55 protein-coding genes, 1 pseudogene and 1 riboswitch (1 of these 57 running past the window's edge) are annotated in these 57,671 nt (G+C 34.9%); of the genes and pseudogenes, 12 read left to right on the top strand and 44 right to left on the bottom strand.

Going from position 1 to position 57,671, the window contains the following annotated elements:
• From ATZ99_RS00580 to ATZ99_RS00565, 4 genes are all read right to left on the bottom strand, one after another.
• A protein-coding gene (locus ATZ99_RS00580; RefSeq protein ID WP_068747314.1) for an AAA family ATPase crosses the window boundary here: on the bottom strand, positions 1-668 show its 5' portion. 274 nt of this gene lie to the left of the window's left edge; 668 of the gene's 942 nt are visible here — the first part of the coding sequence; the start codon lies at positions 666-668; its stop codon lies beyond the left edge, outside the window.
• Position 669: 1 nt separating this feature from the next.
• Positions 670-2,439 (bottom strand): dynamin family protein, encoded by a 1,770-nt coding sequence (locus ATZ99_RS00575; RefSeq protein ID WP_068747313.1) that lies wholly within the window; start codon positions 2,437-2,439, stop codon positions 670-672.
• A gap of 42 nt (positions 2,440-2,481) precedes the next feature.
• Positions 2,482-2,543: riboswitch (Fluoride riboswitch) on the bottom strand.
• Between the two features lie 68 nt (positions 2,544-2,611).
• On the bottom strand, positions 2,612-3,790 hold the full coding sequence (locus ATZ99_RS00570) for a trans-sulfuration enzyme family protein (protein WP_068747312.1): 1,179 nt from the start codon (positions 3,788-3,790) through the stop codon (positions 2,612-2,614).
• Positions 3,791-3,872: 82 nt separating this feature from the next.
• Positions 3,873-4,559, bottom strand: a complete 687-nt coding sequence (locus ATZ99_RS00565; protein ID WP_068747311.1) for a TIGR00266 family protein — start codon at positions 4,557-4,559, stop codon at positions 3,873-3,875.
• Between the two features lie 333 nt (positions 4,560-4,892).
• Here ATZ99_RS00565 and ATZ99_RS00560 point away from each other — a divergent pair, with 333 nt between their 5' ends.
• From ATZ99_RS00560 to ATZ99_RS11750, 4 genes are all read left to right on the top strand, one after another.
• Positions 4,893-5,336: an S-ribosylhomocysteine lyase gene (locus tag ATZ99_RS00560; RefSeq protein ID WP_068747310.1), complete on the top strand. Its 444-nt coding sequence runs from the start codon at positions 4,893-4,895 to the stop codon at positions 5,334-5,336.
• Between the two features lie 42 nt (positions 5,337-5,378).
• On the top strand, positions 5,379-6,134 hold the full coding sequence (locus tag ATZ99_RS00555; RefSeq protein ID WP_068747309.1) for a fumarylacetoacetate hydrolase family protein: 756 nt from the start codon (positions 5,379-5,381) through the stop codon (positions 6,132-6,134).
• A gap of 778 nt (positions 6,135-6,912) precedes the next feature.
• A complete protein-coding gene (locus tag ATZ99_RS00550) occupies positions 6,913-8,919 on the top strand; it encodes a thioredoxin domain-containing protein (RefSeq protein WP_068747308.1) in 2,007 nt (668 codons plus the stop codon).
• Entirely contained in the window at positions 8,900-9,037 is a 138-nt protein-coding gene (locus ATZ99_RS11750; protein WP_157074675.1) for a hypothetical protein, read from the top strand. Before ATZ99_RS00550 ends, ATZ99_RS11750 begins: the two co-directional genes overlap by 20 nt.
• A gap of 50 nt (positions 9,038-9,087) precedes the next feature.
• Here ATZ99_RS11750 and ATZ99_RS00545 read toward each other — a convergent pair whose 3' ends face one another.
• A complete protein-coding gene (locus ATZ99_RS00545) occupies positions 9,088-9,831 on the bottom strand; it encodes a hypothetical protein (protein WP_068747307.1) in 744 nt (247 codons plus the stop codon).
• A gap of 258 nt (positions 9,832-10,089) precedes the next feature.
• Between ATZ99_RS00545 and ATZ99_RS00540 the strand changes: the two genes are divergently transcribed.
• Positions 10,090-10,569: an ECF transporter S component gene (locus tag ATZ99_RS00540; RefSeq protein WP_068747306.1), complete on the top strand. Its 480-nt coding sequence runs from the start codon at positions 10,090-10,092 to the stop codon at positions 10,567-10,569.
• Between the two features lie 249 nt (positions 10,570-10,818).
• On the opposite strand, the gene ATZ99_RS00535 is transcribed toward ATZ99_RS00540, so the two are convergent.
• From ATZ99_RS00535 to ATZ99_RS00510, 6 genes are read right to left on the bottom strand one after another with little or no spacing between them, the layout of a single operon-like run.
• Positions 10,819-11,472 (bottom strand): response regulator transcription factor, encoded by a 654-nt coding sequence (locus ATZ99_RS00535; protein WP_068747305.1) that lies wholly within the window; start codon positions 11,470-11,472, stop codon positions 10,819-10,821.
• Positions 11,462-12,043 carry a sensor histidine kinase gene (locus ATZ99_RS00530; RefSeq protein WP_281178152.1) on the bottom strand — a complete coding sequence of 194 codons (582 nt, stop codon included), beginning with the start codon at positions 12,041-12,043 and terminating at the stop codon, positions 11,462-11,464. Before ATZ99_RS00530 ends, ATZ99_RS00535 begins: the two co-directional genes overlap by 11 nt.
• A gap of 32 nt (positions 12,044-12,075) precedes the next feature.
• On the bottom strand, positions 12,076-12,582 hold the full coding sequence (locus tag ATZ99_RS00525; RefSeq protein ID WP_068747303.1) for a hypothetical protein: 507 nt from the start codon (positions 12,580-12,582) through the stop codon (positions 12,076-12,078).
• A gap of 44 nt (positions 12,583-12,626) precedes the next feature.
• Positions 12,627-13,766 (bottom strand): ABC transporter permease, encoded by a 1,140-nt coding sequence (locus ATZ99_RS00520; RefSeq protein WP_068747302.1) that lies wholly within the window; start codon positions 13,764-13,766, stop codon positions 12,627-12,629.
• Positions 13,767-13,768: 2 nt separating this feature from the next.
• Positions 13,769-14,887: an ABC transporter permease gene (locus tag ATZ99_RS00515; protein ID WP_068747301.1), complete on the bottom strand. Its 1,119-nt coding sequence runs from the start codon at positions 14,885-14,887 to the stop codon at positions 13,769-13,771.
• 11 nt (positions 14,888-14,898) lie between these two features.
• Positions 14,899-15,834, bottom strand: a complete 936-nt coding sequence (locus ATZ99_RS00510; protein WP_068747300.1) for an ABC transporter ATP-binding protein — start codon at positions 15,832-15,834, stop codon at positions 14,899-14,901.
• A 377-nt stretch (positions 15,835-16,211) separates the two neighbouring features.
• Here ATZ99_RS00510 and ATZ99_RS00505 point away from each other — a divergent pair.
• Together ATZ99_RS00505 and ATZ99_RS12265 are read left to right on the top strand one after the other, a co-directional pair.
• A pseudogene (locus ATZ99_RS00505) lies at positions 16,212-16,838 on the top strand (DUF1847 domain-containing protein).
• A complete protein-coding gene (locus ATZ99_RS12265) occupies positions 16,835-16,954 on the top strand; it encodes an iron-sulfur cluster assembly scaffold protein (RefSeq protein ID WP_083947285.1) in 120 nt (39 codons plus the stop codon). Before ATZ99_RS00505 ends, ATZ99_RS12265 begins: the two are co-directional and overlap by 4 nt.
• Before the next feature lie 49 nt (positions 16,955-17,003).
• Here ATZ99_RS12265 and ATZ99_RS00500 read toward each other — a convergent pair whose 3' ends face one another.
• From ATZ99_RS00500 to ATZ99_RS00465, 8 genes are all read right to left on the bottom strand, one after another.
• A complete protein-coding gene (locus ATZ99_RS00500) occupies positions 17,004-17,861 on the bottom strand; it encodes an ATP-binding protein (RefSeq protein ID WP_068747299.1) in 858 nt (285 codons plus the stop codon).
• Positions 17,858-18,703: an ATP-binding protein gene (locus ATZ99_RS00495; RefSeq protein ID WP_068747298.1), complete on the bottom strand. Its 846-nt coding sequence runs from the start codon at positions 18,701-18,703 to the stop codon at positions 17,858-17,860. The genes ATZ99_RS00500 and ATZ99_RS00495 overlap by 4 nt, the downstream gene beginning before the upstream one ends.
• Before the next feature lie 20 nt (positions 18,704-18,723).
• Positions 18,724-19,092 carry a NifB/NifX family molybdenum-iron cluster-binding protein gene (locus ATZ99_RS00490; RefSeq protein ID WP_068747297.1) on the bottom strand — a complete coding sequence of 123 codons (369 nt, stop codon included), beginning with the start codon at positions 19,090-19,092 and terminating at the stop codon, positions 18,724-18,726.
• Between the two features lie 28 nt (positions 19,093-19,120).
• Positions 19,121-19,480, bottom strand: coding sequence for a NifB/NifX family molybdenum-iron cluster-binding protein (locus ATZ99_RS00485; RefSeq protein ID WP_068747296.1), 360 nt, complete (start codon positions 19,478-19,480; stop codon positions 19,121-19,123).
• Between the two features lie 123 nt (positions 19,481-19,603).
• The gene (locus tag ATZ99_RS00480; protein ID WP_068747295.1) at positions 19,604-19,993 is read right to left on the bottom strand and encodes a DUF5320 domain-containing protein; all 390 of its coding nucleotides are present in this window, start codon (positions 19,991-19,993) and stop codon (positions 19,604-19,606) included.
• A 5-nt stretch (positions 19,994-19,998) separates the two neighbouring features.
• Positions 19,999-20,826, bottom strand: coding sequence for an Mrp/NBP35 family ATP-binding protein (locus ATZ99_RS00475; RefSeq protein WP_068747294.1), 828 nt, complete (start codon positions 20,824-20,826; stop codon positions 19,999-20,001).
• Positions 20,813-21,283, bottom strand: a complete 471-nt coding sequence (locus ATZ99_RS00470; RefSeq protein WP_068747293.1) for a Fur family transcriptional regulator — start codon at positions 21,281-21,283, stop codon at positions 20,813-20,815. Before ATZ99_RS00470 ends, ATZ99_RS00475 begins: the two co-directional genes overlap by 14 nt.
• Before the next feature lie 26 nt (positions 21,284-21,309).
• Positions 21,310-21,774 carry a DUF134 domain-containing protein gene (locus tag ATZ99_RS00465; protein ID WP_068747292.1) on the bottom strand — a complete coding sequence of 155 codons (465 nt, stop codon included), beginning with the start codon at positions 21,772-21,774 and terminating at the stop codon, positions 21,310-21,312.
• A gap of 466 nt (positions 21,775-22,240) precedes the next feature.
• Here ATZ99_RS00465 and ATZ99_RS00460 point away from each other — a divergent pair, with 466 nt between their 5' ends.
• Positions 22,241-23,218: an NAD-dependent epimerase/dehydratase family protein gene (locus tag ATZ99_RS00460; protein ID WP_068747291.1), complete on the top strand. Its 978-nt coding sequence runs from the start codon at positions 22,241-22,243 to the stop codon at positions 23,216-23,218.
• Positions 23,219-23,264: 46 nt separating this feature from the next.
• Here the strand turns inward: ATZ99_RS00460 and ATZ99_RS00455 are convergent, their stop codons facing one another.
• The 13 genes from ATZ99_RS00455 to ATZ99_RS00395 all read right to left on the bottom strand — a co-directional run bounded on the left by ATZ99_RS00455 (position 23,265) and on the right by ATZ99_RS00395 (position 36,599).
• Positions 23,265-24,146, bottom strand: coding sequence for a MerR family transcriptional regulator (locus tag ATZ99_RS00455; protein WP_068747290.1), 882 nt, complete (start codon positions 24,144-24,146; stop codon positions 23,265-23,267).
• 42 nt (positions 24,147-24,188) lie between these two features.
• Positions 24,189-25,400, bottom strand: coding sequence for a hypothetical protein (locus ATZ99_RS00450; protein ID WP_068747289.1), 1,212 nt, complete (start codon positions 25,398-25,400; stop codon positions 24,189-24,191).
• A 22-nt stretch (positions 25,401-25,422) separates the two neighbouring features.
• Positions 25,423-27,942 (bottom strand): M56 family metallopeptidase, encoded by a 2,520-nt coding sequence (locus tag ATZ99_RS00445; RefSeq protein ID WP_068747288.1) that lies wholly within the window; start codon positions 27,940-27,942, stop codon positions 25,423-25,425.
• Positions 27,939-28,319 carry a BlaI/MecI/CopY family transcriptional regulator gene (locus ATZ99_RS00440; protein WP_068747287.1) on the bottom strand — a complete coding sequence of 127 codons (381 nt, stop codon included), beginning with the start codon at positions 28,317-28,319 and terminating at the stop codon, positions 27,939-27,941. Before ATZ99_RS00440 ends, ATZ99_RS00445 begins: the two co-directional genes overlap by 4 nt.
• A 100-nt stretch (positions 28,320-28,419) precedes the next feature.
• Positions 28,420-29,865 (bottom strand): HAMP domain-containing sensor histidine kinase, encoded by a 1,446-nt coding sequence (locus ATZ99_RS00435; protein ID WP_068747286.1) that lies wholly within the window; start codon positions 29,863-29,865, stop codon positions 28,420-28,422.
• Positions 29,862-30,557, bottom strand: coding sequence for a response regulator transcription factor (locus ATZ99_RS00430; protein WP_068747285.1), 696 nt, complete (start codon positions 30,555-30,557; stop codon positions 29,862-29,864). Before ATZ99_RS00430 ends, ATZ99_RS00435 begins: the two co-directional genes overlap by 4 nt.
• Before the next feature lie 25 nt (positions 30,558-30,582).
• A complete protein-coding gene (locus ATZ99_RS00425; protein ID WP_068747284.1) occupies positions 30,583-31,377 on the bottom strand; it encodes a lantibiotic immunity ABC transporter MutG family permease subunit in 795 nt (264 codons plus the stop codon).
• Entirely contained in the window at positions 31,377-32,135 is a 759-nt protein-coding gene (locus ATZ99_RS00420; protein WP_068747283.1) for a lantibiotic immunity ABC transporter MutE/EpiE family permease subunit, read from the bottom strand. Before ATZ99_RS00420 ends, ATZ99_RS00425 begins: the two co-directional genes overlap by 1 nt.
• Positions 32,132-32,836 carry a lantibiotic protection ABC transporter ATP-binding protein gene (locus tag ATZ99_RS00415; protein ID WP_245641263.1) on the bottom strand — a complete coding sequence of 235 codons (705 nt, stop codon included), beginning with the start codon at positions 32,834-32,836 and terminating at the stop codon, positions 32,132-32,134. The genes ATZ99_RS00420 and ATZ99_RS00415 overlap by 4 nt, the downstream gene beginning before the upstream one ends.
• A 335-nt stretch (positions 32,837-33,171) precedes the next feature.
• Positions 33,172-34,554 (bottom strand): outer membrane protein assembly factor BamB family protein, encoded by a 1,383-nt coding sequence (locus ATZ99_RS00410; RefSeq protein ID WP_068747282.1) that lies wholly within the window; start codon positions 34,552-34,554, stop codon positions 33,172-33,174.
• Between the two features lie 15 nt (positions 34,555-34,569).
• The gene (locus ATZ99_RS00405) at positions 34,570-35,349 is read right to left on the bottom strand and encodes a hypothetical protein (protein WP_068747281.1); all 780 of its coding nucleotides are present in this window, start codon (positions 35,347-35,349) and stop codon (positions 34,570-34,572) included.
• A gap of 175 nt (positions 35,350-35,524) precedes the next feature.
• Positions 35,525-36,067: a hypothetical protein gene (locus ATZ99_RS00400; protein ID WP_068747280.1), complete on the bottom strand. Its 543-nt coding sequence runs from the start codon at positions 36,065-36,067 to the stop codon at positions 35,525-35,527.
• On the bottom strand, positions 36,054-36,599 hold the full coding sequence (locus ATZ99_RS00395) for a hypothetical protein (protein ID WP_222927044.1): 546 nt from the start codon (positions 36,597-36,599) through the stop codon (positions 36,054-36,056). The genes ATZ99_RS00400 and ATZ99_RS00395 overlap by 14 nt, the downstream gene beginning before the upstream one ends.
• Before the next feature lie 568 nt (positions 36,600-37,167).
• Between ATZ99_RS00395 and ATZ99_RS00390 the strand changes: the two genes are divergently transcribed.
• Positions 37,168-37,401, top strand: a complete 234-nt coding sequence (locus tag ATZ99_RS00390; protein ID WP_157074674.1) for a hypothetical protein — start codon at positions 37,168-37,170, stop codon at positions 37,399-37,401.
• A 152-nt stretch (positions 37,402-37,553) separates the two neighbouring features.
• Here the strand turns inward: ATZ99_RS00390 and ATZ99_RS00385 are convergent, their stop codons facing one another.
• Both ATZ99_RS00385 and ATZ99_RS00380 read right to left on the bottom strand, forming a co-directional pair.
• On the bottom strand, positions 37,554-37,931 hold the full coding sequence (locus tag ATZ99_RS00385; protein ID WP_281178151.1) for a stalk domain-containing protein: 378 nt from the start codon (positions 37,929-37,931) through the stop codon (positions 37,554-37,556).
• A gap of 54 nt (positions 37,932-37,985) precedes the next feature.
• Complete coding sequence (locus tag ATZ99_RS00380) at positions 37,986-38,465, bottom strand: hypothetical protein (RefSeq protein WP_068747277.1); 480 nt, start codon at positions 38,463-38,465, stop codon at positions 37,986-37,988.
• 429 nt (positions 38,466-38,894) lie between these two features.
• On the opposite strand from ATZ99_RS00380, the gene ATZ99_RS00370 reads away from it, so the two are divergent.
• Complete coding sequence (locus ATZ99_RS00370; RefSeq protein ID WP_068747275.1) at positions 38,895-39,437, top strand: RNA polymerase sigma factor; 543 nt, start codon at positions 38,895-38,897, stop codon at positions 39,435-39,437.
• Positions 39,424-40,152, top strand: a complete 729-nt coding sequence (locus tag ATZ99_RS00365; RefSeq protein ID WP_068747274.1) for a DUF4367 domain-containing protein — start codon at positions 39,424-39,426, stop codon at positions 40,150-40,152. The genes ATZ99_RS00370 and ATZ99_RS00365 overlap by 14 nt, the downstream gene beginning before the upstream one ends.
• A gap of 124 nt (positions 40,153-40,276) precedes the next feature.
• On the opposite strand, the gene ATZ99_RS00360 is transcribed toward ATZ99_RS00365, so the two are convergent.
• The 7 genes from ATZ99_RS00360 to ATZ99_RS00330 form a co-directional block, all read right to left on the bottom strand.
• Positions 40,277-40,474, bottom strand: a complete 198-nt coding sequence (locus ATZ99_RS00360) for a hypothetical protein (protein ID WP_068747273.1) — start codon at positions 40,472-40,474, stop codon at positions 40,277-40,279.
• Positions 40,475-40,886: 412 nt separating this feature from the next.
• The gene (locus ATZ99_RS00355; RefSeq protein WP_068747272.1) at positions 40,887-41,507 is read right to left on the bottom strand and encodes a hypothetical protein; all 621 of its coding nucleotides are present in this window, start codon (positions 41,505-41,507) and stop codon (positions 40,887-40,889) included.
• Between the two features lie 455 nt (positions 41,508-41,962).
• Positions 41,963-42,640 (bottom strand): ATP-binding protein, encoded by a 678-nt coding sequence (locus ATZ99_RS00350; protein WP_068747271.1) that lies wholly within the window; start codon positions 42,638-42,640, stop codon positions 41,963-41,965.
• On the bottom strand, positions 42,634-44,148 hold the full coding sequence (gene istA, locus ATZ99_RS00345) for an IS21 family transposase (RefSeq protein WP_083947284.1): 1,515 nt from the start codon (positions 44,146-44,148) through the stop codon (positions 42,634-42,636). Before istA ends, ATZ99_RS00350 begins: the two co-directional genes overlap by 7 nt.
• A 590-nt stretch (positions 44,149-44,738) precedes the next feature.
• On the bottom strand, positions 44,739-45,596 hold the full coding sequence (locus ATZ99_RS00340) for a DegV family protein (RefSeq protein WP_068747269.1): 858 nt from the start codon (positions 45,594-45,596) through the stop codon (positions 44,739-44,741).
• A 290-nt stretch (positions 45,597-45,886) separates the two neighbouring features.
• A complete protein-coding gene (locus tag ATZ99_RS00335; protein ID WP_068747268.1) occupies positions 45,887-46,447 on the bottom strand; it encodes a hypothetical protein in 561 nt (186 codons plus the stop codon).
• A gap of 519 nt (positions 46,448-46,966) precedes the next feature.
• A complete protein-coding gene (locus ATZ99_RS00330; protein WP_068747267.1) occupies positions 46,967-48,136 on the bottom strand; it encodes a PDDEXK-like family protein in 1,170 nt (389 codons plus the stop codon).
• Positions 48,137-48,418: 282 nt separating this feature from the next.
• Between ATZ99_RS00330 and ATZ99_RS00325 the strand changes: the two genes are divergently transcribed.
• Entirely contained in the window at positions 48,419-48,742 is a 324-nt protein-coding gene (locus ATZ99_RS00325; protein WP_245641269.1) for a helix-turn-helix domain-containing protein, read from the top strand.
• A 74-nt stretch (positions 48,743-48,816) separates the two neighbouring features.
• Here the strand turns inward: ATZ99_RS00325 and ATZ99_RS00320 are convergent, their stop codons facing one another.
• The 3 genes from ATZ99_RS00320 to ATZ99_RS00310 form a co-directional block, all read right to left on the bottom strand.
• Positions 48,817-51,885: a DEAD/DEAH box helicase family protein gene (locus ATZ99_RS00320; protein WP_068747265.1), complete on the bottom strand. Its 3,069-nt coding sequence runs from the start codon at positions 51,883-51,885 to the stop codon at positions 48,817-48,819.
• 13 nt (positions 51,886-51,898) lie between these two features.
• Positions 51,899-54,847, bottom strand: coding sequence for a site-specific DNA-methyltransferase (locus tag ATZ99_RS00315; protein WP_068747264.1), 2,949 nt, complete (start codon positions 54,845-54,847; stop codon positions 51,899-51,901).
• Positions 54,848-56,179: 1,332 nt separating this feature from the next.
• Complete coding sequence (locus ATZ99_RS00310; protein WP_222927043.1) at positions 56,180-57,358, bottom strand: restriction endonuclease; 1,179 nt, start codon at positions 57,356-57,358, stop codon at positions 56,180-56,182.
• Between the last annotated feature and the right edge of the window lie 313 nt (positions 57,359-57,671).

Raw genomic sequence — 57,671 nt, 5'->3', positions numbered from 1 at the left:
TCTAAACTTTCATCGAAATTGACTTTTTTCAGCCTTTCCCTCATCTCGAGTAGTTCCTTCCCGGTTAAAACGGGTTTTACTTCCTCCAAGGGATTTCCCTTTCCAAAGCGGCGCAGTATTAATCTTTCTTCTTCCAGTTGAGGATAACCTATGTCAATTTTCATTAAAAACCTATCTAATTGAGCTTCGGGCAGAGGAAAAGTCCCTTCCATTTCAACGGGGTTTTGAGTGGCAATCACCAAAAAGGGGGCTTTCAACCTTCTTGTTACTCCGTCAACTGTAAATTGCCTTTCTTCCATAGCTTCCAGAAGGCTTGATTGAGTTCTTGGCGTTGCCCGGTTTATTTCATCAGCCAAAAGAATATTTGTGATAATTGGTCCCTCGTTAAATAAAAAATCCCCTGTTTTTTGATTGTAAATATTAACGCCCAGCACATCCTGAGGCAGCATGTCAGGAGTGAATTGTATTCTCTTGAATTCTAAATCCAGTGACCGGGCAATTGCCTTAGCCATTAAAGTCTTTCCAACCCCGGGCACATCCTCCAATAGCACGTGCCCGTCCGCCAAAAGCGCGGTTAATATAAGTTCTACCACATGAGTTTTCCCTACTACAACTTTTCCGATATAATTTAATATATCTTTGATTTTTTCCTCAAAACCCGCTTCCAATTTATACAGCTCCTTCAATTTGTTTTTTTATTTTTCTTATACCATTTTCTATCTCACCAATACTAATTAAAAGTTTTTCTAATTCTATAATCAAGCTTTTTACATTTTGCTCACCGCTCTTTTTAAGTTCAAGGGCTTTTTCTACAGTATCCATAATGCCCTCAGCGGTCTCTGTGATCTTTTCTTCCAGATAATTATAATACTCCTTAAAAGTTTTTTCCATCCTTTGAGCAATATCGTACCTTACCCTCCCGCATTGCCTGTCAAATTGCTGTTTTAACCACTCCTTTAAATTATTCAGGGCTATCCTGCGGGCAACAAAACCCGGAAGAAACGGAGCAATTGATAAAGGAGTCGGTAATAAAAAGGTCTTTTCCGGTTCCATGTTATAGTAAAAATATCCAGCCTCTTTAAAACCCTCAATTAATGCAAAGCTTTCATACTTTATATGAAACATACTGGAGGTCAATTCCTGCAGTTCGGAAATTATTTTCTCCACTTTTTGAGCAAGCCTTTTCGTGATATTCCCCGATGCATATGCTAAGTGCTTGAGTTCCCCTTCCTTCCATGAATCTATTACCTCAAGGGTTTTTTCGCTTATATATTCCCTACTCTTTTCTATAAGCTCTTTCAAGGGTAAAGCATTGCTGTTTGTAAAGTAAACCTCTAAAGCCTTTTCCAAACCCGGGTATTGTGAATTTTTAAATTTTTCATACTCGGCATTAAAACGAGCAAGAAGTTCTTTACTCTCCCCTTCAAAGATGAAAAGCATGTCCTTTTTATCCTTCTCAATTTCTTCCATTTTTTTCTTAAGTATATCAATATTTCTCTCCAGTTCCTCTATCGGCGTCTTAGCAGCTTCCATCTTCAGGTTTATATCAAACTTTATTTTGGATAAATAACGAAGACTTGTGTTACAACTTGATAACAGAAGAGCACTTCCCTTTTCCTCATTGATAAATTTTTCCAATTCGCGAACCAATTCAGTCATTCCACTGAACTTTAATTTTTCTTCATCACCAGTTTCTTTAGCCTCCAATGCCATCCTGGCCGAAATTGGAAAAATCTTTATTTTCTCATCACCCAATTTTTCTTTCAAAACTTCTGCGGTAAAATTAAGTGCTTCCTCCACATCTTTTTCTTCTGCGTAATCTATTTTGTTAAGGACAAAAAATATTTTAACTGCATGATCCCGAACGTCTTTTAAAAATTCATATTCGTTCTTCGCAACGGGAGAGTCTATAGTAAAAAGAAATATGGCTGCGTCTAATTTGGGTAAAAACTCATAGGTAACATCGGTATTATGCTGGTAGACGGATCCGATGCCGGGTGTATCTATAAGGGAAATACCTTTTTTAAGGAATTCCGAAGGATGTTCTATAATAATTTCCTTTACTTTTTTCTCATTTCCCGGATTTCCTCTTTCAGTAGCGTAATATTCCAGCTCATCAATATCAATTTCTTTTTCTGAACCGTCCAAAAAATATACCGTCGTTTTTACCTTTGAGCCGTATTTAATAATAGTAACTATTGAGGTAAGGGGCACCACTGCTGTGGGAACTAATTTTTCCCCCAGTAAAGCATTAATAAAAGTAGATTTACCCCGTTTAAACTGACCTAAAACCGCCAAATTGAATTCATTTTTTAAAAGTTTGTCCAATTCATAATCTACAATTTCTAATGAAAAATTTTCTCCTTCCCCGATAATCTTTTTTATTTCCTCAAGGTATTCGATCAACCTTTCTCTTGCTGAATCAACTTCTATAACCATAATTTTCACCCCTTAGAAATAGTATAGCTCCTACATATCTTTCGATACGTAGGAGCTATTAGCCTAAAAGGCGGTTTTCGGTGAGCTCCATCACCTTGGATTTTATTTTTATAGAAATTATGCAACTAATATTATATATTTTTTTATTAATTATTTCAACTGTTAGAATTTATCAGATTATATGTAATGCCGCGTCAAACTCGGTTATAATATCCTCAATATCCTCTAAACCTACAGAAACCCGTAAAAGTCCATCGGATATTCCCGCTTTTTCTCTTTCCTCCCTGCTCATCGATCTATGGGATGTTTTAGCGGGGTAAGAAAGGGTAGTAGACACACCGGCAAGGCTGGGAACAAGTTTTATATTTTTCATATTCTTTATCAGATTACAAGCAGCCTTTTCTCCGCCATAAAGATCTACGCTTAACATTCCACCATATAATCCATTGTTAAATATTTCATCCGCTGTTTTTTTATGAGGTGAGGATACAAGTCCGGGGTAATAAACCTTTTTTACCTTTTGATGGTTTTCCAAGTATTCTGCTAATTTTAGAGCATTTTCACTATGCCTCACCACTCTTAACTCTAAGGTTCTCAAGCTCCTCATCAAAAGCCAGCTGTCAAAGGGGCTCATGGTTGGCCCGTAAATTTGTCCTGTGTGTTTTATTTTTTCTATTTTATCTTTGTCAGCCACAACAGCTCCTCCTAAGATATCGCTATGGCCGGCCAAATATTTGGTAACACTGTAAACCGCCACATCGGCTCCAAGCCTTAAGGGTTGACATATCACCGGAGTGGCAAAAGTATTATCTACTATGAGTAAAGCCTTATGGTCATGGGCAACCTTCGCTATTTTCTTAATATCGTATACCTCCATCAGGGGGTTTGAAATTGTTTCCATATATATTATTTTTGTATTTGGTTTAAAATATTTTTCTATATCATCTCTATAAAAATCTACAAAGCTTACCTCAATATTAAATTTTTTCAATTCACTATTTAAAAATTCCCACGTTCCTCCATATAAGACATTGCTAGAAATAATATGGTCGCCTGCTTTCACAAAAGCTAATATTGACATCGTAATAGCAGCCATGCCCGAGGAATAAACGATGGCATCATCCCCTTCATCCAGCGCAGCAAGTATTTCTTCCGTACAATGATGGGTAGGGTTGCTCATACGCGAATAAACGTAACCCGGTTCAGCCTTTTCGTAAACCAAATCCAGTTCCTCCACGCTGTCAAAACAAAAAACCGAACTTAGATAAATTGGAGGAACCTTGGGATAGGAAATTGAAGAAGGCGCTTTTTCTCCTTTATGAGTTAATTTAGTCATAAATTTTTTACTCATATTCAATACCCTCCTACTAAAAGATTTCTGCAAAGTATTGACCGCTTATAGTGTAAAAACCACCTAAAGCGGTGTATTGTTTTTAATCACCTTTTCTTTCTGGAATATATGGTATTATCCTTGATGCAAGATTTTCTATGGGCATCGTCTGAAGCCATACTTTGCCAGGGCCTCTCAATGTGGATAAAAACAAACCTTCTCCACCAAAAAGAATATTTGCAAAACCTTTTACAATTTCTACATCAAAGTCAACGGAGGGTTCAAACATTGCTACATGTCCGGTATCCACTTTCAAAACATCATTATGTCCAAGGTTGTAATTCACAGCTTCTCCATCTAATTCTATAAAGCAAATTCCAGGCCCGGTGATTTTTTCAAGAATAAAACCTTCACCACCGAAAAGACCTGCTCCGAGTTTTTTCCTGAAAAATATTTCTAATTTTACGCTTCTTTCTCCGCATAAAAAGGCCTTTTTCTGACATATTATCGATTCTCCTGCTTTTAATTCTAAAGGGATGATCTTTCCCGGAAATGAAGAAGCAAAAGCTATTTCTGCGTTTTCTCTTTTGCAGGTATAAGAAGTCATAAATAAGGTCTCTCCGGAAAGTTTTCTCATTATTCCCCCGAAAAGGCCACCTTCCATATTTGTCTTCATTTCAAAACCGTCGGTCATCCAGGCCATTCCCCCTGATTGAGTAAATACACTCTCCCCCTCTGACAAGGTCAAAATCACCGCAGGTAATATCTCACCAATTATTTCATATTTCATGTTAAGCCTCCTTATTTTTTCATATTTATTAATTTTTTTATAACTACATTTATTTTATCATACAATTTTAAGTATACTACCATAGCAAATAATCTATTATCATTAAAAAAAATAATAATATAATATTTAATTTTATTTATAAATGAAAATAAAATTAAAATGTAGAAATTATTATTATCAAATGGTGGAAATAATTATTGTGATGTTCAAGGGGGTCTTAATTTGGAATCTAAAGAATTTCAAGAAATCGTAATTAGCCAATTAAAAGCAGGAATTTTATAGTTTTTGAAGAAATATTGGATTTAAACGTTTTTCTTCAAAAGGAGGTTAATTATGGCAAGGGTAGAAAGCTTTGAACTGGATCATACAAAAGTAAAAGCACCCTATGTCCGGTTAGCAGCTGTTGAGGAAGGAGAAAAAGGGGATATTATAGCAAAATATGATATTAGATTTATCACACCCAATAGCAAAAGTATATCAACCGGTGGAATACATACTTTAGAGCATCTCCTGGCCGGATTTTTAAGGGATGAATTGGATAAGGTTATTGATATTTCACCAATGGGATGCAGGACGGGATTTTACCTGATAAAATTTAATGTGACACCTCTAAAAGAAATTAAAAAAGCGGTAGAGAACTCGTTAAAAAAAGTATTGGAATCAAAAGAGGTACCAGCGGCAAATGAAATACAATGCGGTAATTTCAAAGACCATTCTTTAGAAGATGCAAAAGAAATTGCCCGGAGTGTTTTAGATCAGGGTATTTCAATACTTTGAATGATATAATTAATTAAAAATAAGTTTTTGGGGGTAATATAAATGCGTTTTTGTAGATTTTCTCATAAAGGGCACATCCATTGGGGATTACTGGAGGGTGAAAATATTAAACCTATGTCAACCCTGCCTTTTATTGAAACAAAGTTTAATGGTGAGTCCATTCCCTTAAAAGAAGTAAAATTATTAGCTCCGGCTGAGCCTTCTAAAATAGTTTGTTTAGGACTTAATTATGCCGATCATGCCCGGGAATTTAAACTCGAGGTTCCCGAAGAACCAATAATTTTTATTAAGCCTCCTACCACAGTAATAGGTCCTGAAGAAGAAATTATAATTCCCAGGTCAACTAAGCGAGTAGATTACGAAGCAGAACTGGCAATTGTCATCGGCAAAGAAGCTTATAACGTAAAAGAAGAAAAAGCTTTCGAATACATATTCGGATATACCTGTGCTAATGATGTAACCGCAAGAGACCTTCAGAAAAAAGATGTTCAATGGACCCGCAGTAAATCCTTTAATACGTTCTGCCCGTTAGGTCCCTGGATAGAAACAGATTTAGACCCAAGCAATCTTTCTATAAAGCTTTTATTAAACGGTGAAATAAAACAAAACTCGAATACTTCAAACCTTATTTTCAAAATTCCATACATAGTTGCTTTTATTTCTTCTATAATGACACTTTTTCCGGGCGATGTAATCCTGACCGGAACTCCTTCCGGTGTAGGACCGATAAAACCGGGAGATATTGTTGAAGTAGTAATTGATAAAATTGGTACTTTAAAAAATACGGTTAAAGAATAAATAAGCAGGCGCTCATGGCCTGCTTATTTATTCTTTTTTTCTTTAATATATGCTGTTTGTTTTCCCTTTTCGCTAAAAGTTAAACCTTCTTGACAGGAAGATAAAAATAGACATAGATTAAAATAAACGCTAAAGCCGCAGCAATACCACATGTAGTAAAAACCGCTTCTATGGAAATATCCGCAGCCTTTCCTACTAACAGGTTTATAACCGCACATATAACATTAATTATCATAGAATAAATTGATAAAAGAGTAGCTCTACTTTCTGTGATTATAGATTTATTTTGTATATCCAGAAATATGGGCCGGGATAATGCATGGCACGTTCCGATAAGAGCAATGAATAAAACGCTAAAAGCTGGATTATTCGTAAAAGATATAAAAATAATTACGACTATTCATTTGATACAAACCTCCGAAAAATTGCATGCTAAAAAGACCTCCCCGCAGGAGGTCTTTAAAACCTTCTGTTTCTTGTGTGTATCAAATCGGCGCAATGGTACTTCCCCTAAAAAATAATAAATTTGTTATTAATTTAATTATAAACAAAAAAATTTTTCTTTCAAATAATATCAAGCCCATTTTTTGTTCTGTAATGCAGTCCTCAATTATTTTTATTTCCATTTAGCTGTATATGCCTTTTAATCTTTAATAGTTTGGGTGTTTCCATATAAATTTTCCTTAAAATTCCTTTGAGTATTTCCCTAGAGTTTTTTTTAATTAATTTCCCTTTTAAGTGTAATAATAAGTACAAATTTTGTTCGGAGGTAATGGCTATGAATATTAACAGCAAAAAGGCTAACAGGTTGATAAATGAGAAATCTCCCTACCTTCTTCAACATGCATATAATCCTGTAGACTGGTACCCGTGGGGAGAGGAAGCCTTTGAAAAAGCACTTGCTGAAGATAAATTAATATTTTTAAGCATCGGTTATTCCACCTGCCACTGGTGCCACGTTATGGAGAGAGAAAGCTTCGAAGATGAAGAGGTCGGGGATTTGCTAAACAAATATTACATATCAATAAAAGTCGATAGAGAAGAACATCCCGATGTAGACAATTTTTACATGACAGTATGTCAAACATTTACCGGTAGCGGAGGCTGGCCTTTGACCATCATCATGACCCCAACGAAATACCCCGTATTTGCAGCAACTTATTTGCCAAAAGAAGATTTATTCGGCAGGCCCGGTTTGAAAACGGTTCTTTTAAAGATAAATGAACTCTGGCAAAAAGAAAAAGAAAGATTAATATTGATAGGTAAAGAACACGTATCCTCAATAAATGACTTTTCTCGAAAAAATGCCGGAGATCTTAGCCCTGAGGTAATAGAAGAGGCTTATGATGTTCTTTCATCCTCCTACGATCAAAAATACGGCGGCTTTTTCGGAGCTCCAAAATTCCCAATGGCTTCAACCCTACTTTTCCTCCTTGGGTACTACGATTACAAAAAAGACCCCATGGCACTCGAAATGGTAAAAAATACGTTGATAAATATGTATAAAGGAGGAATTTACGACCATATCGGTTTCGGTTTATGCAGGTATTCCACCGATAAGATATGGCTTGTGCCTCATTTTGAAAAGATGTTATACGATAATGCTTTGATTGCTTATGTTTGTGCCGAGACCTTCAAAATTACAAAGGATGAATTTTTTAAGACTTTTTGTGTTGAAATTATAGATTATGTTCTGAGAAACCTAAAAAATCCCGAAGGAGGGTTTTATACCGCCGAGGATGCCGATTCGGAAGGTGAAGAAGGAAAATTTTACACCTGGGATTTGCAGGAAATAAAGAATATTCTAAGGGAAAACGCCGATGAATTTATCGCAAATTATAACATAACAGAAAAAGGAAATTTTGAAGGAAAGAACATACCCAATTTGATAGGGAAAGATTTGTCCTGCAAAATGAATGAAGATACAAGAAGAAAGCTTTTTGAATACAGGGAAAAAAGGATAAAACCTTTCAGAGATGAAAAAATTTTAGTTTCTAATAACAGCCTTATGATATGTGCTTTATTGAAAGCATATGGAATTACAAAAAGCGATATCTACAAAAAAGAAGCCGAGACAGCATTGAAGTTTATACTTGATTATGTTTTTGATACGGACGGTCGCCTTCATGTGGGCTACAAAGATGGCCTTATGAGAGGTAAAGCCACCTTTGATGATTATATCTATCTTATATGGTCATTAATAGAAGCTTACGAATATACCTTAGATAAAACATATATTATAAAAGCAAAATCTTTATTGGACGAAACTATAGAACTATTTTACGACAATGAAGAAGGAGGGTTTTTTCTTACCGGTAATGATATAGAGCATTTACCCGTTCGCACAAAAGAAGTTTACGACGGTGCGGTTCCATCGGGAAATTCCGTAGCGGCATATTCCCTCATCCGGCTATCGAGATTGCTACACGACTCTAAAATTGAAGAAATAGCCGACAAGCAGTTTAAAGTTTTTGGAGGCAAAATTAAGAAAAATCCTGTTTCTTATACTTTTTTCCTATATGCATTTCTTCATAACCTAAAGGGAATAGAAGTTGTGATATCCGGAAATAACCCAAAAATATTTTCAGCATACCTCATGTCAAATTTTTTGCCCTTCACCGTATGGGCTTATGCCGATGATATAAAAGATATTATTCCCTCTTACGAAAACTACCAACCAATAGACGGTAATACAGCCGCTTATGTTTGCAAAAACGGCTCCTGCAAAAGTCCAGTAACAACACTGGAAGATTTAAAAAAACTTCTTGAAATTGATAATAAATAACATGGATGAACTTATCGTAAACAGTAATATAGGTATGGCGGTAGAAGATGTGGTTTTGGGAAGAGAAATTTTGAACAGGGCTTTAAACCTGGGATTGGGAAGAAAGCTTCCTTTATAATAGTCAAAACCCGGATGAAGTTTTTTCATCCGGGTTTTATTCTATTAATTTTATGGGTCAATACTTACTACATGTTCGCTGTGCCTGAAGAGATTTGTTTCTACCAATTCACTGGCTGAAATAGGTGCATTTTCAGCATTTTTCCTGCCTGCGGTGAAAACATATACTCCTGGGACCACTCCTTCATATACTACTTCCCATTCGGTTGTTGGCTTTTGCAATACTACCGTCTTAGCACATTTACTTTCAATCTCAAGTTCGAAAGATTGTAAAAGTTCTTTAGGATCAGGACATGTGCCAATATCAAATAGTTTAACGGTAACGGTTACGGTATTATCAGTATTGTTCATCACCTTAGCTAATATACTGTTCACTCCATTATCAGCTACAACTGGGCCGGTAGTTAATATGTTTCCTGCTCCCGGAGGCACTAATTTATCCAACTTTTCTTCAATTTCCTTTATTTCTTCTTTTATTTCCTCAAGGCCAAAGTCAGGATTATCAAGTTTTTCCTCAATATCCTTTATTTCTTCCTTTATTTCAGCAAGCCCGTTACAAGGATCGTCTAACTTCTTTTCTATATCCCTTATTTCTTTCTTAATCTCTTTAAGTCCGCATTTTTTATTCAAAAATATAGTAGCAATTAAATGACAAAAAATAGAAGCACTGCATTTATGGGATTTAAAACAACTCAGCATTTCTTCCAAACTTTTTTCTACTTCTTCAGGTTCTTTATCAAGATCTATTTCATCAACCAGTTCTCGCATCTTTTTTATGAGTTCCTCGGTTGTCATTTCCTTCCCCTCCTCAGTTTTACTCGATATATTTGTCTAATACATAAAATATTAATTTCTATTAAAAAAGGTGCTAAAAATAGTTATATGGTTTGAAAGGACTGTATTGCAATTCTTTTAGCAGGTATAGTCGCTTTGAATTTCTTAAATCTATAAAAAATTATTATTTATTGTAATTTTTGGTTATCTATTGTAACATAATAGTACAATTATCCTCCTTACGTGAGGATGTATTCCGAAACGAAGGGAGAAGGTATTATGAAATTTGAAACAAAATCTTTAATAAGAACTGCCCTTTTACTGGCTTTAACCTTAATCGTTCAATCTTTTAAAATGCCCCAACTAATAACGGGTTCCCTTGTAAATGCAATGTTAATAATCGCCGCAGGCACAGTTGGAATGTATTCTGGAATTTCTATTGGTCTTTTGACTCCTGTAATTGCTTTTTTTGTGGGTATTTTAAAATTTCCACCTATGATTCCTTTTATTATGATAGGCAATGCTCTCTATGCATGGATTTTTTCCTCTCAAAAAAATATAATATTTGGAATATCATTGGCATCAGTAGTTAAATACTTATGGTTTTTAATTTCAGTAAAATATATTCTTAAAAGTCTAAGCATTAAAGTGCCTGCTCTGGTGGTTCAAACCTTTACTTTACCGCAACTTTTTACAGCTTTTCTTGGCGGAATAATTGGAAGTACAATAATTTTACTGCTGAAGAAAATAAAAGATTAAGTGATTATAAAAGCCAAAATTTAAAGAAAGTTATACTTAAAATTTATTATTTTACAAGATAAGAGAGAAGTCCGTTAACAGGACTTCTCTTAATTTTCATATATAATCACTTTTTCTACAGCTACTTACTCTATCTCTCTAAGTTTTAAGTAACTCAAAAAGTTTTTACCTCAACATTAAATAAAATACTTTTCTAGCAATACCAAGGAAGCAATCTTTAAAATTTACAAAATGAATGAAAATTTACAATCACCACCGATTAGTTCCCTTGATTTTTAAGAAAAGTAAAGCAATTTGAATCCTGTGCTTAAAACCTGTTTTATCCAAAATAGATGTGATATAATTTTTAACCGTACCTTCGGAAATAAATAATCTTTCTGCAATTTCTTTATTCGATAAACCCATAGAAATAAGCTCAATTATCTCTCTTTCTCTTTTTGAAAAAATAGATAAGTCAATTTCATTGGTTTTATCTTTTTGCTTCTTTACTTGAAGTCCCTCTTTTATTTTCTCAAATACCACATCCTGCAAAACAGAGTTACCTTCATATACCATTTTTATTGCATTTTTTATTTTATCAGGCGGATTATTTTTAAGTAGATACCCTTTTGCTCCATATTTTATTGCGTCAAATATGTATTCATCGTCATCGAAGGTCGTGAGAATTAATATTTTTATATCCGATTTACTGCATATTTCCTTAGTTGCTTCAACACCATTTAATACTGGCATTCTTACATCTAATAAAGCTACATCTACAGGATTTTGGGCTGCGTATTCAACTGCCTTTAACCCATCTTCTGCGCAGAACACAACTTCAAAATCATCATCCATACTGAAAATTATTTTAAGACTTTCTCTTATTAAAGGGTCATCATCTGCTATCAAAAGTTTAATAACCATTTTTTTCACCTTCTAATGGCAACAATACTATTACGGAAAAACCGTTTGACCCGTCTATTATAACTTTTCCACCTATGCTTTCGCTTCTTTCCTCAATCCCCGCCAATCCAAGATCTTTTTTAATTACAGGAGCTCCTATACCATTATCTTTTACTTCTGTTTTAATGAACTTATTGAGCACATTTATGCTTACCATCACTTTTGTTGCTTTTGAATGTTTTAATACATTTGTCAAAGCCTCTTTTATATTTTCAAAAATAACATTCCAATTAAAATACGTAATTTTATCAATAGGACCGCTGTAAATAAAACTTACATCTATATTGGAATTTGCGCTAAATTCATCTACCATAAGCTTTATTCTATTTATTCCCATTTGTCCTGTCGTCGGTTTCATGGTATTTAAAGCAATTCTTATGCTCCCATACCCATCTCTTAAAACATCAATGGTATTTTGTATTAATTTTTTAGCATGTTCGCTATTCTCATCTATTAAGATTTTTGCAGCTTCTAACTGCATCAAACTCCCTGATATAACATGGCCTAAATTGTCATGTATTTTCTGAGAAATTTTGTTTCTCTCTTCAAGCTGTGCAGTGAATTTTAACTGTTTTTCATATTCATTATTTTTATGAATCTTGTCGAAAAGGGAGTATAATTTTTTCTAAGTTCATCATTTTGATTTTTTAACCTTTCCATTTTATTATAAGAAAAAACAGAAATATTGTAGATTACATACCCCATAAACGAAACTAAAATATATTCGGGAAGGATGGATTTATCCAAAAATATTGTTACTAATAGTATAAAAGCAGCCCCATAAAAGGGCGAGCCAAAATTTACATTAGCAAACTCGTATAAATTAAAAGGCAAAAGCAATATAAATAGTCCGTTTACGTAAACATAACTTACTATTAAAATAGCCATTGAAAATAACAATAAAAAGCTTTTTACGACTTTATTTCCTACTATGTAGTACAAAATATTTATACAAATGAAGAAAAGAATAAAAAACACGAAGGATGCGGGATATTCCAATTTGTTGATGAAAATTTTTATTATAAGATACAAAATAGTAAAAAACTCACTTAATATAAGCCAATTTTCCATATCAATATCTCCAACAGAATATTTTGTAGTTTTAACTACTTATATTATACAAAATCACTCATTTTTTCGCTTCTATTTATTTTATATATAGCAATGAGCATAAATACCCCTGCAAAAGCTAAAAGCGTCGCTATATTTATATATATATCACCAAATCCACTTCCGGTTTGAAGTTTATCTATAGCATCAATTGCCCATTTTTGCGGCATAAAATCTGACAATTTCTGGAGCAGTTTGGGCATCATATTTACCGGCCAAAAAACGCCGCCAATCATGCATGTTGGAGTTACAATTAATGTGGTGAGATTACTTGCATAATTTGTAGATGGAGAGAAAGAAATTATCATCATACTAAGGCTAATAGATACAATTGCAAAAGAGATTAGTACTAAAAATATTTCAAAAAGTGAACTATTAAAATTTAACCCTAAAAGCAATGCCAAAAGCAATAAAATAATTACTATTTGCAAAAGGGCCACAAAAACGTTTAATAAAAAATTACTCAACAAATAAGTTTTAGGTTTAACAGGGGATGCAAGAACTCTATAAAAGGTTTTATCTCTTTTTTCCTGTAATATCAGATTTGCTATACTTGTTGTGTTGACCATTAAAAACATTATGAAAAAACCAAGGCTTCTCCTGGTTGCAAGAATGCTTTTGGTTTCATCTTTTACAAGTTCTGTTTTTAAATTAAAGGGGTAGTTTTTGTATACTTCATACATTTTTTTAAAAGTTTCTATATTACCTTTTGAGGCAAAAGCTAAACCTGAAAGGTTTGCTATTTCTTGATTTAAATAATTTTTTAAAAGTATTGTGACATCTTCGCTTTTTATCGAAATAATTTCAATTTTTTCTATATCATTTTTAATTAAACCTTCTCCGAAACCGTAGGGGATATTTACGGCGCTGTCCACATTTCCCCTTGAGACTTTGTCATTTATCTCTTTTTCATCAAGAAAAATAATTTTAAATTTATCTGTTTTTTGAAGTGATTTTATTAAATCTTTTGATATTTCACTGTTATCTTTATTGACAATTCCTATCTTTAACTGCGAATTATCTGCAAAACCGAGAAATAAAAATATTAAAGACACTGCTATAGTCATTAACATTAAAAGGACATTGCTTTTTTTCCTTATAAATAATTTCAATGTATTATTAATAAGCAAAGCTAAATTACCCATTTTTAAAAAGCCTCCTTTTTAAATAAATAAGCAGACAAAATAATAAAAAATAAAGCAGGTATTAAGTTTACTAAAACAGCGGTTAATACATATTTGTAATCATTGTTTAATATTACGTTAAATATTGCAGTATTTATCCAGGTAATTGGAGAAGCATTTGAAAGCTTTATAAGCAGTTTACTGTTCATGCTGCTTATGGGAAAATAAGAACCACCTAAAAATGCAATAAATGGTATTATTGCGTTTACTAAACCTTGAGCTGCTCTTCCGTTTTTTATGATAAATCCCAATCCAATGCCTATACTTACTGAAAACAGTATTTCACATATTAAAAGTAAAAAAACTGTAATAATATCGTGACCCCAATAAGCCCCGTAGATATATTTACTGAATGCAAAAATTATAACGGATTGTATAAATACTGAAAAAGCGGTGCCTAAAAGTTTTCCTGTCAATATCTCGTGCTTTTTAGTTGGGCTTGCTAAAATTCTCATTCCTGTTTTTCTCGTCCTCTCATCATCTATTGCAAATACTCCACCAATAGAGCCATAAAGTATTATTAAAGTAAGCATTGTTACAGAATAATAATCAAAGGAGGTCAGAGCCTTTTTTCTATCAAGAGAAACAATTTTAGTGAAATCCCTTTCAATATTTGTTATATTTTTTAAACCCAAAGGATTGACCCTGGCAATTGCATCTATGGTTTTATATCTATCCACAAAGACGCTAACCATGTTTTCTATTATGTTTGCTTCAAGGTCATTTCTTTCGTTTTTATATAAAACAATGCCTTCGCTATTTAAAAGAATATAAGCCGAGTATTTTCCATTTTTTATATTATTTATGCCTTCGTCAATTTTTTCGACTTCTTTAAACTCAATCCCGATTTTCCTTCCCTCTTCTATAAATTTTTTAAAACTCAGAGACACACCTTCATTACCGCTTTTATCAGTAAAAATCACTTTTATATCCTGAAACTTGAAATTGGTATTAAAGTTGTTTGAAAAAGCAAAACCTAAAATGGCAATTATCACTATTGGGAATAAAATCATTAAGAGCATTACCTGCTTATTGGCAAAATTCTCTTTAAACTCTTTAGTCATGATACTTAAGATTCTCATATGGTTCACCTCTAATCTCTTAACTTTCTACCTGTAAGCGTGAGAAAAACTGTCTCTAAATCGGGTATTTCGCTTTTTATATTTTTAATAGGAATATCCTTTGATGTAAAATACTGTATTATTTTGTCGAGATTGCAGACATCCCGAGAACTTATTATTTTAACCACATTTTCGTTTATCTCAACGGCTTTTACACCGGTTATTTCTTTTAATTTTTCCTCGTCTATACCTACAACACTACCTACTGTTATAAAGGTTGTATTAGTATCGGTAACCATAGATATAAGTTCCTCTTTTGTCCCTTCTGCTATAATTTTTCCATGGTCCATTATAGATATTTTCGTGCAAATAGCTTCAACTTCTTCCATATAGTGGCTTGTGTAAATTATTGTACTTCCCATTTTATTTAATTTTTTTACGGATTCGAGGATGTGATTCCTGGATTGCGGGTCGATTCCTACGGTCGGCTCATCCATTATTATTAATTTTGGCTTATGGGCGATGGCACAAGCCACATTTAGCCTTCTTTTCATACCTCCCGAAAATCTGTTTGGCATTTCCTTAGCTTTATCTATAAGACCTACAAATTCCAACGCCATTTCAACACTTTCTTTAAGTTCCTTGCCTTTTAATCCGTATAAACTTGCAAAAAAACGGACATTTTCATAAGCCGATAAATCCCCGTATATTGCAATGTCTTGCGGAACGATTCCTATGTTTCTTTTTATATAATCAGCGGCCTGTCTTATTTCCTTTTCAAATACATATACCCTTCCTTTATCAACGTTCAAAAGACCGCAGATAATATTTATAGCTGTAGTTTTTCCTGCACCGTTTGGTCCTAAAAGTCCGTAGATTTCCCCTTCTTCTATTTCAAGGTTTACATTGTCAAGTGCTATAATGTCTCCAAACCTTTTTGTTAGCCCTTCTACTTTAACGATTTTCATATTCAACACCTCACTAATATTTTAAAAAAGAATTTATTTTGATGTTTAATATAAAGGTATTGTTTTACAATTTAAAAAACTTATTTCCATAATTAATAATAAAAGAAATTGTGGAGATATTGTAGTACATAAAGTCACCCTTTCAGCATGACTAAAGTCACAAAAATTAACTGATGTCTTACCGGTAATTTGATATTGATCGCATAGGAGCTTCTCATTGCACAGGATTATGAGCCTCTATGCGCCTTGCACAAGAATTTGGGGAACACTTTTTCTTTTGTAATGTAGGAACTGTAATAGACATACCATAATAATTTGTATAATTTTAAAAAATTCAATTTTTGTAAATCTAACTATAACATTGAAGGAGTGAAAAAATGTACTCTTGTGCACAATGCGTTATTCATTCATGTAGGACTGGTGATATGTCAAAAGCACCGAAAAACTGTCCAAGCCTCGAAAATGATAAAGATGAAATATTAAAAAAGTATTTCATGTAAGAAAATTTCAAATTAGCATACCATTCGGCATTAGTTGAAAGTGGAGGCTACTGTAAACTGACAAGAATAGAAGAAATAATGGACTTTTCTAAAAAATGTGGATTCAAAAATTTGGGTATGGCATTCTGTATAGGCCTAAGCCAAGAGGCCAAAATAGTAGCCGAAATTCTGACTGTCAACGGATTTGAAGTTAATTCGGTAATATGCAAAAACTGTAGTATTCCTAAGGAAGAAATAAATATAAAAGAAAATGAAAAAGTTCATCCGAATACATATGAGCCAATGTGCAACCCTATTGGTCAAGCCTTTTTTTTAAATAAAGCCAAAACCGATTTAAACATAATTTTAGGCCTATGTGTTGGACATGATTCTCTTTTTATAAAGTATTCCGAAGCACCGGTTACAGTCTTAGCGGTTAAGGATAGAGTGCTGGGTCATAATCCGTTAGCTGCAATATACCTTTCAAAAGGTTACTACCGAAACAAGCTTTTTCCTGAAATATAGGTATAATCACTGATGCTGATGGTATAGGACAATATGGTGACCCCTCTTGTGGCGATTTTTTAAGGGTTTATATAAAGGTAAAAGATGGGCATTTAGTAGATGTTAAATATAATTAATAATATAAAATAGGCCTTCTGCAGTCAAAATTGGCAGAAGGCCTTGACGCTATTTTCCAAAATCATTAAATAATGATAATGCTATACCTTTTAAAGCTTGCACAGCCAGTCCAGATGAATATAGAACAGGTGGAATACCTTCTGATATCGATTTTATTATTTCTTCGTCAAAGGGGATTTTACCTATAACCTCAATTCCTTTATTAATACAGTATTTTTCTATTTCTCGAGCCTTTTTTTCCGCTATGTCAAACTTATTAATCACTACCTTGATAGTTACATTAAAATTATTTGCCAGATTTAATAACCTTTCAAAATCATGAAACCCTGACGCAGTAGGTTCAGTTACAATCAATACTAAATTAGCCCCAGAAAGGGAAGAAATCACCGGGCATCCTATGCCCGGTGGACCATCTGTTATTATAATTTTTCCTGCTTTTTCTGCTATTTCTCTTGCAGCCTTTTTAACCACTGAAACCAGTTTGCCCGAATTTTCCTCTGCAGCTCCAAGCTTGGCATGAACCATTGGTCCGTACTTTGTATCAGAAATATACCAGTGGCCCGCAAGGGTATCTATCATATCAATAGCTTTTTCAGGACAAATATTATAACAAACCCTGCATCCCTCACAAAAAATAGAATTCACTTTAAAATCTTTGATAGCACTGAAGCGGCAAACTTTTTCGCATTGACCACACCCTTTACATTTATAGCTATTTATTTGTGCTTTTTGGCTCCCCAAAAATTCAAAGGTTTCTTTTATCTCAGGTTTTAAAAGAATGTGTAAATTAGCAGCATCCACATCACAATCGGCTAAAACAGCGTTAGCAGACAAAGCAGCCAATAAAGCCGTTACCGTGGTTTTCCCCGTCCCACCCTTTCCGCTTAATATTACTATTTCATTCATGCTTTAATACGCCCCTCTATAAAATTCCATAATTGGAGAAAATCCTGCTTTAAGTTTGGATAATCTTCTATAAGGATATTCCCATTTGCGTAGCTTTTTGCATATAGTTTATTAAAGGGGATTTTTAAAAGCAGCGGGATTTTTTCTTCAAAAAGATAATCTTCGATAATTTTATCACCCAAGCCTGCCCTATTTATAATAACTCCAAATGGGATTTCTAATTCTCTGACGGATTCTACGGCTGATTTTAAATCATTTAAACCGAAAGGCGTAGGTTCGGTTACTAATATGCAGTAATCGCTGCCAGATACCGCATTAATCATGGGACAGGATGTACCGGGTGGAGAATCTATGATATTTAATTTATCTTTTGAAATTCTGCTTTTGACTTTTTTTATTACGGGAGGAGCTAAAGCCGAGCCGATTGTAAGGGTGCCTCTAATAAATTCGATACCTTTTACTATTGCTTTTTCTACAAAACCTATCTCTTTATTAATTTCGGTTATCGCACCTTCAGGGCATAACAAGCTGCAACCTCCACATCCGTGGCATAACTCTTCAAATACTAAAACTTTTTTACCCACCCGGGCTAAAGCATGGTATGCACATATTTTTATGCATTTGCCGCATAGGGTGCATTTTTTTTTATCTATTTGAGGTATGGGAAGCGTTACGATATCTTTTTCAATGAATTCGGGTTTAAGAAAAAGGTGGGCATTGGGTTCTTCCACATCACAGTCTAATAATTTAACTGGAATTATATCTTTTAAAGTTAGTGCAAGGTTTACAGCTACCGTTGTTTTTCCCGTGCCACCTTTTCCGCTGGCTATAGAAATTATCATGTTTTCACCGCCAAAATATTTTAATGGGAACAGTGACCTCCGTGGTGGCCCTCTCCGTGATTACAAATGCTGCCCTTGTCAATTATATTTCCTTTTAGAAAATCTTGAATTACTTCATCCACCTGTCCCGATATACCCGTTACAGTCATTATATCGTATTCTTCAAAAAGTTCTTTTGCCCTTGCTCCCATACCTCCTGCGATTATGCAGTTTATCCCGAATTGTGCTAAATATCCCGGTAAAAATCCCGGTTGATGTTCTGGGTTTTTGATTATTTCCTTTTTGAGAATCTTGTTTTGATTTTCATCTACCTCAAAAACGGTAAAAACCTCACAGTGACCAAAGTGGCCGGAAACCATGTTGCCTTCTGTTGCAATCGCTATTTTCACAAAAATTCCTCCTTATAATTTTAGTTATTTATTGATTTTTATGGGGTTTAATAGGGGATGAAACCTTATGAAGTTTCCCCTGAAAATAATTTTCAAGAGCTTCTTTTACGCTGATTGAATTTGCGGAATATATTTCTATTCCTGCTTCATTTAATATACTAATGGCATTGGGACCAACGTATCCCGTAATAATAGCAGAAACCCCTTTATCAACAATAAATTGGGCTACCTGAACCCCTGTACCGTGAGCGCTGTTTGAATATTCATTTTCTATTGCTTCATATTCTTTTGTTTGAGGGTTAATAATTATAAAATATTTGCATCTCCCAAACCGCTCATCTATAAAAGAATCTAAGGCATTACCTGTTGATGTGACCGCGATTAGCATTATGCATCCCTCTCTAAAACTTATTTAATTTGTGATTATAAAATAGTATAATATAAATAAAATATTTTTATTAGGGACGGTTTTAAAACCGCCCCTGACCTAAACATGTTATTCTTTTGGCCTTTATTCTTCATTAAGGCCTTCTTTTTTTGCTTTTTTAAGTTCTTCCAGCCTTTCTTCTATCGCTTTTAGCTGCTCTTTTAAATATTTGGCCTCCTGGGAAAGGATTTCTTCTTCATACTTTTGTTCATTTTCAGCAGTATATACTGCATTATAGTCAAAAGGATAAAATTTCCTTGCCCAGAAGGACAAACCTGTAGCATAGTACCAGTGCCTCCAGCCCCTACCAAATCCAAAACTACCAATCCCAAAATTAGAACCGAAGGCCCTGCGCAAGTGCCTCCTTCCAACGGGGTTCATAAATCCTGGCACGGGAAATCCTGCGCAAAAGCCCGCAGCTCTGCCGGTCATAGGACCGCGCCCGGTGGGACCCGTTCCATCTCCTCTCGGCATACTTTTCACCTCCTTTCCGTGCGTTTTAACCACTCACTAATACCTTTTATTTCATCACTTTTATATGATTCTATCTCTCCTCTGTCGCATAGCTGTGCAAGTTTATAATCTACCGGTAACGACCCAAGAAAGGGAATCCCTGCTTGCCGTGCTACTTCTGCTCCACGGCTTTCACCAAAGACTTCTATCCTTTCTCCGCATTTAGGGCAAACTAAATAACTATAATTTTTCACAATACCCAATACCGGGATATTCATCATCTCCGCCATTTTTATGGCCTTTTTTACAACCATTAGAACAAGATCCTGTGGCGACGAAACTATAATCAGTCCGTTTATTGGTAAAGACTGCATTACTGTAAGAGGCTCATCGCTAGTACCCGGAGGAAGGTCAATTAAAAGGTAGTCAAGATCTCCCCATACCACATCGGTCCAGAACTGTTTTATAGCATTGGCAATAAGTGGTCCCCTCCATATAACAGGGTCATCCTCATTTTCAAGAAGAAGGTTCAAAGACATGATACGAATCCCCGAGGAGCTTTCCGCTGGCATAAGTCCAAAACCTATATCTTCAGGACGTTTTTTTACACCAAATATTTTAGGTATACTGGGGCCAGTAATATCAGCATCAAGTATACCTACTTTATATCCTTCCCTTTGCAAACTAACTGCCAAAAGCCCAGTAACAGTGGATTTGCCTACTCCACCCTTTCCACTCATGACAGCTACAACGTTTCTTATGCAGTTTAACTCATAGGTTGGAATTTTTTCTACACCCTTTTCTGTATAGGTTTCTGAATCGTTTTTCTTAATATTCGATTCATTTTGTTTCATTAGTTACACCCTTTCCTTTATTTTTTTTATTAACCTTATCCTTACAATTTTTACAATATCCAAAATACCAGCATGAGCTGTTAACTATTTTGAAATCTTTAAGATTTTCATTTTCAGATAAAATTAATTCTTTTTGTATAGGGACCTCATAAATCTTCCCGCATCCCAAACAAACGTAATGACAATGACTGTTACTATCATCTTTTAAAATCTCATATTTTATTGGTTGATTTGGCAGATTCAATTTCTGAAGTATCCCTTTTTCGCAAAAAAGCTCTAATGCTCGGTATACTGTTGCTAAACCTATTTTAGGTAAAATTTTTTTTGCAATTAGATATATTTCTTCAGCTGAAAGATGCTTTTTATTACTGTTTTTAATAGCAGTAATAATAGCTTTTCGCTGAGGAGTCCACTTAAAATCTTGATTTTCTTGTTTCTCAACAGCTGACGATTTCATACTTACCCTTCTTTTCTCTAAAAAAATTAATCTGATTTGTCAGAATCTCCTCTTCTCCTATGTCTGTGACACCATCTTCCGTAATTGTCATCCAAAATCAGCTCTTTATTATTACAGCTTGGGCATTTAATATCTTCCTTTTTATCATCGATACTGATTTCCTGCCAGACATTGCCACATTTCAAACATCTTACAAACTGTGAAATTTTAAAATTTCCTCCTTCAATACGTATGGCTTTTCCGTTAACCAGAGCATCTGCTATTTTACTGCGCGCTGAATTTATAATCCTAAAAAAAGTTGGCCTTGATATTTCCATCTTTTCAGCACATTCTTCCTGCTCCAACCCTTCTAAGTCTTTTAATCGAATGGCTTCCAATTCTTCTACGGTAAGTTTTACTTCATCAAGCTGCTTTAGAGGAACTCCTGCAGGTTTAAAATACGTTATTTCCGGCAAAAACTGCACTCTCCGCCATTTAGGTGGCCTTGGCAACTCTTATCTCTCCTTTGTTATTTTTGACATATGTTCATTATCATCATTTTTATTATAATATTATTATGAACTTATGTCAATAATATCATTACTAGACAATAAGATCTCGTTATATCTTGACCTGATAGATGTAGTTCTTTCTTTCAGATAGAGTTTTAATATACAAAGGATTGAGCAAAATTGCTGCCAAAGGGCCATGTTTCCACATTGCTTAGATTTCGGCGGTGAAAATTCCGTTATTTTGATTTATGAAAAAGAAAAAGAAAAGGACCTGAGAATTGAAGAGTGTTCCACATTACAAAAAAAATTAGCCGGTATTTCCCCGACCATGCTAATATTTTTTATAAAGTTTACTTATGAACATCTATAAAAAAAATAATGAATATTATAAAATTTAAATAGGCAAAAAAGAAAAAATAATAAATTATATATTCACTAAACTAATTTTACTGAAAGAAGGGTTATCGTGATTATAGTTACAGGAGGAACGGGGCATATAGGAAACGTTTTGGTTAAAAAATTACTGGAAAAAGGGCACGAAGTAAGAATAATTGTGCCACCTTATGAAGATTTAACACCTGTAAAAGAATTGGATGTTCAAATAGAATTTGCAGATGTGCGCGATGAGGAAAAAATTACATCCTGCTTTAGAAACGGCTCTGCCGTATTTCACCTCGCAAGCCGTATTTCTATATTTAAAAGGGATAAGAAGGTTTACGAGATCAATGTTAAAGGAACGGAAAATGTGATAAAAGCATGTATCAAAAATGGCATCAAAGATTTAATATATGTCAGCTCGGTTCATGCCTTAAAAGAAGAACCCGCAAAAAATATTATAAGAGAAAGCAAGGATTTTAATCCAAACAATGTTATCGGGGATTATGCAAAATCAAAAGCTATTGCTACTAACCTGGTATTAAAATCTCAAAATTACGGCTTGGAACCGGTAATAGTCCATCCTTCCGGCGTTATCGGCCCTTACGACTATAAAATCTCCTTTATTAACAAGGTTATAATTGATTATATAAATAAAAAACATATATTTTCAATAAAGGGTGCTTACAATTTCGTCGATGTAAGGGATGTAGCTCAAGGAATAATCTTAGCATGGGAAAAAGGGAAAAGAGGAGAAAATTACATCCTTTCAGGAGAGACCATTTCAATCGAACAGCTTTTTTCCTATCTTGAAGAAATTACTGGTATTAAAAAGCCACAATTCACCATCGATAGTAATACGGCATTATTTTTTTCTTATTTTGCAGACATTTATTACCATATATCCAAAGAAAAACCTACCTTTACCTCTTATTCCATTTATACATTAAAAACCAATTCCAATTTTAGCTGTGAAAAGGCAAAAAAAGAATTGGGGTATAGTACAAGACCCATAAAGCAAACAGTATTTGATACCGTTACTTGGCTTAAAGAATATATTTGTAATTAAAAATCCGATTTTTACTTTTGGATAAGGATCAATAAAAAATTCAGTTTTACTTGTTATACCATTTAGATACTTCAGGATACTGCTCTACAAATTTTTCATTAGCCCTTTCAAGTTTTTTATAATATTCATCATATGAGGGGCTTAACTTCCTCATGTTTGGAATGAATACGTCATAATACCCATTGGTTCTTTGAAATTCTAATAATAAGTTTTGTAACTTATAAACGGGTGATTGGGTAAATTCTTCTGAATTTTTATAAGCAATATATTTGTCTAAAGCGTCCCTGTTTTGTTCTATATAACCATTTATATCTTCTACAGCTTGAATTATATTTGAAGTTATATTCTCCATTATTTCAGTATCAATATATGAAGCCGCACCTTCAAAAAACTCCTCCAATTCGGGAGGAATTCTAAAATTCTCGACACTATCTAAGAACTCAACAACTTTATTATATGCAATCTGTTGCTCTTCAGTCAAAATACTATCATTCATGAAGCTGCCAAAATGATGAGCAAGAAACCATCCATAATAACCAGGAAAAGCGCTTAATAATTTTTCTTTGATTGTTTGCTGCTTATCTATATACTCAATTTGGTGAAAAATTTCATCAAGGTTTTTCCCTTCAATCAACTGATTTAACAATTGTTGTTTTCTCCAGGTTTTTTCCATTTCTAAATCCTTTTGGTATTTAATTTTAGAAAGAACGCACTTTCTATTTTCTTTATCCAAAACACTACGTATTTCTGCTATATTTAAACCTAGTTTTCTCAATAGAGATATCTCTTTAAGTCTTTTAACATCTTCTTCGCTAAAATTACGGTAACCGTTGTCTTCAATTTTAGGAGCTATTAAACCCTTTTCTTCATAATATTCAATCGCTTTTTTAGTAAGTCCTGTAATTTTACACACTTCTTTAATAAGCATTTCTAACACCTCCGCCTTTATAATAAGCTATCCTCCAAGGTGCTAGTCAAGGAGATATGCTTCGGAATTATAAATCGTAGACAACTTTTTATCCTTTACATTATAATCTACGATTATAATTTGAACGGGAGAAAAATTCTGTGTATAGACTTGCAGTATATCCTCTTCAGAAATCCACTTTGCCATGTAAAAACCAAAACCATCCACGGTTATTTCCTCAAATGTACCATTTGAAGAATAAACTCGTGTAATATTTCCGTCAACTACCAATAATTTGCTGCGATCAGGAGACGCATTGTAATAAAAAGTATTTTCAGATATCCTAACCGGGTATGAAACCATCTTACTTTTACTTTTATCAAAAATTTTCGTATCCTTTTCTCCTGTAAAAACTGCATAATCCCCGGATATTCTAAATAATTTATATTTTTCACCTATATTTTCAACAGCATAAGAATTTACAAAATTAAATGAACATATTTTCCCATCATTGAAATAGTAAATTTCGCCTTCTTTTTCCCCTATTAAAATCCCTTCTATAGGAAGCTTTGCAATTTCCTTAGTACTCAGCTTTATTAAGTACTTTTCTTTTCCGTCAATCAGGATATTATTTCCCTCGGTTATAAAAATATTACTGATATTTTCTTTGCCAAAAGGAATATTTTCTATGCTGCCCGTGTGTACATCATAAATCTCTATATTTTCCCCATCCCTTGCCGCCATTATAAAATAGGCGGAATCCTTTGACCAACAGTAAAGGGTTTTGCAATTGTTTTTCTTTGCAATAACCTTTACCTGCCCCTCACCTAAATTGCAAAAATATACATCAAACTCACGATTCAGGACATCCGTTTCTCCGCCCCCATTGTTTATTACAACATAATTGCCATCCGGGCTAACAAAGAAATTTGTGACTACAGAACCCTGGACGTGATCGGCATCTATTTTGGGTAAATCTATGTGGCATGAAAATTTTTTTGAACTAATATTGAATTTAAAAAGATGTGCATAATTATGAAATATAATGTTATTTTCGTCCGCATAGTCAACGATCCATCCAGAGACCCCTATAATTTCGTTTTTTAAGTTATTTATTATCAACTCTTCAATTACATCGGCTTTTACCTGTATTACATCTTTTAATTCCTTTTCTCGAGCTTTATTCATATTTATAGCAGTTCTATCTTTGCAGCCATACAACAGCAAAGTAAAACATAGCATAAGTAAAAAATACATTATCCTTTTAAAACTCACAATATAACACCCTTTCAAATTATCACCCCGCAAATAACATGTTTTCTATTTCCTTTAACAAACCTGGCTTATAATAATATTTGTTTTGATATTTAAATCCATCTTCAAATATTTCAACATCAATTGCATCGTCATCTATATAAAATTTCACAATCATTTCCGGCCTCATCCCGGTACCAATTCCATTCCCTTTCAATTTCCCATCCCTTAATATCCTCACAAAATGGTTTTTCCTTGCGGTATAGTCTCCCTCTATCAATTTATCCTTACTCGATGCTACTTCTACCCTTTGAGCATTAAAAAGGTAGGATATGACCTCTTTATTATCAATCCGTCCAACGGGCAAAATTTTTGTCAATGCTTCCCAGATTTCCCCACCCGTATTGTAGACACTAAAAGTTTTTCCGCTTACCGCAAATTGATTCTTATTTATAAAATATATGTGAACATCGTCCAACTGCAGCTGGTAGTCGGGAAATTCCGATACAAGGGCTCCTCCGGGATATTCCTCGTCTATCTTTGCCTTTGACATTAAAAAGGCGTTTTTAAGTTCGTTTATTTGCTCTTTTCTTAGCATAATCTCTTTTTGGGCGTCCACCGCCAAAAGTCTTACAAATTTTGCATTTTCCAGTGCATTTAATATAATTTGCTTATCATCCGGTGCATTATTTTTATTTTCTTGAGCCTCTATCCCCGTAATTAGCCACTTACCCTCAATTTTTTCAACGGTTGCTTTAATCATCGTTCTCCACTCCTCACCGGGGACGCTGGTTATTTCCACAATTTCTCCGAAAACCGAGAATTTGCTTTCATTTTCTTTCACTATATCTAATATTTCAATTCTGTCCGGCCAGGGGCTTGAAACGTACCTACCCGGTGCCTTCGTCGGGTCCTTTATCCATTCGTTTAAAAGGCCCGGTGCAATAAATTCTCCGTAGCTTTGATTAATAGATTCTCGTAATATTTCCACAGGTGCGAGTTTACTTACGTCCTTCAACCTTTTGCCGAATCCCTGAATAACCTTTATAACTTCTGCATTATCGGCAGGCTTAAAACTTTTCGCGATTTTTAAAAGCAAGGCTTCATCTGCGTATCTTGAGTCGGCGTAAATATCGTAGGCGATTTTTTCTTCCTCAAAAATCAGGTACAAATGGTTTTCATTTTTCACCGAATTATCCCCCGATGCCGCGGGCTGGCTTAAATCAAGATTTACCAATACTGCCTTCGTATTTAGTCCCTTTATTTCCTTTTGGCTTTTTACCTCAGAATGATTGGGTAAAAAGAGGGGCTGACCGGGTTCGTAGGAAATAATTTGAATTCCTCCTATGGGAAGTTTTTCTTTTTCAAATGCAAGTCCGCCGTAAGATATTATCCTTGTTGTTGAGAAGTATTTAAAAATTGTGTTCTTTTCTATTATTAACCCCGAAGTATCGGTATTTATTTTTATATCACCGGGAATATCGAATACTAAGCTTCCGACCTGCACCTCATTTTTAGATACAGGCCCCGTAAGTAAGAATATGCCAAGCAATACAAAACATAAAATTCCGGTAATAAAAAATACTACTCTTTTAGTTTTAAATATTTCGGCCATACTTATCATCCTTATTCTCCTTTCAATATCTCCCCTGTCATCCACCATACTTACAAGCTTCAGGGATGGTGCGGGCATATTAAAATTTTCAAGAATTGAAATAAGGGTTCTTCCGTATTCCTTTCTTTCGTTGTTTTCCAGTAACACCAGTACTACCTCATCAGCTGCTGTTTCCATGTCCTGACGGATCTTTTTAAAATAATACCATATAAGAGGGTTAAACCAGTAAAAAAGCTGTAAAAAAATCAACAGATAATTTACCAGTATATCCTTTCTCTTTAAATGGGAAAGCTCATGTAAAAAAATATACGAAAGTTTTTCCTCTCCCAATTCCAAAAAGGTTGGAGTAATTAATATTTTAGGGCTCAAAAAGCCTACAACGGAAGGCACTTTAATTATATCCTGTATAATTACATCAACGTCCCCGTTGTATTTAATTTTCTCTTTACAATTATTCAATATCTTCTTTAAAGTTAAAGGAACAGGTCTGCCGCTAATTTTCAGCTTTCTATTAAAATTCACGTTTATAAATATCACGAATAACAAAGATAGAATAAAGACGGTAACCCAAATGTAAGAGGCAATGGTACTTATTTTTTTAAAAGAGACATTATTTACATTTTCGTCATTATTATATTGATTATCGAATGGTAATTGAACACTTTTTGACGGAGTCTCCTCTGAGATTAACGATGGCTGCAGGTTGTGGTTAAATTCCGGCTGTATAAAATCAATATTGTAGTTTTTTGAGTATACTGTGTTGAAAAAACTCACCTGTGAAGGGGGCCCGAAAGGTATAAGTAGCTTTATTATAAGTACAAACCAGATTAAATAATGCCAGCGGGGACTAAGTTTGTTTTTCAGAATCCTTTTTATTAATAAAATCACAATCCCTGCAAGGGAAGCGTTCAAAGAGGCTTTTAAAACCGACGTAAAAACTTCTGTCATTTTGTCACCTCATCTTCCAAAAGTTTCTTTAACCTTTCTATCTCCTCCACCGATAACTTTTGTCCCCTGACGAAACTGGTAACCATAAGGCTCAAAGAACCGTTAAAAACTTTATCCAAAAATGAACGGCTGGCAAAGGCTTTATACTCGGTCTCATCTATAATAGGTGAATATACAAAGGCTTTGCTCGATAGTTTTTCTGCTTTGACGGCTCCTTTTGCTACCAAGCGATTAAGAAGTGTTTGAATTGTCTTGGGTTTCCATACCTTAACCTTAGTCAATTTTTCTATAATCTGAGAGCTTGTGGCCTGCTTTAATTCCCATAAAACCTTCATTACCTCCAACTCGGCTTCGGAGATTTGCGGAAATTCTTTCATAAATGTTTACCTCCTTTTTGATTACATTTGTAAGTTTGATTTAATATTACAACTGTAATCCTGTTTTGTCAATATATACTACCGCTTTTTTGCTCTATAATCAATTACGGCAAACTGATATGTCAAAGGCTACACAGGCACCGCCTTCTGAGCGGTTAAAAGCCTTTATGGTACCTCCGTGCGCTTCCACGAGTTTTCTGGCAATATAGAGCCCGAGGCCCATGTGTTCGCCCTCTGAATTTCGTGCACTATCACCTCTATAAAATCTATCGAAGATATGTACCAAATCTTTGGGACTAAAGCCTTTTCCGGTATCGCAAATCAGAAAATATAATCTGTCGTCTTTTATCGTCACATCAATGTTAATGCGTCCAGAATTCGGAGTAAAGCGAATACTGTTTGTAACTATATTGTCAAGTATTCTTTCAAGCTTTTCTTTATCTATCAGGCATAATGCCTCACGATGCCTTGTATCGCATACGTTTGTATAAATTTTGATATTTTTCTTTTGGGAAAGCAGCCTGTAACCTTCCTCTTTCTTTAGTATAAAGACTTTTATGTCAACCGGTTCGGGTTCCAGATTAAAATCAGAAAATTCCAGTTCAGAAACATACCTTATTTTATTAACAAAAGTTGTAATCTTATCAGTATTTTCCTTAATTATGTTTAAATATCTGCAAATCTTGTCACTGTTTTGCTGGTCACCTTCCATAAGGGCTTCTGCATACCCCTTAATTATGGAAGCCGGTGTTTTAAGGTCATGGGCCAGTGCTTCCAGCATTTCCTGCCTCTGCTGCTCCATCCTCCACTGTAAAATCAGCGATTTTTCAAGCTCGCCCCTCATCTCATTAAATGCTTTACAGAGTCGCCCCAGTTCGTTAGGTGCGTCATAGTCAATGAAGAAATCCAGGTTTTTCTCACCTATTTTCTCCGACGCCTGTATGAGCAGATTTAAAGGTTTTACAATATTTTTGTAAAAGATCCTTGAAAACATCCAGGTGCAAAGGATTAAATAAAAAAACGGAGAAAATATGACGGCGAAAAATATAAAGGAAATCCATATTTTATCAAATAGGCTGCGGTAAGTAGGCACCAGCGAGTAGGAAAGGGATACGGCTCCCGCTATTTTCCCTTCCTGGTCAATTATCGGCACTAACCGGATGTACTTTCCCTTTAAGCTAAAAGTGGTGTTTATTTTCCTGCATAGCTGATCCTTATCCCCAATGATTAGCCCTTCATCCGTTCCGTAAATCCGACGACCAAATTTATCCATAACCTGGTAGGAGATACCTTCGGTGGGAATGATTTTCTCAAGAGCCGCTCGACCTTCGCGGCTTAAGATTGACACACCGCTTTTTCTTATATGTTCCTCTATTTCGGGAATTTTTTTCTCAAAATAATTGGCCGGGTACATGTTTTTGTATTCGATTTTTTTATACAATACAAAGCCGAAAAAATATGTGGCTATGGTGGCGATAAAACTGAATACAAGTATGAGTATGAAACTGATAACAAATTGAGTCTTTAAAGGCTTTTTTTCCATCATCTTATTTTCTCCCACCTGTAGCCGATCCCCCAAACAGTAGAAATATATTCGATGTTTGGCTCGGCTTTGGCAAACTTTGCCCTTATATTTTTCACGTGCTCCGCTACGGTGGAGGAATCCCCTTCTGCATCATAACCCCAGATCTTTTCATAGATCTGATCTTTTGAAAATACCTGGCCGGGGTGCAGGGATAATAGCTCTACAATATCAAACTCCCTTTTTGTGAGCGCAATCAAATTCCCGTTTATCCTTACCTGCCGTTCCTTCAAATCTACCGTGAGATTTTTAAAGTTGATCATTGGCCTTCTCCCGCAGGTATTCAGGTATAAAGCCCTATTTTCCCTCCGGAGGTGGGCTTCAATCCTTGCCGTAAGCTCGCCCAGACTGAAGGGTTTTACCACATAATCATCTCCTCCCAGCGCAAGACCCTTAATCCTGTCGGTTTCCGACTGCTTAGCGCTTAGAAAAATAATGGGGCACAAAACCTCATCCCTGATACACCTGCAGACATCGAATCCATCCACCTCCGGCATCATGATATCCAGTATAATTAAGTCCGGCTGTTGTCGAGCTTTTTTAATGCCTTCTTCTCCATTTAAAGCCGTCCACACCGTGTGACCCTTTTTTTCCAGAGAATCCTTTAAAAGGCTGACCAGCTCTTCTTCATCATCGATTATGAGTATTCTGCTCAACCGGCATCACCTCCAGAACACATAATCAATCGTAAGTCTTTTCGCATTCCCATTTATTAAACCACACCAATCCCCCCACCAGCATTATCGTAAAGAAAACCGCAACGGGAATTATACCTTTCAGGCTCTGTTCAAGGATAAACCGTAAAGATTTAAAATGAGGTGGTAGTATCACACCGGGCAAATAAATCCCGGGAAGCATGGACAGGCGCATCGGCCATGCCCATGGAACTAACGGCCACACCGTATCTCCAAGGCTCGAGGCCATTAGAGAAGCTATAAGGACGCCGGCGCCGCCGAGGCCGCAAGATACACCCATACCCCGGGCAAAGCCAATCCAGATATGAAAAGCAAACAGTGGCATGGCACTAAGCTGCAATATAAAGGCAGCCATAATGAAGATAATCCCATTAACGTGAATATTCAACACATATCTTATACCGATTAAAAGCGTTACCATCCCGATCATGATACTCGTCATCGAAAATAAGGTAATCGTTGCCAGTTTCCCAAGGTAAAGTCTGTTTCGGGGCAGTTTGCTACCCAAAAAACCGTTAAAATCCCCTGCCAGTTCTTCTTGATTTACCATAATCCCCGAAATAATGCCGGCTTTCGCCGGGATAACCACCGCAGCCCATACTTCAAAGAAAGCCTGATAAATTTCGGCTTGAATATAAGGAGTAACTTTTTTCAGCGAAAAATACCATGTCAATAATACCGAAAAGGCAACCGGAGTTAAGAACGACAGCCATCTTACCGGAGTGCGCTTTGTTTTCAACCACTCGGCCGATAGTAAGTTTAAAAAAGAAACCCTACCCATCACCACACTTCCTTTTTATTAAACCATATGGCCGTCAAGATTGTGAAGATGGCAAAAGATACAATTGCCGAAGCTATCCCTGGAAGTATCACCGAGGAGTTTAAAAGCGGATCCCCCGGTTTTAAAAATATGCCATTGGGGTGAACCCCTATTATGGGGCACATCAGACGTATGGGGCGACTCCACGGCACAAATATCCAGTAAGTTTTAGGCGCTGCCAAAACTCCTGCTATTAAGCCCAAAAATCCCAGAGCCGCGCTAGCAACGGCGCCCTTTTTCAAGGCCACCCATAGCTGCAGCGGTATCAAGTCCAGGGAGCTTACCCAAAGTATAAAACCGCCCGCTAAAATTTTAAACCTTGGTATGTTTTCTTCTGCTATAAAGAGTCCCGATAAAAAGGTGGCCAAAATGAGGACCGCTGTGACAAGCCCTGTATGCATAGCCATCACTAGAACCTTGGCTGTCCATAGGGCCGGCAGCGAAATATCGCGGGTGTACAGGCTCCAGTAATTGCCCGCCCTTTTTTCCTGAAGCTGCACCAGCGCGGCAAACAGGGCAGTGCCTATGGGTATAAATACCACCGCCCACCAGTTGTAAAACTGGCTGAGAAGCAGCTGCCACGTTTTTATAAAGCCGTCAGGTATAAATAATTTCTGGAGCAGTGCGATCAATATAAAAATCAGCGGTCCCGATGTTACGAGGCGCCTTGAAAACGTCCTTCTGTATTTGAGATATTCGGCTTGTATTATGGCGATCATTTTTTATCCTCCTCGATGTTTAAAACTTCCATAAAAAGGGACTCGAGGTCTTCGTCAGGGTTGATCTTCCCCTGATATTTCAACCGACCGTCGCTGATAATTCCTATATAATCTACAACCTGCGATACTTCCTTCAGTATATGACTTGACAGAATCACCGTGATACCCCTTTTTGAAAGCGAGCGGATCAATCCCCTAAGTTCTTGAATTCCGACGGGGTCGATGCCATTGGTTGGCTCATCGAGAATTAACAGCTTTGGCTCTCCCAACAAGGCTATTGCTATGCCTAAGCGCTGTTTCATTCCCAATGAAAACTGAGACGCCAATTTTTTGCCGGCATCTTTTAAACCAACCGTGCCCAGCACTTCATCTATAACGCCCCCGGGCAATCCCATCAATTTGGTGTGAATCAGAAGGTTTTCCGCGGCAGTGAGGTTCCCGTAAATGGCCGGAGATTCTATTAACGCTCCGATATGCGCCAGGTGCTTTCTCTGCCAGGGCTCACCGAAGACAATTATTTCTCCCCCATCGGGATGCAACAAACCCGTCAGCAGCTTTAAAATCGTTGATTTTCCCGAACCATTAGGACCGATGAGACCGTATATAGACCCTGCCGGAACGCGCAGCGAGACATCTTTAACCACTAACTGCCTCCGGTAGTATTTTCTAAGATTTCTGGTTTCAAGAATATACTCTGCCAATCTTACCATCCTTTCTATCGAAATTTCGGAAGATTTACCGGATTTAGCCGAACTTAAAAGAAGTTTAATCATCTTTTGAAAATTAGTTTTATTTTTATATAAAGATAATAACCCGAATTAATAAAGAATTTATAAAGTTATAAATCAAAACTAAAAAAACGCCACCATATAAAAGTGGCGTTCGCTATCACTTTTTCGCTTCGGGACTTATACATGCCTCATATGCTAATTGATTTAACGTTATAAATAAATCTCCATTTTTAACGACCCCCTTTATCTCACCATCTATATTAGTACTTGGATATGGAGAAGCAGTAGTAAAAAAATTGGAGATTTTACTCCAGCTTAAGTTTATATATTCTCCCTATTGACCCGTATTCTTCATGGTGTTTTTCTTCTCCACAAAATACGTAAAGCGATTTTTCATTTTCGTCTGCAGCAATTATCGACGCAGAACCTTCTAAATTAACTCCTGAAATTACAGATTTTCCTTCTTCAAGGATTTTATATTCAGCAATTAGGTTGCCATCAATATCAATCTTTTTTATATCCCCATAGCTTCCAAGATAGATATAAAAATCTTGTAATTTTAAAAACTCGCTATTTGTATAACCCGCCAATAATATTGGATATTTTAAGGTGTCCCACAATATGTTGCCTTCATAATCAGCTGCAAAAAGTGCCCATACAGCTGATAATCTATCAAAACAAGTATGACCTGTTGCGTATATACGATTCCTTTTAGGGTCGCCTTTTACATGCACTAATCCAAACTGTCTTGGTATTTCAATAATTTTTTTCTCCTTGCCGTTCGCATCAAGTAGTATTACCGCACCGCCCACGGTTGAGTTTATTTCTTCCATCGGTGGTTCTTGTTCGTCGGGATTTGTAGAATTCCATCTTTTCATTTCTTTCGGATCATTAGCTGCCAAAAGTACGTTATTTTCATCGTCCACTGTTATGTAATTTATATTTGTATATTTGCTATGACTATATTGCCACCTTATTTCCCCCGAATCAGCGTCAATTCCGTAAACAGGGTTAGTCGGTTCAATAAAAGCTGCGGCTACTATCGTTCTCTCGTCTTTTGTAATAGCAAGATCGCTTACCGGATGAACTTCCCCGGATGTTTTAGATCCTACAACGGTTGTTGCCCATAAAACTTTTCCATTATCATCAACACAGTAAACTTTTCCATCGGGTGCCCCGAAATAACAACGTCCTTTTTTTGTAAAAATAAATGAGGGTACCATTTTAATCGCATAATTACCCATACCAAAGGAAATCTGATTCTTCAGCTTCCCTTCATAGGATAAAACCCATACTTGCAAATTTGGAAGATCCATCAAGTAAATATCATTATTATACGGATGGACCCCTATTTGAACAATATCGGAGCCTTCAGGCAAATCATAGTTCCATAATTCTTTTCCACTTTTAGAATCTATTGCAGTGAGCCTACCCTCAAAATAATTGGTATAAACGGTATTTCTATCATTGCTCAAAGCTATATCAACTAGATCTAAAGGACGATGTTTCATATTATTTAAATCATTCGGGTACCCCCATTGTAAGTAGCTGTTATTGTTTTTCTCTGCCGAAAGCGTTTCTGAGTCCCTTTCTTCGATGTAATCTAAAATCGAAGGTTGTTGTACTTCGCAACCCGTAACTAAAAAAAGAAAAATTGCTAATAAAAATAGCTTGGCAGTTTTATACATTTTCTCCACCTCCACTTATTCCTCAAATATGGTTATTCTATCCAGGTCATCTAATGTAGCTCCTTTTATATTATCTGCAAAATAGATATTTTTGCCATATTTTGTCCCCGGGTCATGAATTTTAAAAGACCAATCGTACATTGTGTTCTTCGTCAAAAAACTATTTTTTACGGGTAGTGTATCTCCAAAAAATTCCTTTAATTCCTCATCAGTCAAGGGAACAATTTCATCCTTGGTAACAGTTTTTGGGTCTTTATTTATTATAACATGCTCATTTATTTTAATATCTTTATCAATAGAAACAGGGCCTATAATCTCCGAGCTAACAAAAGTAACAAAGTGTCCAGGAATTCTTCCGATTGGATGTTTCCCTGCATCAAGATATTTATCAAGTTCAATTGCTTTTTTAGAAGCATCATAACTTGTAAAACTAACATGATAATATTTATTCCATCCAAATTTCTTTCTTATAATATCCCAATTAGCATATGTGCTGTCGCCATTGGCTCTATAAACCACATAGGGATCAGCAGAAGAATATTGACTCTTGTTAACTCTTTCATCATATATATAAGCTTTGCTTGGATACAACACCATAGCGCAACATGAAATAGCACATCCAGTTTTTGAAATTTCCTGTTTTTTATCATCAGGAACTCCTTCCCCCCAGTAACCACCTTCATAGTTGCCTGCTTTTTGACAATAAAATGGAGGTATATGTGCCAAAGCAATTGAAGGTTTTATAAAGGTGAGGGTTAGAATAAATACAAGTACCGAAATTTTAACTTTCTTCAATTTTGACAACCCCTTTCATTCTTTTTTCCAAAATATTTTTTGAATTATTTCAAAAAACTTTTTAAGCAAATATATACAATGATTAAATTTTAATGAGGTTGAGAATTTAAAAATCTTATTCGGAATCCAATAGTATTTTGGATAAAAACACAAAATATGTAGAATGGATTCTAACTTATTCTGCAGAAACTTTAGCATAAGCTCTCTTCCCATTGATCCTTAACTCGAAATAAAGCGTATCCTTATATTGATGGAAAATCTTCTTTTCTTCTTCCGAAAGTTTATTATAGTGCTTCATCAATACTCCTACTTCGACATGAATTTTTTCTCCGGGTTTCAATTCCCTATACTCATGAGGTGAAAGCATTTCCATTTTTTGGCCAGCAATAATTATGGGGTTTAACTCCGGAGGAACAAACCATTTTAAATTTACTTTAATAGTCTCATTTGAAATATTTATTACTCTAAAATCATATATCAAATTGCACAATTCATCATCCGGACCGCCTTCCACCGTGGTATGATCGAAAAGCAATCTAGATTTATACATCTCAATTCTTACGTATTTTTCATAATCTATTTCACTGGCCCCTGAATTTATTCTGTCTATTACGAAATCAACATCCGGGAGAAAAGGAGTGGCAAAATATTTGCATCCAGTTAAAAATAAAAAAGAAAAAAGAATATGAAAGATAATGAATTTCTTAATATGTTTCATAATACGTTCTCCCCATCTTCCATGCTTCATATGCCAATTGACTTAACACATTGTATTTCATATAGTTTGGAGCCTTTGCTATAACTTCGGGAGGGTAGCCATTTTGATGAGTGTAATATTCTACATTATATCTAAATTCTCCAATTTTCGAATCAAAATACCACATACCATAAATTCTATAATAATATCTGCTTAAACTATAACCAATATATTTCCAGGTCTTACTATAATCCCAGACATAAAGATCGTGATAAAAATCTCTATATGTATACTTCGTTTCAACTTCAACCCTTTTATAAGGATCAATATTCGACAAATCAGTATAAACGGCCTTTAACGCGTTGTATATTTCTTCTCCTCTTCTGTATATATCTCCAATACCAGGTACCGCCTTAATTATCAATACTGAAGCGTATTTAAATGTTTCAAAACTGGTAAAACTTTTCCTTGGGGTCGCATTCATATATCCGACTTCCTTAGTTAAAACATCTTCTATTTTTACAGTTCCATAACCCGGATCTACATATTCCACACCTATTCCCCTATCAGAATCAAATTGAGGCTGGGTAATTATTTGAGATCTCAATATAATCCTATCATCTTTTGCACTTGGTAAATTTTTATCAAAAGGCATTGCTAATGTATTACTTAAGCAAAATAAGAATATAAAATCATTATAGATAATTTTTTCAATAATTTCATTTTTAATCCCTCCCGCATTATTAATATCCTTAGTTCTATGCTATTACAATGCTATCCTTTCATAGTTCTCACCCTCTTCCTTGTGGTTTACTTAAAAAATTTACTGTGGGTGGCATTCTTTTTCCCCTATAATATAGTCGTTTTATGATGCCAAAAAGTTCCCATAAAATAAAATTTTTTTTAATAGACACGTAAACATATCGAAGATGAGGTATGGTTCAGAATAATAAAAAGTTTATGCTTTTCATTCACTTAACAAAAAATCGCCGCTCCTATTTTCTGCTGCACTAGATTTTTAAAAGAATTACCCTACCTTGGAAACAGCACAAAAACTTTATGTATCAAAAATGACAGCTTTCTTAAAATCTCATAAACACCCAAAACCTAGTGAGGCGGCTATGGAAATCTATCAGAAGCTGCATTCTCCTCAACTGAAGGCAAGCCCGGTAGTTGCCAGAACCAAAGCCCGTTTTATGCTGGCTATACTTTCTCAACTCGAACCGCTCCTCGAGCAAATCAAAGAATATGACAAGGAGATAGAACGCCTTTTTAATCTCCACTCCGACAGCAGGTTGTTCGGAAACCTACCTGGAGCGGGTTCGTGGCTGGCCCCGAGACTGCTGGCGGAGTGAGGAGATGACAGAGAACGTTTTATGAACGTTTCTGTAGTTCAAGCTCTGGCCGGAACTTCCCCCGTTTTATACCAAAGTGGCAAATACCGCTTTGCCAAATAGCGAAAATCCTGTGTCAAACCCTTCCGCAATGCTATGTACCAATTTTCTTATCAAACAGTACGGTGGATTAGTTGGGAAACGGGTATCAATTCGCTACCTGCAATTTCTTTGCCCCTGTTTCTATAAATCTCTGTCGCAAATGTAAGTAACTGTCCACTCACCGTATCCTTCACGGCAACCAGTTTATTTTTGGGAATAGTTTCACCCGATGTGTTTTTAATTACACACTTGACTTCCGCGGAATTGCGTGCCACTTTATATTCGACTGTGGAAGTATTTAATATCATCGTCCCCTGCTCGTTATATATAGTTATATTGCCGTCATCTTTATTCCAATAGACCTGATACCCAAGAATATCAAAAATCAACCTTAAAGGCAAATATGTTTTACCATTTTTAACAAGCGGCCTTTGGTCTAGGTATGGAATTATATACCATTTATATATTTAAGGAGCTGATGTACCTTGAGGGCAAAAAGCGGGTTACTTTACGTAAATCTCATTCGTGGTTGCAGTCGTTGAATCAGATATACCATCATAAGCATAGTGATAACTTTTTACCCTGTAATACTTACCCCTTTCCACCAAAACCACTTTCCCTCCCTCAACGTAATCGGTGTCGTAATCAGTAAAGGTATATGAAGCCACATCTACCCATGAAGAACCCGTATACTTCTGTAAGACAAGCTTAACAACTACTTTGTCGCACATTCTATTGCACTGAGTATAACCGTAAATTTCTACCGAACCATTCCTCTGATCCTGGATGCGGCAGTGCCAGATATCTATCAAATAGTCTTCTTGCTCGGTATAATATCCATTTATATCCCCGGAAAGGCCTCTCATGTTGTGTGATACTGCGTAATCCCTCTCGATTTTCTCGGGTGACGCTGCAAAGACTGGGAAACAAAGGCTTAAGATTAAGATCAAAATTGAGATCAATTTAAGCGGCCTGTAACTCATAAAAACCATCCCCCTTTTAATTTTCTCCTCTATAAAATAGTCGTTTTATGCTGCCAAAAAGTTCCCTGAAATTGAAAATTTTTTAATAAAAAAAGAACGGGTTTTCCCCGCTCCTTATGCTGATTTTTTCCATCCAAACAAAACATACAAAATCATTCCTACAATTATTCCCAATAGAAGTCCGCTAATAATTGCCTTGATCAATTCCAAAGCAGTAAATGGTTTATAAAGATTAACGGTAAACAAAATAACAAATAGGAGAGAAGAAACTAAAACAAATTTGTTATAAAGAAAGCACATTCGCTGTTCACTCCTACTCTTAATTTTTTTCCTATAATATAGTCGTTTTATGCCTCCAAAAAGTTCCCTTTAGTTGAAAAATTTTTTATAATAATATTAAAGATTCTTTCAAAAAGGCGGTATTTTAAAATGGAAAATTTTGACCTTTTCGAGAGTCTCTACCGCAGTTATTTTTCAAAAGCTTACAGGGCGGCTTTCTTGGTCGCTCAGGACGAAAATATCGCTCATGATTCCGTCCAAGAGGCTTTTTTAGCTGCCTGCGAAATATTGAAAAAAAGCCCTATTAACCTTTCCCGCTTCCAGGCGCTGGTCTGCGCTATCGCTACCAAAAAAGCCATCAACTTTATCCGAAATAAATCAAAGTATGTGCTCATAGATGAGAGCTTTATGGATACGATAGTTTCTCTGAATACCAATCTGGAAGTTTCGCCCGATACAATTACGGATGCCGAAAACAGGATGGATCTGGATTATGCTTTAAAGCAGCTCAATCCAATTTACAGGCAGATCTTAGTATTGAAGTACTATAACGACCTTTCAGAAAATGAAATATCTAAGTATCTCGGTGTACCAGTGGGAACCGTCAAAAGCAGGCTTTATCGCGCAAGGATGTTTTTGAGGAATTTTTTTAGAGAACAAAATGAAGGGGCAGGATGCGATGAAAAAGGATAAGGACGCTTTCGACCTTTATCTGTCTAAAAAAATAAAGGAGTACGCTGAAGACATCCCACTTCCGAAACATATCGAAGATGAAATTTGGGTCAGAATAAAAAGAGAATTAGAAGCTCAAAAGAACAAAAAGATAGCCATTAAAAAAAGAATTGTAAGTGTGGCTTTTGTTCTAATAGTTTTTTTCATGGGTGTCTATACGGGAATTGCCGGAAAGGAAGCCACGGCTGATTCAAAGTTTTTCAAAATTGTCAGGGAATACTTGAATAATATAATGACCATTTCAGGAAAGACGGTCTCAGAAAATTACGGAACAGCGAAAGATTTTATTCTCTCCATTGATGAAGTGCAGAAAAATGTGGGTTTTCAAATCGCAGTCCCGGAATACCTCCCGGAGGGATACGGTTTCCACGGCGCGAAGATTTCCGGTGGGGAGAAGGCTTCTGTTGCTTTGATTTATAGAAAAGGAACAGAAGGTGAGGAGCTTAGAATTGAACAATTTTCTGTAGCACGGGAAACGGCCTTTTCTCATAATTTCCGGACAAATGATGCAGAAGTGAAAGACCTCAGCATAAAGGGCTCTGAAGCCACACTCATTCATTTCAAAAAAAGCGGCTTAAGGCAGCTTTTATACGAAAAGGGCTCGATTTATTTTATAATCACCGGGAGATTAAGCGAAGAGGATATAATCAGGGTAGCTGAAAGCATGAGGCCTTAGGGGAACTTTACGTTCACCTCGCCCAATCCTTCGTGGAATTCTTCGCTTATTTTAAGGTATTACTGAAAAAAACGTGGTTTTACGTATAGATAATAAATTTCTTTACCTTCTATCTTAGATTTCGCTAGAAAAAATCTCCTTCTTTATCTTTAACTTCATTTATCCAGTCTTTTACATACGGTTCGGTAATTTCGTACGGCTTTTTATACTGTACTTCAACACTTATTACCCCTAAATAAGTACATGCAGACAGTAGAAGTATGAGCATGACCATTATAATCAACATTGAAAAAATTTTTTTATTTAAACCATTCCTCAGCATTCGTTTTCTATCCTCCTATGTACATACATACTTCTGTTACTTAACTTTATTAATTATACATAAACACTAACTCTATTTATATCATCTACAGGAAAAAAGTGAAAGCCCTCAGCCCCTGTATCAATAGGCTAAGGGCTTTCAGCATTAAGAAAGATTTTTAAGAAATCGACAACTTTTTCACGACAATTAAAATCGGTTTAATAATCCCATTCTTACAACAGTGCATGAACATAGTCAGAATCCGCCTGATATACACCTTCTGAAAAACTTAATGATAATTCTCCAATTAATGATACACTGGGCTCTAACGTTAATGTTGAATGACCATATTCAATGTACAAAGCTACTTCGGGAATCCTTCCTATTTTAGACACTCGTATATATCCATAACCGGATTGAGCCCAATCATGCTCTACTGGCGGTCCTGCCCATACATTTTACACATATCAAACTTTGTTTCCGCTCCTCCCCCAGGAGCTATAGGTTCTATAGCAGCGTTTTCATAATAATAATTGCCATAGATGTTATTTACATATTTTACCCTATGGTAAGTCGCATTTGGTGACTGATCAATGTACATTCCTTCACTCCAAGCAATTCCTATAATATCTTCCATCATAACCGCTGGCGCGGTACTCCAATTCCAGTCAAAACGTGCTCGATAGTATGTTCTATTATTTGCCTCTGAATAGTAATAGCTATCAGTCTTTGCACTTATATTTAAAGTCGCTGCTAATGCAATTATTTCTTCTTCAGTACCTGAAAAAGCTCTCAACATACTAATCTGCTCATCAGTGTATCCTAAGTTTTTTAAAATCGAGTCATCGAGTTTGCTTCGTCTGTATAACTCCTCAGCATAATCAAAATTTCTAATTTTGCCGATGTCCTTAGCAGAAAACACCATTTTTTGTAATTCCGAATCGGATTTGTTTTTTAATTCTTTTATCATTAAATATTCGTTTATAGTTACTTTTGCAATTTTTTGCTCAGGTTTATTGCTCTCTGCATACGCGAAAGTACCAGAAAAAACCAATAAAATCGATACTATAATTGATATTATTTTTACACAGCTTTTTATTGCCTCTATAATTATAGTCGTTTAATGCCGCCAAAAAGTTCCCTAAAATCGATAATTTTTAACAAAAAAAGCAGGTTTCCCCGCCCCTTATGCTGATTTTAAACGACGGAATATAATCAGGGTAGCCAAAGCATGAGGATAGGCGAATTTTTTATTTTACATATAATGGATAGATTCCCATAAATTATTTAGAAATTCACGTTCGATAGGACCTTCTAATACAGCATATCTGTAGCCATTTATTACTAGATTGCTCTAGCTATAATTGTTAAAAACCGCAAATCCCCCTTTGCCATAATAAAAATTAATAATAAAAATTAATTATATAATCATCCTTGTTGTTTTTTGCAAGAGGAAATTCCCCATTTTTGCAAAGATTTTTCCCCAGGCACCGGTGGGGAATTTTTATGTTAACTTAACTGCCTCATAAGTGATTGCCTCACCCGGTAGCTTTGGCCATCAAAGATCAACAGGTAACTGTGGTGTATTAGCCGGTCAATCATTGCTGCTGTCATCTGCTCGTCGTAGAAAATGCTCGCCCAGCGGCTGAATTCCAGGTTAGTGGTAATTACTACACTGCGGCGTTCATAGCAGTCCGACATCACCTGAAACAGCAGCTGCGCCCCTTCACGGTCTAAAGGAACATAACCCCATTCGTCGCAGATCAGAAGATCCGCTTTGGAAAGCTGTTTCATTAACCCGGAAAGTTCACCTCCCTTCCTGGCTTCAACAAGCCGGTTTACCAGTGCTGCTGTGCGGAAAAACTTTACGTTGTAGCCTTTTTTACAGGCCTCCACTCCTATGGCCGTGGCAAGATGGGTTTTACCGGTCCCAACGTTGCCTGGCGTAAGCCCCTGCGGGAGCTTAATTTCATCGAATATGTAATCGGCAAAGGTCTTTATAGTGTAAAAGCCTGCATTTTTCAAGAGTCTATCCTTTCGGTTCGCGTCTCTATGCTCCAGTTCTAGTCTTAGCAGTTTCAGAAGGTATTCTTCGTGGCTTTCAGCTTCAATCTTGTCGCAGTTTTCCACAAGATTTCGACTAAGTTTTAATGCTTTACAACAGGTGGCGATTTCGTCCTTCAGCATAAATTGGCACCGCCTTTCAGAAAGGCTTTGTCATAGTCCTCAGCATTGAAGCGGAATGCAGTGAGTTCAGGAACCCCTTCCGGAATTTTCACCGGCGGGAGCGGCGGGGTTATACTCGTTATCCTGTTATGGATGGCTACGAGGCTGTCTAAATCCTGCACTCCGTAAAGGAGAGCTTCGGCTACGGCATTCACGGCCTGTTCAAAACTGCTTTTGGCACAAAGCGCAGCTAAAGCCTTGAGCGCTTTGCCGCGCTCGCTTTTACTTAAGCCGTCCAGGTATTCCCGGAGTGGGTCCGGCAGCATACTATATATTCCCGAATACTTAAAGGCCCCAGGACGGCGGGAAAGCTGGGTGAGATATGGTAGCCAGTCCATGCTTTCTTGCTTGTTGTCCCCGTAAAGCCGTCGGTGGCGCGCGATTTCCCTGTGGCTTTCATCCAGCGGTATGACCTCGTGAGCCGTTATCTTTATCAGTACCCGGCTGTTGGCGTATTTTGGAGCAGTCGAGTATATATGCTTTCCGCCGTTCAAGCTGAATTTGGCGTAGGCGTTGGTTTTGACTGTTATGTAATCGACCACCTCGTAAGGGACGGCAGGCAGCTTAAGCAGAGCTTTGCGGTCTTCATTGAAAAGTTCGGCGTGTGTCCCATCCTTCCGGTAATGTTCCCGGTGCATGTCCTGGTCGCACAAGCGTAAAAGTTCGCGGTTGAAATCCTCCAGCCTTTCAAACGTGGGGACCGGGACCAGTAAATTGCGCCGGTGGTATCCGACTTTGTTTTCCACATTACCCTTTTCATGGCCACAAGCGGGGTTGCAGAATACCGCTTCAAAACCATAGTGCTGCTTGAACCTCAGGAAGGCGTCAGTTAGTTTGCGCTCTCCATTCTTCAAAAGTTTCACAATAGTGCTGGCGTTATCAAACCATATCTTATGAGGTACTCCACCAATATGTTCAAATATGTCCTTCAGCCCCTGAAACAGGCATTCCTGGTTTTCTTCTTTGAAAAGCTGAGTATATCCTACGTTACTGTAGGGAAACGAAAGGTCAAGATAAAATCCGTGATGCAGCGTCCCGTTCTCGTAAAAGTCTGCCTCACCGAAATCCACCTGCGCTTCACCCGGGATATGTTCCAGCGGCAGGCGGCAGGAGTTGTCCTGGTATATTTCTTTTTTTCTCATGGCCACGTAGCCTGCTACGGTGCGGTAAGAACAGTTAAACTGGTTCTTGTATTTTTCACATAGCCTGTCGTAAATCCTTTTGGCTGTATGCCTTTGTTTTTTGCGAGCTTTTTTATCTTCTTCAAGCCATTGGTCTATATCTGCCTTGAAAGGGTCGAGTTTTGGGAAGGTATGTTTAACTTCTTCAACTTTAACCCTGGTGTTCCAGTCTTCTTGATAGATATACTTGCGTATTGTTTTTCGGTCTTTTTGGAACTCCCGGGCTATCTCGCTGATATTTTGCCCTTTCATAAAGAACGCTTTTCTGATATCATCAATTTGGGTCATTGTGAGCATCCTCCGTTCCTCCCTTGCAGTTAAGTTGTCCCTAACTACAAGGGTAAAGGTTTTTTGGGGTGCCTGCAATGACCTTTGCAAATTTGGGGATTTTTGAGTTGCAAAAGTGGGGATTTTATTTTGCAACTCTGTCCTTTTTAATTATGCAATAAACAGTGTAACATGATAATAGATCCACTCCCTAGCACTTATTTCCCTCCGATCTGTGTTGGTATCAGAGGGATATTTCGCCAGGGGGTGGGTCAATTCCTTTTCGTTGCTCCTGGGTCAATTGTATACCGGCGGTGACAGCTATCGCAGGAATATTATTTGGATATTTATACTGGCAGTATAGCCTTGAAATAGCAATGGTATCTCATTTTAGTGCGGATTTAGTAATCCATGTGCTAGTTCCTATTCTAAAACAAAGGGGTTGCTAATATAAATCTTAATAAAAAAGCACACCCCTCATTCATAACTCAAAAGGGTGTGTTTATGTTAATTTAAAATCTGAATCATCAACTTTTTCTAGTTATAACTTTGATTAAATCTTTTTTAGTTATTTTTTTAAAAATAGAGCCCTTTAAATTAAACTACCTAAATTATCTCATATCCATCTCTGTATAATAAACAAAACCTATTGCACCTGGACCTACATGAAGTCCAATTACAGGTCCAATATCTACAATATCTGCTTTTATTCCCAGCTTTTCTTCTATCAATTTTGAAAGATCTAAAGCTTCTATAAAGCAGTTAATATGGTGAACAACTATTTCCTTAAGACCATAAATAGAACTGTCCCTAACCAACTTTTCAATCATTGCTGCTACTGCATTTTTCTTTGTTCTAACCTTAGTTAAGATAGCTGTTTTCCCATCCTCAACTGTTAATATAGGAATAATCTTTAAAAGATTTCCAATTAGTGCTTTAGCACCACCTATTCTTCCGCCTTTTTTTAAGTATTCTAGATTATCAGGGATAAATAAGAATCTGCTTCTTTTTAAGTTTTGATTTACAATTTCAACAATCTCATTTAATGTTTTTCCTTCCTTTGCTGCTTTAGCACCCGCAATTACAGCAAAACCAAGCTGCATACAGTTAGATCTAGAATCAATAATTTCTATCTGAGCGTCCTTATATTCTTCAAGCACCATCTCTTTTACCATAAGTGCTGATGAATATGTTCCACTCATTTCTGATGAAAGAAAAATACAAACAAGGCTGTCCCCATTAGCTACAACCTTCTTCATTTCCTCTAGCATTTCTCCAATAGAAGGCTGAGAAGACTTAGGTATCCCCTTTTCTTTCATCATACGGTAGAAATCTTCATTATTAATATCAACTTCCTTTATACTTATATCATTCCAAGATACACTTAATGAAACCTTCCTAATGTCTAGTTGTTTGCATATTTCTTCACTTAGATAACTTGTGCTATCTGTTAGAATTTTAACTGACATTTTACCCACTCACTTCTTTTATTTTTTATATGTTTTTTATTTTTTACTAAACAAATGAAATCTTTTAAAATTAATTCTATGTTTATTTCATTAATAATTATATTTTTCTTTTTATTAATTTTATAATTTTTATGAAAACTAAATAATAAAAAAAACTTTCATAGCTTTTATCTATCGTATCAATGGAACGTTCAAATTTGTCTTTGGATAATGATGTTGATACAAGGTCGCAAATTTTTTATTATGTAAATAAATTAAAATCTTGCATTAATTTACAAAATCTTAAATTATTAAACCTCCCTATTAATTTCGTCAATAACATCAGATAAATAAACTAATTCTTGAATAAATAAATCTACTTCTTCTACTTTTCTAGGTAATTTTATAAGAGCATATCCTTCGCCATATTTTTTATAAAATAACTCTTTTCGCAAAGCATTTTTGCCATCTCTTTTTACTGAATAATAATTATAATAGAAAAAACTATTTTTTCCTATTATTTTACAATTGAATCTCCCAAAAATCGGTAATTTCGAATCATTTAAATAAACAACTAAACTAATTCTTTCATCATTATTCCAAGGAACAAAAATCAAATAATAGGTCATGTTAACTTTTCTAACTTTAAAAGCTCCTATAACACCTTTATATCCAAAATAATTATCTCGGAACTTGTCCAACTCCCAAACTTCAAGGCTTAATTTTCTTTTAGAAATTGCTTCTCTTAATAAAGCTATTAATTTATTAACTTTTTTCTTATCTAAATAATCTTCTGTAGCTTCTTTTACTTTTCTAAGATAGTTATAATTCTTAATTAAATTGTTAAAGTTCAGCTCATCCTTAGGTTTCACATAATCACTACCTCTTGGTTAGAGTATTTTTACAATTTTAATTTTACAATATTTTATGTTCATAATCAAATTTTTATAATTTATAACAATATTTATTTTTAGTTTTATAATTAATCAATTCGTAAACGTTTCAAAATTCTAAATGTATATATTTTAATTTCATAAAAACGATTGAACCACAAGAAAAGGCTCCTTATTATTAACCTTTTGTTAAGATAGTAAACAACAGTGGGTGATTGGCATATGCCTTTTAACGTGAGCCTTGTTTTTGCTTTTAGTATACCTTCTGCTCTGAAGAGAGTCAGTATCATCAGTTATTTCTGCCTTTCCGTTTTTTCCTTCAATAAGATTAGTAATGCTATATTTGCCATATTTTTTAATAATTTCATCTATTTTTTAAAACTCTACCGTTCATCCTAATGCATCTCCAACCGCTCTGCCTAAAAGGCATCCTATAAAAAGTCTTTATCCCTATTAGAACCCAATCTCATTATTTCTCATCCTATCAAATTATAAGTTTTACCAATCAAACTCTTTTATTGCTTGTTCTACTCTATTTTTTAGTTCTCTCAACTCTTTATTTTCATATAGTTCTTCCATAGCATCTGAAATTTCCTCAAAATCCGTCCAATCTTTAATATCAGACGTTCTTGTATAAATACGTGTATATTGTCTTCCTGGTTCCTTTGCCTTATTGTTTATCTTGACGCCATGCATTTCAAGTTTTTCAAGAAACTTTATTCTCTTATTCGCATCTTCAAATGGGCCAATTTCTAGAGTAAGTTTTAATTTCCCGAAATATTCGGAGAACCAAAAACAAACTGGGAACCCCCCGCCCCAGCTTTCTTTATCATTTTTTCTCCCATAAGCAAATGATTCTACTCCAAACCAATAAGTCTTATTAGTAACAGCTACTTGAATTATTTCTTTATGTTTATTCTTAAAAATTTCTGCTGCTGGTTCTGTATTTATTTCATTACCCACAGTATATAACATATCAATAATCTCTTTATACTGCTGATATATTTCTTTACACATTTTTTTTAATTCATTATCCATAACATATTTCTCCTTCAGTATATGAATATAATACTCTAAAAATGAAATTACTTCAGATGAGGTTCTCTCTTTATAATTATCTAAAATAAATTCAATTGATTCCAATAAATCCTCATAACTAGCTAAAAAATATTTTTTGTGATTTGGAATTTCCCCATTGAGAGTTAGATATATAGGAATTATCAAAAATGATTTATATTTATTGTTTACATAATTATAATATTTTGATAGTTGATTTGAATGTTCTTCTGAATATACTTTATTCTCTATAAAAATGACTATTTTATGCTGTTCAGAAACCAACAAAATATCAATATTAGCTATTTCACGATATACTTTTATATCCATTAATGACATTTGATGCAATTTATAAATCAAATTCATATCCTGCAGAATTTCATTATTGTCAGATTTTAATAATACTTTTAAAATAAATCTTTTTAAAACTTTATCATCAAAATTATGATTCTCAGACGGGTTAAAAAGCCAAGCTAATAAATTTGAGTGTCTAATTTCATAATCTTGTATTTTTAATACCTTAAAAGGGTTAAATCTATTTATTCTCGCTTTAAGTAGTTCAAGTTTATCATTATTAACTATAAAACTAATTAATTGTTGTTTATCCAACAATACATCTCACTCTCCAGTTAATTTAGTTTTTTATAATGATGTTATTCTTATAATAATATGAACATCTATTTCAAAAATCTTAATATAAAAAAATAAATATATTGCAAAGCTTACATGGGTTACTTCCCGAATCCAAGTTTATATATTTCTCATCTTTTATGTCAATGGTAAAATAAAAATACCCACTTATGGGAAAGAAAATTCCCCACTCATCTATCAAAATAACTTTCCTTGTAGTTAAATATAATTAAAAACTACAAGGAGAGATGAAAGGTGTTGGGGATGGAAATGCATACAACAATAAAAACTCTTTTTACCAAAGGATATAATAAAAGCAGTATTGCAAGAATGCTTAATATTGACAGAAAAACTGTTAGAAAAGTTTTAAAAGTACTTAATGATAAAGATTTTATTGAAAGAAAAGAAAGAATCTCCATATTAGACCCATATAAAGAATATATAGCTATCCAGGTATCAAAAGGTTTATCGGCGCAGCGCATTTATCAGGATTTAAAAAGTGAAATGGAATATTCCGGCAGTTACGATACAGTAAAAAATATGCAGCAAAAATTAGAGGAAATTCCTCTGAAGCCTTTATGGTTTTAAATTGTCTACCCGGCGAAGAAGCCCAGGATGAAGTAATGATACATTCGGGTATAAAATATTTTAGCTCAAATTTGTTATATATTTAAAATTTTAAACATCTTTTCACACCAATCATTATCGTCAATAAACAATACATGATTTTTTTCATAATCACTTTTACTCGGTTTTTTCGCAAGGTTTTCAACTAGATCTTTATACGAAGTAGCAGACAAAATAAAAGATTCTAGTCTTATATTAGGATTATTTAGCCTTCTTTCTATAGTCTTTATAGTTACAACATCACCACCTGCATATCTTGTCCCAGCAAATACAATTTTTTCACAGTCAAGACTTTTGTCGTGTTCAAGCCCTTTAGGATCTATAAAAACTATTATTTGATAATTCCCTTTCTTGAGCCACATTACAAAGTCAGGATAAAATCCAGCCCATGTAAGTTGAAAACCTACCCCAATTTGGTGAAAATTTCTCAATAAATATGTCTCAATGTCTTTAAATTTCTCTTTGTTTTCTTCTATAAACTTTCTTAAGTCTTTTAGGAATTTTATCTCACTTTCTACCAGGCCTTCTGGGGTAAATTTTATTTTATCTTCTTTTTTTATTTTTTTCTTTAACAAAACCGGCACAAACAAATGAGATTCAAAAACCAGCCTGGGCAGTACATCGGATTCATATTTTTCGTCTAACAGTTTTTCAAAATCTTTTATCAGTTTCTTTACTTTCTTAATTAATTCTTTTTCTCTTTTGTCAACCTGCACTAAATACCCCCCGGAATTTTCTTTACTCATAAAAGGCATCATCAATTGCCCCGTCTTTTCATCCAGCACGTAGTAACTTATGTGATCTGTCTCAAACCTTTTTGCCTTTTTCCTGTAATAAGTATCAATATATCTTTTTAAAACCGAAACCGCTATATCTTCCAACTTTGATATATCACCATGTTCCAGCTTATCAAAAACTCCTTTATAGACTACAACTTTGTAATTGTTTACAGCAGATATAATCTCCTGGAGTTTATTCTTATCAAATACTAAATTCCAGTATTTCTTTAACTTCTTATGTTCTGTAATCTCAAAAAAGATGCGTTCCCAATTTAAAAACGTGGTATAACGCTTCAAGTCTAACGTATCATGCTCGATTTTTGCATCAAGACCGATTTCGGTATTATTTGTTTTTGAATATACTTTTATTCTAGGCGTCAAATCAATGCTTACGTGAACCGTTTCATCAGGTTCGAGCATTATAACTTTACTTTCTTCAAACTTTTTATCTTCTCTTTTACCGAGCACATATAATTCCTTCCATTTTTCTTGATGCTGGTATTTAATAGACATTAAAATGTTTTCATATTCGACTTCTTCTTTTCTAATTGCTTCTAAAAACCTACTCAAATAATCCGCCTTGATGCCAAATATGTTTAGAGTTTCTAATACTGCAACTCTTGGATCCCCACTTCTTTTTAGCGACAAATCCTTCCCCTTTAGCCTTACACCTCTGCCAAAGAGTTGAATAATCTGGGGTCCCTGGCCGCTTCCTATGTTCAAAAGCCCCATAGAAGAAACTCTCCACGTATCCCATCCTTCAATAAATTTTTTGGCTCCTATCAATATGTTCAAATTAGAGGCCTTGTGCTTTATGTAATCAAAGAGCGAATCAGAAATAACATCCGATTGGACTTCAAATCCTTTTTCTTCTAACCTCTTTTTAAAATCTTTACCGCCTACGTTTATAACGCCGAAGTAATCATTATCACCAACCTTTAGTCCGAATTCTCCATCAGCGTTTTTGATTTCCGATATATTTAATCTGCCTTTTCCGTTAAAAACCCTACTATACAAATCATTTAAATCCACACCTTTTTCTTTTAACAGCTTAAACTTTTCTTTAAAAATATCTTCGCCATCTTCATTTTTAAGTCCCGCTCTTCCTTCTAAGATTGTATTTATCTTTTCTTTAAGCCAGTCCTCTTCCTTTACAACTTTATTTAAAAAGCCAACAATCTGAAGTATGTCCGATTCCTCTTTATTAACCGTCGTTCCCACAAAGATCCACAAAGGTTTTTCCAAATTATACTCTTCGGCTAATCTTTTATTTTCCTGATAAAACATAACTTGCTCGTAAAAAGACAACAAATTGGCAACAAACATAATTTCTGAAAAATAGCCTTCAGATATTTCTTCAGAATTTTTCGCGTTTACCACAAAAAAGTCCTTACCGTATCCATCGAGATAAAAATACTTATACGAATAATCAAATATGATTGATTTAGAATATTCCTCAAGGGTTTCTTTATTCCTTTCGCTCAATATCTGCCCGAACGTGGCACTATATTCAAACACAAAACCATTCTCAGCCAATTTAGCTCTCCGCGCGGCCCATACCCGATCTTCGGTAGCCTTCCCTTTATGTCCTTCATCTACGAAAATAAGACTTCTTCCCTCAAAAGCACTTACTGGAAGGGTTATTCCTCCATCCTTTTTCTCATCAACCAGTTTAGTTATTTCTATAATCAGCACTTCATTCTTAAGGTTGAACCTACTGTTTAAATTGCCATCGTATATCCTGCATGGAATATCACTTTTTTGCAGTTCATCAAAGTGCTGCTTAGAAAGACCTTCGTTAGGAGTAATCAAAAGTATGTTGTCAGGTTCGAAAGGCCTGTATTTCAAAAACTGAAGATAATTTATGTGCATAATTAGAGTTTTCCCGGAACCGGTGGCCATCCAGAAGGCCAACTTGTTTAAATCCTTCAATTCAAAATCCTGTATGTCAATTTCGTTTTCATATCTGTATTGATTTAAAAATTCATTCAGCTTATTTAAAAACTCCACCTTATTGTTTTTCAACTGGTCCAAGAAAATTTCCGTAAAAAGAACAGGCAGGTATTGAAAATATATGAGAACTACGTTGCCGCGGTACCGGTTTATCTTTCTAACGTATTCCTGAATGTTCTGATCATACCGAAGTAGATCATCTTTGCAAAACTTTATACCTTTCAATGATATCAAGGTTTTCATAAAAGGTGTAATTTCATCACCATCGTCTATTCGCTCTTGTATATTTTTCAAAGGCAACTGCCTAAAATCTTCTACTCCAAAAAGAGAAAGAAAATATTTGTTTAACACCAGATATTTTTCCATATCCATATCATCTCGCCTTTCATCTGACCTCAGAGTTCATCAGCTTTTTAAAATCGGGTTCGATATAATTAATTTCAGCCACAAAATCACCAAAATCTGGAGTTAAAGTGCTTTGAGCGTTTACATACACAATATGGGGCTTCCACTCCGACAATTCCTTCTTAATAAATTCCTTATCTTTCATGAAATCCTCTTCTGTCCAATTACTGCCGCAAGTCCGCCATATCATAGCATACGTCTTACTTTCTTTTTCTCCCAATACGAACATATATCTTTTTTTATCGTTATTTCTAAATTTGACCTTTTTTATTTTTAATCCCAGAAGATAATTGAACGTTTCGGGTATGTCCACAACCATTTCTTCCGGCTCTCCAACTTCCGACAGGTTAACTTTTAGCCTGTATGCAAAGGGATCTTTTAGATTCTCGATATTCAAAAAATACGGGCTTTCGCTTGTCTCATAATCCAGAAAGTATTTCAACAGATATTCATCCTTTAAGACCTTTAAAACCTCTTGATTCTCTTCCAATTCAATATTGTCTAGTGTATCTTCATATTGCTCTAAAATTTGGTATTTGAAAAAGCCACCACAGCTTTTTTTATTATATTTTTCCTTAACGTCATTTTCCTTTGAAATGCCTGATTTATCATAAGCAAGTACCTTTTTCATCCTCGGTAAAATCACAGTCCAGAAATGCTCGCCCATCTCAACCCCAATCCACTTTCTGCCGAGTTTGTGGGCTACTGCTGTGGTTGTTCCAGACCCGAGGAAGAAATCCATAACGAGATCTCCTTCGTTGGAGGTAGATTCTATGACCCGCTTGAGAAGAATTTCGGAGTTTTCGGTGGGGAAGTCCCATTCAGAAGAATATCCGTTAACATCTGTCCAATCAGAACCAAGAGTTTCATATTGGCTAAAAAATATTGGTTCGTTTAATTTATCATCCCATTTTATTAAACCTTGTTCAATTGCTCTATCTATAGCTTCTTGACTTAAAACCCATTTTCTACCTTGAGGAGGATAAATTTTTCTACCAAAAACAATTCTTGAAGCATCCCCTTTAACCGTTCCTGGTAAGTGCATTCTAACCCATTCTGGTTTATCCTTCAATTTTTTGTAACCAAAAAAACTAAAGTTTGTAACATTTTTCGCATAAAGAAATAATGTATCATTTGCTGTATGAAATTTCTTATTTTCTCCCTTTAATGTCCTTGTTCTTTTAACATCAATTTCATTCCTAAAATTCTCCTTTCCAAAAACCTCATTCATCAAAAGCCTGACATACATATTTCCATTATAATCACATCTAACAAAAATACTTCCTTTTTCTGACAGCAAATCCCTTGCAAGCTTTAACCTATTTTCCGATATGCTTACCCATGTAGAATCTTTATACTTAACATTGTAAAGATAATCCGCATCCTGTTCCTTGTTAAAAGGTGGGTCTATGTAGATGGTCTGTACCTTTTCTTTATATTTAGCCAAAATCGTATTCAACGCCTGCCAGTTTTCGCTTTTTATGAGAAGTCCGTCCAATGCTTCGTCCAGGTCTATATTGCGGGTTATGTTTTCCAAAAGCTTTTCTTTAAACTCTTTATCAAAATATCTTGTGTCAACAGGAAGCTTCTTATATTCATTACCTACAATATCCTCTTTTTCGATTAAATCTTCTTTACTCTTTATCTCACCAAACCCTAATTCTTCCCATTCTTTTAGCTGTCTTTCATTGCTTAAAATTTCATCTATGATTTCATCTAAGAATTCTTCACCAGCCCATTTTGCTATTCTGTCAAGGGTTATTGCGTATTCCGTAGATAAAACAAACTTTTTCTTCTCCCAAAGCCTCTTTTGGAAATTCTCAATCTGAGCCAAAAAATCTATAATAGCTTCGCCAATTTGCCTTACCACTTTTGATCGTATGATATGCTTGTTCGAATACTTTTCTCTTTCCAATGTGTCAAGGTCCAACACTTCTGATTTTATGTAGTAATCCAGTTGGCCGGATAAGAATCCCTTTAAATCTTTATGAATAAAATAATCCCTCGTATTCTTTCCGGTAAAGCGGTCCAAATGATACTTAAGTAGAGGGGTTTCGTTTTTATCTCTTTGTAAATACAAGGAAACTTCCTTATTTATTTTTGCAACCTCATTCACTATTGAGCTAAAAGAAAATTCATTGACTTTCTGCTGCTTGGAGGTGTTGCTCCCTCCTGCCACATTATATTTTTTGACTTCCTCCTCCGTAAGCTCTCTATACTGAAATCTAATAACCAATTCTTTCCCCTGAAATTCAGCAGGTTTATCATTATCTAATACAAAAAATCTTTCCTTAGTCGCCTTATTCGAACCTAATTCTTCCTTTGCTTCAACTACCCTGAAAATAACCTTGTAATCATCAACTTTAAAGGTATAATCTCTGAATAAAAGACCCGTTTTTGTATAATACTGATCCTTATTTGCCCAATATAAGGCTACTTCTTCGCCATTATAGGGGATGGCATATTTGTGCCCTTTGATAGAATAGCGGTATTGAGGAACAAAATCTCCTTCCTCATAATACCGGGAAAAGAAGTTATAAAGGTCGTTAAAAACTTGGAGTTTCATCTCATCAGCTTTTTCCGCCTCTTCCTTTTGCCGCTTTAACTCCGCATATTTATTCCCCGCAGGGGTATTTTTAAACCTTTCCTTTACTTCTCCTGAAGGCGAAAATACTTCTTCTCCTAACGCTTTTCCTATCTCTTCTAATTGGACCTTCGCTCTCTGTAATTCCATCTCTAAATCTTCAGTAAGACCAGCTTTGTGTTCTTTAAAAGCTTCCTCTATTATTTTAAAAAGCCGGTTTTCAATAAAATCTTCTATTTGCTTTCTCTTGTAATTCAAAATTCTGTAAATGCCGAAATCCAAATCAGATGCATCGAATTCAAAAATTTCTTTCAACAAATTTTTAAATTTATCAAGACTATTCATTGGTAAGTAATCCTCCTATACACTTACGTATTATTAAATATTTACTAAATTTGAAATTTAATATCTCCTTCTCAATAAATAACTCCTTCACCATAAATTTATAATTCTATATTCATCGAGCCTTTCCTCCTTTAGAATGCAGATATAAAATAATATTTCTGAAATTTTATTTTCGAATTCTTATTGTCTTCAAGTATATTTATGATATAAAACAAAAAAGTCTGACTTCTCAAGTCTGCTATCTATCGTATCATTGCGTTGTTCAAATTTTTTAAAAGACTATGATATTATACATATACACCTATTTCCCTTCTTTTTCTGAAAATTTTTATGTATCAGATTCTCCTTGCCTCCAGGTAAATTTACACTACAACAATTCTTTCTGAATGTCTTAAACAATACTTTTTAAAATTGAGCTAATATTTTACACCAGATTTAAACTATGCCTATTTGCCACTGCTGTTCCAATGCGCCCTTCGGATTATTCAATGACACTTTAATGATAATCTTAGAAATTTATATATCAGAGATTTCAAATGTACTAACAATGAATACTTTAGAAACTACATCTATCTTGTTTCCTCAACCTATTAAAAAATAGCCATTATCTAATTTAGTAACTCAACTATACATTTTTATAGCTATTGATATGTTCCCGCAAACAATAAAAATAAGGGCTTCCTGACATTATCATCTCAGGCAGAACAGCCGAAAGAAATGGTCAATGTCTGGAAACCCTTTATTTTAGAGGTTTTTGCAATCCTTTATTCCTCCACCCTTGACATCAATGTTACACACTCAACACGAGTGGAGAATTCATTATAGTTATCATAATATCAAAAATGAATAAACTCTTTAAAGCTTAAAATTTATTCCCTCTATATTATATTAATTAACCACTAATGGTATATTTTTATCTTCAATTTTCTTAAACGGTATTTTGTAATATGTCTGCTTAAAATTTCCATTAACTGATGTCTGTTGTGGCGCAATACCTATATCATATGTTGTACCATTTGGCGTCGTTCTCATTTCCCGATGGATTCCCCCCCTTTCCCATGGTGTTCTAATTCTTCGTCAAGTTGGTTTAATATGGTTTCCAAATTTTTAGATATAATTGCTCACAGTAATTTTTAACAAATTAAATACAAGTTCTTTGAAGGAATTGTTATGGCCCGTAACGAATTCTTTCATTAGAAACAAACCTCCTTTTTCGGACCTTTATAGATTTTTTTGCATTCGGAGGTTGGTTTCTAGTTTTTTTATAGAATTCCTGCTTACTAATTACCTATTCCCACTAAAATTTTACACTAAGAAATTCTTGCATCAAACTCATTGTACTACCTCTTTTTTAAAATTTTTATTTAACCAATTTTGCAAATCCTCAATAGTGGTTATTCCTTTGTTTTTTAAAATATCAACAATGTCTTTTGCACATATAATAATAATAGGATGTCCATCTTCTTTTATCTCTTTGTAAGCCTGCATATTAACATATGAAGTTGTAACAATCACCCCAAACTGTCTGTTTCTTAATCGTGATATAAGTCGTGATATTTCCTTTACACCTACTGCATTATTCAAATTATACTTTTTAGCCTCAAGTGCAAAATCAACTAAAATATAATTATTGGCATTTCCGATTCTATATTTGCCCACCGCATCTCTTCCACCATCCACCCATGGTCTAGTTAAATTACATTCAATTACATTACTATCCATCAATTTGAAAATTTCAACAGCACAATGTTCAAATGCATATCCATCCTTAAAGTAATTAATTATTTCTTCAATAAATTTTTCATCATATCCTGTTGGTAATTGTTCTTCTTTTTTTCTATATTCAACAGTTCTTTCCGCAATCAATGGTCTGTATATACCTTTTTCCACCCATTCTTTAAAAGCTTTTGGTGTATTATGTGTTATTATATTTCCATTTTGTAAATCTTTTATCCAATTTCTTGTTACCTTATCTATATCTAATATTGTAAAAATTGCTCTATAATTTTGAAATCTTTCTTGACCTTTTATCTTCCATATTGCAACCAAATCATCAAAAGAAGTCAAATTTTTTGCCCCTGGTACTGCAACACCTCTAAATACAACATCCCTACCTTTTGTCCCTTTTGTAAAAATAAAAAACGGTGGAATTTTATCTAATTTACTATTATGTAGCATATTAAAACATTCTTTAAGTATATAATTACCTTTTTTCCTAGTCCTGTGTAATTGGTTACCTGGATCCTTATTATCTCCAAAATATGTAAAAATTCCCGTTTGATTATCTAAAGAATCTGGCCAATCCGGGTCTAATAAACTTGAATATAAAACTACATATTTTAATTCAAATGGATCTGTAGAACCTAAATATCTGAACCCCCCCAGGTTTCCACATCCAAGCAATTTACTTATAGGATCACCTTTTACATTTACATCTGTTCCACCTTCATATACAGCATCAACAATTAAATCAGCATTTTCCAAATCTTCAAATTTAATAATATTCTGCAAGAAATCACCTCCTTCTTTTTACTCAATATATTATTTGTTTCTACATTTATACTTAATTTCCTTTAATTAGCAAAAAAATAGAATAACAAAAAAAGGAATATGTACTCCATAAATCGGGGAATTTATTCTCCAAAAAAGGCAATAATATACTAACCAATGCAATAACGCATCAGCTGGAAATTTTAAAAATATTTTACTTAACACTATTTTTCAGACTGTGGCGATATTACTTCATAACCATGTTTACGAATTTCATTTATAATTCGTTTAATATGGTTAGCCTCTTGTTTCTCTCGAACTTCCTTAAAAACAT

It is taken from the genome of Thermovenabulum gondwanense (assembly GCF_001601575.1).
Classification (GTDB): domain Bacteria; phylum Bacillota; class Thermosediminibacteria; order Thermosediminibacterales; family Thermosediminibacteraceae; genus Thermovenabulum; species Thermovenabulum gondwanense.
This window is presented reverse-complemented; position numbering and strand designations above follow the sequence as displayed.

Excerpts from the sequence above, each read along its gene's own strand:
- ATZ99_RS00540 (WP_068747306.1), top strand. The coding sequence starts at position 10,090 with ATGAAATTTGAAACAAAATCTTTAATAAGAACTGCCCTTTTACTGGCT.
- ATZ99_RS00570 (WP_068747312.1), bottom strand. The coding sequence starts at position 3,790 with ATGAGTAAAAAATTTATGACTAAATTAACTCATAAAGGAGAAAAAGCG.
- ATZ99_RS00510 (WP_068747300.1), bottom strand. The coding sequence starts at position 15,834 with ATGAAAATCGTTAAAGTAGAAGGGCTAACAAAAAGGTTTGGAGACATT.
- ATZ99_RS00525 (WP_068747303.1), bottom strand. The coding sequence starts at position 12,582 with ATGGAAAATTGGCTTATATTAAGTGAGTTTTTTACTATTTTGTATCTT.
- ATZ99_RS00535 (WP_068747305.1), bottom strand. The coding sequence starts at position 11,472 with ATGGTTATTAAACTTTTGATAGCAGATGATGACCCTTTAATAAGAGAA.
- ATZ99_RS00390 (WP_157074674.1), top strand. The coding sequence starts at position 37,168 with ATGGAAATCTATCAGAAGCTGCATTCTCCTCAACTGAAGGCAAGCCCG.
- ATZ99_RS00400 (WP_068747280.1), bottom strand. The coding sequence starts at position 36,067 with ATGAAACATATTAAGAAATTCATTATCTTTCATATTCTTTTTTCTTTT.
- ATZ99_RS00500 (WP_068747299.1), bottom strand. The coding sequence starts at position 17,861 with ATGAATGAAATAGTAATATTAAGCGGAAAGGGTGGGACGGGGAAAACC.
- ATZ99_RS00480 (WP_068747295.1), bottom strand. The coding sequence starts at position 19,993 with ATGCCGAGAGGAGATGGAACGGGTCCCACCGGGCGCGGTCCTATGACC.
- ATZ99_RS00360 (WP_068747273.1), bottom strand. The coding sequence starts at position 40,474 with ATGCTGAGGAATGGTTTAAATAAAAAAATTTTTTCAATGTTGATTATA.
- ATZ99_RS00350 (WP_068747271.1), bottom strand. The coding sequence starts at position 42,640 with ATGCTGAAGGACGAAATCGCCACCTGTTGTAAAGCATTAAAACTTAGT.
- ATZ99_RS00365 (WP_068747274.1), top strand. The coding sequence starts at position 39,424 with ATGAAAAAGGATAAGGACGCTTTCGACCTTTATCTGTCTAAAAAAATA.
- ATZ99_RS00520 (WP_068747302.1), bottom strand. The coding sequence starts at position 13,766 with ATGGGTAATTTAGCTTTGCTTATTAATAATACATTGAAATTATTTATA.
- ATZ99_RS00560 (WP_068747310.1), top strand. The coding sequence starts at position 4,893 with ATGGCAAGGGTAGAAAGCTTTGAACTGGATCATACAAAAGTAAAAGCA.
- ATZ99_RS00495 (WP_068747298.1), bottom strand. The coding sequence starts at position 18,703 with ATGATAATTTCTATAGCCAGCGGAAAAGGTGGCACGGGAAAAACAACG.
- ATZ99_RS00565 (WP_068747311.1), bottom strand. The coding sequence starts at position 4,559 with ATGAAATATGAAATAATTGGTGAGATATTACCTGCGGTGATTTTGACC.
- ATZ99_RS00425 (WP_068747284.1), bottom strand. The coding sequence starts at position 31,377 with ATGGGTAGGGTTTCTTTTTTAAACTTACTATCGGCCGAGTGGTTGAAA.
- ATZ99_RS00440 (WP_068747287.1), bottom strand. The coding sequence starts at position 28,319 with ATGAAAGAATTTCCGCAAATCTCCGAAGCCGAGTTGGAGGTAATGAAG.
- ATZ99_RS00545 (WP_068747307.1), bottom strand. The coding sequence starts at position 9,831 with ATGACAACCGAGGAACTCATAAAAAAGATGCGAGAACTGGTTGATGAA.
- ATZ99_RS00575 (WP_068747313.1), bottom strand. The coding sequence starts at position 2,439 with ATGGTTATAGAAGTTGATTCAGCAAGAGAAAGGTTGATCGAATACCTT.
- ATZ99_RS00555 (WP_068747309.1), top strand. The coding sequence starts at position 5,379 with ATGCGTTTTTGTAGATTTTCTCATAAAGGGCACATCCATTGGGGATTA.
- ATZ99_RS00475 (WP_068747294.1), bottom strand. The coding sequence starts at position 20,826 with ATGAAACAAAATGAATCGAATATTAAGAAAAACGATTCAGAAACCTAT.
- ATZ99_RS00315 (WP_068747264.1), bottom strand. The coding sequence starts at position 54,847 with ATGAATAGTCTTGATAAATTTAAAAATTTGTTGAAAGAAATTTTTGAA.
- ATZ99_RS00420 (WP_068747283.1), bottom strand. The coding sequence starts at position 32,135 with ATGATCGCCATAATACAAGCCGAATATCTCAAATACAGAAGGACGTTT.
- ATZ99_RS00320 (WP_068747265.1), bottom strand. The coding sequence starts at position 51,885 with ATGGATATGGAAAAATATCTGGTGTTAAACAAATATTTTCTTTCTCTT.
- ATZ99_RS00550 (WP_068747308.1), top strand. The coding sequence starts at position 6,913 with ATGAATATTAACAGCAAAAAGGCTAACAGGTTGATAAATGAGAAATCT.
- ATZ99_RS00410 (WP_068747282.1), bottom strand. The coding sequence starts at position 34,554 with ATGTATAAAACTGCCAAGCTATTTTTATTAGCAATTTTTCTTTTTTTA.
- ATZ99_RS00455 (WP_068747290.1), bottom strand. The coding sequence starts at position 24,146 with ATGCTTATTAAAGAAGTGTGTAAAATTACAGGACTTACTAAAAAAGCG.
- ATZ99_RS00435 (WP_068747286.1), bottom strand. The coding sequence starts at position 29,865 with ATGATGGAAAAAAAGCCTTTAAAGACTCAATTTGTTATCAGTTTCATA.
- ATZ99_RS00445 (WP_068747288.1), bottom strand. The coding sequence starts at position 27,942 with ATGACAGAAGTTTTTACGTCGGTTTTAAAAGCCTCTTTGAACGCTTCC.
- ATZ99_RS00325 (WP_245641269.1), top strand. The coding sequence starts at position 48,419 with ATGGAAATGCATACAACAATAAAAACTCTTTTTACCAAAGGATATAAT.
- ATZ99_RS00470 (WP_068747293.1), bottom strand. The coding sequence starts at position 21,283 with ATGAAATCGTCAGCTGTTGAGAAACAAGAAAATCAAGATTTTAAGTGG.
- ATZ99_RS00380 (WP_068747277.1), bottom strand. The coding sequence starts at position 38,465 with ATGAGTTACAGGCCGCTTAAATTGATCTCAATTTTGATCTTAATCTTA.
- ATZ99_RS00370 (WP_068747275.1), top strand. The coding sequence starts at position 38,895 with ATGGAAAATTTTGACCTTTTCGAGAGTCTCTACCGCAGTTATTTTTCA.
- ATZ99_RS00515 (WP_068747301.1), bottom strand. The coding sequence starts at position 14,887 with ATGAGAATCTTAAGTATCATGACTAAAGAGTTTAAAGAGAATTTTGCC.
- istA (WP_083947284.1), bottom strand. The coding sequence starts at position 44,148 with ATGACCCAAATTGATGATATCAGAAAAGCGTTCTTTATGAAAGGGCAA.
- ATZ99_RS00340 (WP_068747269.1), bottom strand. The coding sequence starts at position 45,596 with ATGTCAGTTAAAATTCTAACAGATAGCACAAGTTATCTAAGTGAAGAA.
- ATZ99_RS00485 (WP_068747296.1), bottom strand. The coding sequence starts at position 19,480 with ATGCTAATCGCGGTCACATCAACAGGTAATGCCTTAGATTCTTTTATA.